46 protein-coding genes, 1 tRNA gene, 1 pseudogene and 2 CRISPR repeat arrays (2 of these 50 cut by a window edge) are annotated in these 57,671 nt (G+C 71.5%); of the genes and pseudogenes, 17 read left to right on the top strand and 31 right to left on the bottom strand.

Annotation, left to right across the window (positions count from 1 at the left end; all coding sequences use genetic code 11):
* On the top strand, nt 1-848 hold the 3' portion of the coding sequence (locus tag ACMXN5_RS15980; protein WP_439675838.1) for an alpha/beta hydrolase. 769 nt of this gene lie to the left of the window's left edge; 848 of the gene's 1,617 nt are visible here — the last part of the coding sequence; its start codon lies beyond the left edge, outside the window; the stop codon is at nt 846-848.
* 4 nt (nt 849-852) lie between these two features.
* On the opposite strand, the gene ACMXN5_RS15975 is transcribed toward ACMXN5_RS15980, so the two are convergent.
* Both ACMXN5_RS15975 and ACMXN5_RS15970 read right to left on the bottom strand, forming a co-directional pair.
* On the bottom strand, nt 853-2,937 hold the full coding sequence (locus tag ACMXN5_RS15975; protein ID WP_439675837.1) for an FGLLP motif-containing membrane protein: 2,085 nt from the start codon (nt 2,935-2,937) through the stop codon (nt 853-855).
* Between the two features lie 95 nt (nt 2,938-3,032).
* Nucleotides 3,033-3,785: a TetR/AcrR family transcriptional regulator gene (locus tag ACMXN5_RS15970; protein ID WP_395795741.1), complete on the bottom strand. Its 753-nt coding sequence runs from the start codon at nt 3,783-3,785 to the stop codon at nt 3,033-3,035.
* 131 nt (nt 3,786-3,916) lie between these two features.
* Here ACMXN5_RS15970 and ACMXN5_RS15965 point away from each other — a divergent pair, with 131 nt between their 5' ends.
* The 3 genes from ACMXN5_RS15965 (at nt 3,917) to ACMXN5_RS15955 (ending at nt 6,360) form a co-directional block, all read left to right on the top strand.
* Nucleotides 3,917-4,984 carry an ATP-binding cassette domain-containing protein gene (locus ACMXN5_RS15965; protein WP_439675836.1) on the top strand — a complete coding sequence of 356 codons (1,068 nt, stop codon included), beginning with the start codon at nt 3,917-3,919 and terminating at the stop codon, nt 4,982-4,984.
* Nucleotides 4,981-5,805 carry an ABC transporter permease gene (locus ACMXN5_RS15960; protein WP_395795739.1) on the top strand — a complete coding sequence of 275 codons (825 nt, stop codon included), beginning with the start codon at nt 4,981-4,983 and terminating at the stop codon, nt 5,803-5,805. The genes ACMXN5_RS15965 and ACMXN5_RS15960 overlap by 4 nt, the downstream gene beginning before the upstream one ends.
* A gap of 66 nt (nt 5,806-5,871) precedes the next feature.
* On the top strand, nt 5,872-6,360 hold the full coding sequence (locus ACMXN5_RS15955) for a MarR family winged helix-turn-helix transcriptional regulator (protein WP_439675835.1): 489 nt from the start codon (nt 5,872-5,874) through the stop codon (nt 6,358-6,360).
* Nucleotides 6,361-6,429: 69 nt separating this feature from the next.
* Here ACMXN5_RS15955 and ACMXN5_RS15950 read toward each other — a convergent pair whose 3' ends face one another.
* Nucleotides 6,430-6,837, bottom strand: coding sequence for a winged helix-turn-helix transcriptional regulator (locus tag ACMXN5_RS15950; RefSeq protein WP_380003244.1), 408 nt, complete (start codon nt 6,835-6,837; stop codon nt 6,430-6,432).
* 65 nt (nt 6,838-6,902) lie between these two features.
* Here ACMXN5_RS15950 and ACMXN5_RS15945 point away from each other — a divergent pair, with 65 nt between their 5' ends.
* The gene (locus ACMXN5_RS15945) at nt 6,903-7,865 is read left to right on the top strand and encodes an NADP-dependent oxidoreductase (protein WP_439675834.1); all 963 of its coding nucleotides are present in this window, start codon (nt 6,903-6,905) and stop codon (nt 7,863-7,865) included.
* 99 nt (nt 7,866-7,964) lie between these two features.
* Here the strand turns inward: ACMXN5_RS15945 and ACMXN5_RS15940 are convergent, their stop codons facing one another.
* The 7 genes from ACMXN5_RS15940 to ACMXN5_RS15910 form a co-directional block, all read right to left on the bottom strand.
* Nucleotides 7,965-8,417, bottom strand: a complete 453-nt coding sequence (locus ACMXN5_RS15940; protein ID WP_439675833.1) for a hypothetical protein — start codon at nt 8,415-8,417, stop codon at nt 7,965-7,967.
* Nucleotides 8,417-9,739, bottom strand: coding sequence for an iron uptake transporter deferrochelatase/peroxidase subunit (efeB, locus tag ACMXN5_RS15935; protein WP_439678017.1), 1,323 nt, complete (start codon nt 9,737-9,739; stop codon nt 8,417-8,419). Before efeB ends, ACMXN5_RS15940 begins: the two co-directional genes overlap by 1 nt.
* Nucleotides 9,740-10,905: 1,166 nt before the next feature.
* Nucleotides 10,906-12,711 (bottom strand): copper resistance CopC/CopD family protein, encoded by a 1,806-nt coding sequence (locus ACMXN5_RS15930; RefSeq protein WP_439675832.1) that lies wholly within the window; start codon nt 12,709-12,711, stop codon nt 10,906-10,908.
* Entirely contained in the window at nt 12,698-13,339 is a 642-nt protein-coding gene (locus ACMXN5_RS15925) for a copper chaperone PCu(A)C (RefSeq protein ID WP_439675831.1), read from the bottom strand. Before ACMXN5_RS15925 ends, ACMXN5_RS15930 begins: the two co-directional genes overlap by 14 nt.
* Complete coding sequence (locus ACMXN5_RS15920) at nt 13,336-14,055, bottom strand: SCO family protein (RefSeq protein WP_395795733.1); 720 nt, start codon at nt 14,053-14,055, stop codon at nt 13,336-13,338. Before ACMXN5_RS15920 ends, ACMXN5_RS15925 begins: the two co-directional genes overlap by 4 nt.
* A 171-nt stretch (nt 14,056-14,226) precedes the next feature.
* A complete protein-coding gene (locus tag ACMXN5_RS15915) occupies nt 14,227-14,973 on the bottom strand; it encodes a YcnI family copper-binding membrane protein (protein ID WP_439675830.1) in 747 nt (248 codons plus the stop codon).
* Between the two features lie 119 nt (nt 14,974-15,092).
* On the bottom strand, nt 15,093-15,818 hold the full coding sequence (locus ACMXN5_RS15910; protein WP_439675829.1) for a hypothetical protein: 726 nt from the start codon (nt 15,816-15,818) through the stop codon (nt 15,093-15,095).
* Nucleotides 15,819-16,117: 299 nt separating this feature from the next.
* Between ACMXN5_RS15910 and ACMXN5_RS15905 the strand changes: the two genes are divergently transcribed.
* The 4 genes from ACMXN5_RS15905 (at nt 16,118) to ACMXN5_RS15890 (ending at nt 20,984) form a co-directional block, all read left to right on the top strand.
* Nucleotides 16,118-16,558, top strand: a complete 441-nt coding sequence (locus tag ACMXN5_RS15905; RefSeq protein WP_439675828.1) for an ATP-binding protein — start codon at nt 16,118-16,120, stop codon at nt 16,556-16,558.
* A gap of 70 nt (nt 16,559-16,628) precedes the next feature.
* Nucleotides 16,629-17,414 (top strand): nickel pincer cofactor biosynthesis protein LarB, encoded by a 786-nt coding sequence (gene larB, locus ACMXN5_RS15900; protein WP_395795729.1) that lies wholly within the window; start codon nt 16,629-16,631, stop codon nt 17,412-17,414.
* 165 nt (nt 17,415-17,579) lie between these two features.
* Nucleotides 17,580-18,773 carry a nickel pincer cofactor biosynthesis protein LarC gene (gene larC / locus ACMXN5_RS15895; RefSeq protein ID WP_439675827.1) on the top strand — a complete coding sequence of 398 codons (1,194 nt, stop codon included), beginning with the start codon at nt 17,580-17,582 and terminating at the stop codon, nt 18,771-18,773.
* A gap of 81 nt (nt 18,774-18,854) precedes the next feature.
* The gene (locus ACMXN5_RS15890; protein ID WP_439675826.1) at nt 18,855-20,984 is read left to right on the top strand and encodes a hypothetical protein; all 2,130 of its coding nucleotides are present in this window, start codon (nt 18,855-18,857) and stop codon (nt 20,982-20,984) included.
* Here ACMXN5_RS15890 and ACMXN5_RS15885 read toward each other — a convergent pair.
* Together ACMXN5_RS15885 and ACMXN5_RS15880 are read right to left on the bottom strand one after the other, a co-directional pair.
* On the bottom strand, nt 20,917-22,392 hold the full coding sequence (locus ACMXN5_RS15885; RefSeq protein ID WP_439675825.1) for a glycosyltransferase 87 family protein: 1,476 nt from the start codon (nt 22,390-22,392) through the stop codon (nt 20,917-20,919). The genes ACMXN5_RS15890 and ACMXN5_RS15885 overlap by 68 nt on opposite strands.
* Before the next feature lie 49 nt (nt 22,393-22,441).
* On the bottom strand, nt 22,442-23,203 hold the full coding sequence (locus ACMXN5_RS15880) for a glycosyltransferase family 2 protein (RefSeq protein ID WP_439675824.1): 762 nt from the start codon (nt 23,201-23,203) through the stop codon (nt 22,442-22,444).
* A 415-nt stretch (nt 23,204-23,618) separates the two neighbouring features.
* On the opposite strand from ACMXN5_RS15880, the gene ACMXN5_RS15875 reads away from it, so the two are divergent.
* Together ACMXN5_RS15875 and ACMXN5_RS15870 are read left to right on the top strand one after the other, a co-directional pair.
* Nucleotides 23,619-24,365 (top strand): bifunctional DNA primase/polymerase, encoded by a 747-nt coding sequence (locus tag ACMXN5_RS15875; protein WP_439675823.1) that lies wholly within the window; start codon nt 23,619-23,621, stop codon nt 24,363-24,365.
* A gap of 233 nt (nt 24,366-24,598) precedes the next feature.
* Nucleotides 24,599-25,222 (top strand): hypothetical protein, encoded by a 624-nt coding sequence (locus tag ACMXN5_RS15870; protein WP_439675822.1) that lies wholly within the window; start codon nt 24,599-24,601, stop codon nt 25,220-25,222.
* 347 nt (nt 25,223-25,569) lie between these two features.
* Here the strand turns inward: ACMXN5_RS15870 and ACMXN5_RS15865 are convergent, their stop codons facing one another.
* Nucleotides 25,570-27,810, bottom strand: a complete 2,241-nt coding sequence (locus ACMXN5_RS15865; RefSeq protein WP_439675821.1) for an MMPL family transporter — start codon at nt 27,808-27,810, stop codon at nt 25,570-25,572.
* 159 nt (nt 27,811-27,969) lie between these two features.
* On the opposite strand from ACMXN5_RS15865, the gene ACMXN5_RS15860 reads away from it, so the two are divergent.
* Nucleotides 27,970-28,716 carry a response regulator transcription factor gene (locus ACMXN5_RS15860; protein WP_439675820.1) on the top strand — a complete coding sequence of 249 codons (747 nt, stop codon included), beginning with the start codon at nt 27,970-27,972 and terminating at the stop codon, nt 28,714-28,716.
* Nucleotides 28,713-30,422, top strand: a complete 1,710-nt coding sequence (locus ACMXN5_RS15855; RefSeq protein WP_439675819.1) for a sensor histidine kinase — start codon at nt 28,713-28,715, stop codon at nt 30,420-30,422. Before ACMXN5_RS15860 ends, ACMXN5_RS15855 begins: the two co-directional genes overlap by 4 nt.
* 93 nt (nt 30,423-30,515) lie before the next feature.
* On the opposite strand, the gene ACMXN5_RS15850 is transcribed toward ACMXN5_RS15855, so the two are convergent.
* The 3 genes from ACMXN5_RS15850 to ACMXN5_RS15840 all read right to left on the bottom strand — a co-directional run bounded on the left by ACMXN5_RS15850 (nt 30,516) and on the right by ACMXN5_RS15840 (nt 33,155).
* Nucleotides 30,516-31,487, bottom strand: a complete 972-nt coding sequence (locus tag ACMXN5_RS15850; RefSeq protein ID WP_439675818.1) for a DUF5926 family protein — start codon at nt 31,485-31,487, stop codon at nt 30,516-30,518.
* A 152-nt stretch (nt 31,488-31,639) separates the two neighbouring features.
* A complete protein-coding gene (locus ACMXN5_RS15845) occupies nt 31,640-32,113 on the bottom strand; it encodes an ATP-binding protein (RefSeq protein WP_078976390.1) in 474 nt (157 codons plus the stop codon).
* 202 nt (nt 32,114-32,315) lie between these two features.
* Nucleotides 32,316-33,155: a glycerophosphodiester phosphodiesterase gene (locus ACMXN5_RS15840; RefSeq protein ID WP_439675817.1), complete on the bottom strand. Its 840-nt coding sequence runs from the start codon at nt 33,153-33,155 to the stop codon at nt 32,316-32,318.
* A gap of 294 nt (nt 33,156-33,449) precedes the next feature.
* On the opposite strand from ACMXN5_RS15840, the gene ACMXN5_RS15835 reads away from it, so the two are divergent.
* Together ACMXN5_RS15835 and ACMXN5_RS15830 are read left to right on the top strand one after the other, a co-directional pair.
* A complete protein-coding gene (locus ACMXN5_RS15835; protein ID WP_439675816.1) occupies nt 33,450-34,973 on the top strand; it encodes a S1C family serine protease in 1,524 nt (507 codons plus the stop codon).
* Between the two features lie 100 nt (nt 34,974-35,073).
* Nucleotides 35,074-35,162: transfer RNA gene (locus ACMXN5_RS15830), tRNA-Ser, on the top strand.
* A gap of 601 nt (nt 35,163-35,763) precedes the next feature.
* Here the strand turns inward: ACMXN5_RS15830 and ACMXN5_RS15825 are convergent.
* From ACMXN5_RS15825 to casA, 14 genes and pseudogenes are all read right to left on the bottom strand, one after another.
* Entirely contained in the window at nt 35,764-36,060 is a 297-nt protein-coding gene (locus tag ACMXN5_RS15825) for a hypothetical protein (protein ID WP_439675815.1), read from the bottom strand.
* A 12-nt stretch (nt 36,061-36,072) separates the two neighbouring features.
* A complete protein-coding gene (locus tag ACMXN5_RS15820; RefSeq protein WP_439675814.1) occupies nt 36,073-36,456 on the bottom strand; it encodes an ATP-binding protein in 384 nt (127 codons plus the stop codon).
* Nucleotides 36,457-36,786: 330 nt separating this feature from the next.
* Entirely contained in the window at nt 36,787-37,344 is a 558-nt protein-coding gene (gene cyaB / locus ACMXN5_RS15815; protein ID WP_439675813.1) for a class IV adenylate cyclase, read from the bottom strand.
* The gene (locus ACMXN5_RS15810; protein WP_439675812.1) at nt 37,341-37,811 is read right to left on the bottom strand and encodes an NUDIX domain-containing protein; all 471 of its coding nucleotides are present in this window, start codon (nt 37,809-37,811) and stop codon (nt 37,341-37,343) included. The genes cyaB and ACMXN5_RS15810 overlap by 4 nt, the downstream gene beginning before the upstream one ends.
* 24 nt (nt 37,812-37,835) lie before the next feature.
* Complete coding sequence (locus ACMXN5_RS15805) at nt 37,836-38,084, bottom strand: hypothetical protein (protein WP_439675811.1); 249 nt, start codon at nt 38,082-38,084, stop codon at nt 37,836-37,838.
* Nucleotides 38,081-38,790 (bottom strand): annotated as a pseudogene (locus ACMXN5_RS15800) (aldo/keto reductase). The gene ACMXN5_RS15805 and the pseudogene ACMXN5_RS15800 overlap by 4 nt, the downstream one beginning before the upstream one ends.
* Before the next feature lie 163 nt (nt 38,791-38,953).
* On the bottom strand, nt 38,954-39,577 hold the full coding sequence (locus ACMXN5_RS15795) for a hypothetical protein (protein WP_439675810.1): 624 nt from the start codon (nt 39,575-39,577) through the stop codon (nt 38,954-38,956).
* Nucleotides 39,578-40,546: 969 nt separating this feature from the next.
* Nucleotides 40,547-41,429: a CRISPR direct-repeat array (repeat unit 29 nt; unit sequence GGGACCATCCCCGCGTGCGCGGGGAGCAG).
* Between the two features lie 115 nt (nt 41,430-41,544).
* The gene (gene cas2e, locus ACMXN5_RS15790; RefSeq protein WP_439675809.1) at nt 41,545-41,892 is read right to left on the bottom strand and encodes a type I-E CRISPR-associated endoribonuclease Cas2e; all 348 of its coding nucleotides are present in this window, start codon (nt 41,890-41,892) and stop codon (nt 41,545-41,547) included.
* Nucleotides 41,889-42,842, bottom strand: a complete 954-nt coding sequence (gene cas1e / locus ACMXN5_RS15785) for a type I-E CRISPR-associated endonuclease Cas1e (protein ID WP_439675808.1) — start codon at nt 42,840-42,842, stop codon at nt 41,889-41,891. The genes cas2e and cas1e overlap by 4 nt, the downstream gene beginning before the upstream one ends.
* 3 nt (nt 42,843-42,845) lie before the next feature.
* Nucleotides 42,846-43,556, bottom strand: coding sequence for a type I-E CRISPR-associated protein Cas6/Cse3/CasE (gene cas6e, locus ACMXN5_RS15780; protein WP_439675807.1), 711 nt, complete (start codon nt 43,554-43,556; stop codon nt 42,846-42,848).
* Nucleotides 43,556-44,290 carry a type I-E CRISPR-associated protein Cas5/CasD gene (gene cas5e / locus ACMXN5_RS15775; RefSeq protein ID WP_439675806.1) on the bottom strand — a complete coding sequence of 245 codons (735 nt, stop codon included), beginning with the start codon at nt 44,288-44,290 and terminating at the stop codon, nt 43,556-43,558. The genes cas6e and cas5e overlap by 1 nt, the downstream gene beginning before the upstream one ends.
* Nucleotides 44,287-45,480, bottom strand: a complete 1,194-nt coding sequence (cas7e, locus tag ACMXN5_RS15770) for a type I-E CRISPR-associated protein Cas7/Cse4/CasC (RefSeq protein ID WP_439675805.1) — start codon at nt 45,478-45,480, stop codon at nt 44,287-44,289. The genes cas5e and cas7e overlap by 4 nt, the downstream gene beginning before the upstream one ends.
* Nucleotides 45,477-46,154: a type I-E CRISPR-associated protein Cse2/CasB gene (gene casB / locus ACMXN5_RS15765; RefSeq protein ID WP_439675804.1), complete on the bottom strand. Its 678-nt coding sequence runs from the start codon at nt 46,152-46,154 to the stop codon at nt 45,477-45,479. The genes cas7e and casB overlap by 4 nt, the downstream gene beginning before the upstream one ends.
* Nucleotides 46,151-50,827 carry a type I-E CRISPR-associated protein Cse1/CasA gene (casA, locus tag ACMXN5_RS15760; protein WP_439675803.1) on the bottom strand — a complete coding sequence of 1,559 codons (4,677 nt, stop codon included), beginning with the start codon at nt 50,825-50,827 and terminating at the stop codon, nt 46,151-46,153. Before casA ends, casB begins: the two co-directional genes overlap by 4 nt.
* Before the next feature lie 187 nt (nt 50,828-51,014).
* Nucleotides 51,015-52,080: direct repeats of the CRISPR family, unit length 29 nt; unit sequence GGGACCATCCCCGCGTGCGCGGGGAGCAG.
* Between the two features lie 851 nt (nt 52,081-52,931).
* Between casA and ACMXN5_RS15755 the strand changes: the two genes are divergently transcribed.
* Complete coding sequence (locus ACMXN5_RS15755; RefSeq protein ID WP_439675802.1) at nt 52,932-53,834, top strand: LPXTG cell wall anchor domain-containing protein; 903 nt, start codon at nt 52,932-52,934, stop codon at nt 53,832-53,834.
* 9 nt (nt 53,835-53,843) lie between these two features.
* Here the strand turns inward: ACMXN5_RS15755 and ACMXN5_RS15750 are convergent, their stop codons facing one another.
* The gene (locus ACMXN5_RS15750) at nt 53,844-55,811 is read right to left on the bottom strand and encodes a protein kinase domain-containing protein (protein WP_439675801.1); all 1,968 of its coding nucleotides are present in this window, start codon (nt 55,809-55,811) and stop codon (nt 53,844-53,846) included.
* A gap of 251 nt (nt 55,812-56,062) precedes the next feature.
* On the opposite strand from ACMXN5_RS15750, the gene ACMXN5_RS15745 reads away from it, so the two are divergent.
* A protein-coding gene (locus ACMXN5_RS15745) for a protein kinase domain-containing protein (RefSeq protein WP_439675800.1) crosses the window boundary here: on the top strand, nt 56,063-57,671 show its 5' portion. It continues 233 nt past the right edge of the window; 1,609 of the gene's 1,842 nt are visible here — the first part of the coding sequence; it begins with the start codon at nt 56,063-56,065; the stop codon falls past the right edge of the window.

Genomic DNA, 57,671 nt, shown 5'->3' with positions numbered 1-57,671 from the left:
GGGTCGACGACGCACGCCGGCGATTTCGGGTCACCGAGCTCAAGGGGCGCCTGGCCGCGATCGAGTCCCTGGAGGCCGTCCTCGGCTCCGCCGCCGACCTGTTCCTGATGGGCTTCGACGCCCGGGACGACGGTCGGGCGATCGTGGCCATCGGCAACCCGGACCGGGCCGCCCACACCGCCGTGTACGTCCCCGGCACCGGCGCGCGCTTGGCGCACATCGGCTCGGACGTCGCCCGGATGCGCAGCCTGTGGCAGGCGGCCGGTCGGCTGACCGACCCCGGCGAGGTCTCGGCGATCACGTGGGTCGGCTACGACGCGCCGGACACCCTGGTCCACGCGACGACCACGTCGTACGCCGACACCGCCGCGCTGGCGCTCGCGACGTTCCTGCGGGGCGTCGGGGTGGCCCAGGGGATCGAGACGAACCGGCATCTGACGGTGATCGGCCACAGCTACGGCTCGGTCGTGCTCGGGCAGGCCGCACGGCGCGACGAAGGGCTGTTCGCCAAGGACGTGATCGTCGTCGGCAGTCCCGGGATGCACGTGACCCGTGCCGCGGATCTCGACCTCGATCCGCGGCACGTCTGGGTGGGGGCCGCACACGACGACATGGTCGTCGCCCTCGGCTCCGGAGCGCATGCCCCCGCCGTGGCCGGCGGGGGCGGCAGACCCCGGCGGATCACCCCGGACGACGCGGGGTTCGGCGCCAACCGCTTCACGACCGACGGCGCCGAGGGGCACAGCGAATACTGGTCCACACGCCGGCCGACCGCCCTGGACAACCAGGCCGCGATCGTCGTCGGGAACTACGCGGCCGTCCGACTCCTGTGGGGAGTGCGTCCGTGACGGGTCAGGGTGTCACCGGCGGCCGGGCGGGCCGAAGGCGGAAGGTCGCCCAGAAGAGCACGGACAGTACGGCCGCCCCGGCGAAGAGGTACATCGAGCGCAGCCACATGGTCCGGGTGGTGCCGCCGGCGACGCCCGTGGGGTCGAGCAGGGTCAGCGTGAACAGGAACAGGGCGGCCACGTAGATCGCCGCCCAGGCCCAGCGGTTCCACCGCCACAGCGCGTGGCCGTCCATGAAGCGCATCGGGAGCAGGCCGAAGACCAGGCCGACCACCGAGGCCACGAAGCACTGGGTGAGCAGGTTCTCCGCGACGACCCACCCGAAGGGCGCGCCGTCGGAGTTGTTCAGGACGTGGGTGACCGGGATGCGCCACACCCACGAGACCACCGCGAGCCCGGCCAGCGACCACGAGCCGAGGGCGATCGCGCGGCCCTCGTCGGCCGGCGACAGTCGACGCAGTCCCGCCGAGGTGAAGGCCAGGAACAGGCCGTACACATAGCCCGGGGCCAGGCCGAGCAGTCGCGACGCCGCCGCGAGGAGCACGGCGACGACCAGCGCCCCCGGCACCAGATGCGGCAGGGCCCGGATGCGCGAGACCCGGCGCCGATACGCCTCGGCCGGGCCCTCGTACACCAGCACCCCGAGCGGCACCGCCGCCACCAGCGCCAGGGCCAGCGCACCGGTCCCGGCGTTCCAGCCCGTGCCGGGTTCCACCGCCACGCACGTGGCGGCCGAGAGCACGACGAAGGCCAGCACCTGCAACTCGGGCACCCGGGGCTGCGATCGTGGTCGGGCCGCGCCCGGCCGCAGTCGGCGCCGGATCCGCAGCCGGTTCTCCGCCCACGTGCGGTTGAACAATTCCGCCGAGAAGCCCAGCACCGGCAGCGCCGCCAGCGCGGTCGCGCCCGCCACGAGCACCGGCCGGGGCTCGTCGAACAGATCGGCCGGGCTCGGCAGGTTCACCGCCGCCTCCGAACGATCCCCCGCCGGTTCCGCGTCCTTCGTCGCGGCCACCACCGCGAGTCGCACCGACACGTCGCCGTCGTACCCGGCCCCACCCACACAGGCGACCGTCAACGCGCCCTCGCCGTCCGCCAGTCCGCTCGGCACGGTGACCTCGCCCGCGAACCGCCCGTCGGCCGCCACCGACACCCGCCCGAACTCGTTCGGGCCGTGCCGCACGATCAGTGCCCCGGCCCCGCCGTCGACCGGCCGGGCACACCCGACGAACCCGCTGCCCTCGACCCGCAGCGGCCGACCCGCCGTCGCCTGCGTGGGCGTCACGGTCAACTTCGGTTCGGGAACCTGGAATTCGGTCCGCAGCGTGACGCCGTTGTCCGGCATCCCGGCGCCCTGGGCGAAGCAGCTCACGGTGATCGGCCGCGGTCCGCGCGTCGGGCCCTCGGGCACGATGAAGCGATACGACTCGCCGGCCGGGTTCGAGATGCTGAGCTTGGCGAGGAAGTGCCCGTCCCACGTCACCTCGGCGTCGTCGTCCGCGTTCGCCTGTCCACAGCGCAGGTTGGTCCACAGCGTGACCTCGGTGCCCGGCAGCCCCGTGGCGGGCTCCACGAGGATGCGCCGGGTGCGCAGATCGGCCGGCGGGCTCGCGGTCTCCTGCTTGCGGAACGCGTTGATCTCGATCGGCGTCTGCGCGAGGTTGTCTTCCCGGCCGGGGCAGCGCACCACGATCCGGTTCACCGCCTGGATGTTCTGCCCCGTCGCTCCGTTCGAGCTGTAGATCGGGGTGGGTACGGCGTGCCGAAAGGCGATCGAGTGCCCCTGCGCCGCGTCCACCGGCAGTCCCGCGGCGAGCAGGTCGTCGTACTCGCCGGAACTGCCGCCGTTCACCGACGCGAGGTACACATCCACCGTGTTCGTGGGGCAGCCGGTCAGGCCGGAACCCCGGATCGTCACCGTGTCCCCCGGCCGCACCTCCCCGGTCGGCCCGCTCACCGAGGGCCCGTCGGCCGCCGACGCCGCCGATCCCCCCACCCCGATCGGCGCCAGCGTCAGCACGACCGCCCCGATTCCGCACCCGACCGCCACCCGGAGCGCGGTTCGCAGCCGCGCCGGTCTCTCGTCCATGATCCCCGCCGTCCCCGACCCCCGTGGCCGAGCACCGATGATGACGCCGGCGGGCCCGGGCTACAACCGTTCCCGGCCGGGGCCACCCTCCCGGGTCAGGTCCGGCGCTCGACGAACGCCTCCAGGCCGTCCAGAAGCAGGCGCAGGCCGAACTCGAACTCCCCCTCGCCGTCCGCGACGAAGCTGTCCTGGGACAGCGCGGCCAACTCCGGGTAGTCGCCGCTGGACATGGCCGCGTTCAGGATCGGGGCCTGGGCCGCCCAGAACTGTTCGTCGCTCACCCCGGTGCGCTGCGCCGCGTGTTTGGCGTTGAAGTGGGTGCGGGCCATGCCGCTGACGAAGCCGCCGTCGATGATCTTCAGGACGGTCATCTTCTCCCGGTCGCTCAGCGCCGCGTCGCCGATCGCGGCGAGGGTGAGCTCCAGGGCCCGGAGCGAGTTGGGGCCGAGCACCGGCCGCGCCTGGTCGACGTTGAGCAGCCACGGATGCCGGTTGTACATCTGCCAGATCCCGCGCGCGACCTGCTCCAGCGCGCCGCGCCAGCCGAGTCCGGGCGGGAACTCGGCTTCGCCGGGGCTGTTGACCTTGTCGACCATCAGGTTGAGCAGTTCGGCCTTGCCGGGCACATAGCGGTAGAGCGACATCGTGCCCGCCCCGACCTCGGCGGCGACCCGCCGCATGGACAGCGCGTCCAGTCCTTCGGCGTCGGCGACGGCGATGCCCGCCGCGACGATCCGCTCCAGGGTCAGCGCCGGCTTGGGGCCTCGGGTCGGCTTCCGGTCCAGGCCCCACATCAGTTCGAGACTGCGGGCCAGGTCGCCGCTGCCGGCGTGGTCGGTGCTCGTCATGGTGCCTCCCATCGTAGGAGCCCCGCCCGCACCGGCCCGGATCGGCGTACGGGCTCGCATGACATCGGCCGATTTAAAACTGGGTACTGTGTACGCGAGTCGGGTACGGTGTACTCGGTTGAAGGAGGCTGATGGAAACGACGAGTCACGCGGTCCTCGCCGAGGGCCTGACGAAGCGGTACGGCGCCAAGCGCGCCCTCGACGATTTCGATCTCACCGTGGCCCCGGGCACCGTCCAGGGGCTGCTCGGCCCCAACGGCGCCGGCAAGACCACGGCGGTCCGGATCCTGTCCACCCTGCTGCGCCCGGACGGCGGTCGCGCGCTGGTCGCCGGGCACGACGTGACCGCGGACCCCGGACGGGTGCGCCGGCACATCGGCCTGGTCGGCCAGAACGCGGCGTTGGACGAGGCGGTGACCGGGCGGCGCAACCTGATCCTGTTCGGCCGCCTGTTCCACCTGGACAAGCGCCGCGCCGCCCGCCGCGCGGACGAACTGCTCGAACGGTTCGACCTGGTCGAGGCCGCCGATCGGGGCGTCAAGCAGTACAGCGGCGGCATGCGCCGACGGCTCGACCTGGCCGCGAGCATGATCCTCGCGCCGACCGTGCTCTTCCTCGACGAACCGACCACCGGCCTTGACCCGCGCGCCCGCAACGAGGTCTGGGAGGCGGTGCGTTCGCTGCTCGCGGGCGGTACCGCCGTGCTGCTGACCACGCAGTACCTGGACGAGGCGGACAAACTCGCGGACCGCATCGCGGTGTTGGACCGGGGACGCAAGATCGCCGACGACACCCCGGAGCGGCTCAAGCGCGAACTGGGCGGCGACCGGATCGAGATCGTGGTCCGCGAGGCCGCGCACCTGCAACCCGCGCTGCGGGTGCTGGCCCTGGTCACCGAGGCCGGCGGCGATCCGCTGGTCGACGCCGAGGAGCGGCGGGTGAGCGCTCCGGTGGGGGACCGGGTCGCGGCGCTGACGCATGTCGCGCGGGCATGCCAGGAGGAGGGCATCACGATCGAGGACATCGGCGTACGCCGACCGACCCTGGACGAGGTCTTCCTGCGCCTGACCGGGCACCGGGCAGACGAGGGCGACCCGGATCCGACCGCGCCCGCGCGGTCCGATCCCTCGGGGCCGGGCGGTCCGGGCGACCCGTCCGATCCATCCGCGCCGTCCGGGAAGGAGGTGGCGCGCCGGTGAGCGCCGCGACCGTACCCGCCGAGGCCCCCGAGCGTCGGCTCTACTGGGCGATCGCGGACTGCCTGACCGTGGTCCGCAACGAACTCGTCCACATCGCCCGCCAACCGAGCATGCTCGCCTGGCAGTTGGGCTTTCCGATCGTGTCCGTGCTGCTGTTCGTGTACGTCTTCGGCAGCGCCATGAACGTGGGCGGGAACGTCGACTACAAGGACTACGCGCTGCCGGGGATGTTCGCGATGACCATGGCGCAGGGGTTCATGAACACCGCGACGATCGTCGCCTTCACCCGGCAGCTCGGGGTGATGGACCGCTATCGCTCCATGCCGATGGCCCCCTCGGCGGTGGTCAGCGGGCGCGGGGTGGCCGACGTGCTCGGGGCGAGCCTCGACCTCGCGGTCCTGGCGTCGATCGCGCTCGTGGTCGGGTGGCGGCCGCACGGCGGCGTGCCGCAGATCCTGGCCGCGTTCGCGCTGCTGCTGCTCCTGCGCTTCGCGCTGACGTGGGTCGGGGTGTACCTGGGACTGCTGGTGCCGAACGCGGAGGCGGCGGGCAACCTGTTCGCGATCGCCCTGCCGTTCGGCATCGTCTCCAGCGTCTTCACCCCGCCGTCGATGATGCCGCAGTGGCTGGGCACGGTGGCGATGTGGAATCCGGTCTCGTCCACGGCGAATGCGATCCGGGACCTGTTCGGCGATCCGGCCCCGCACGGCGGCGGTTGGATCGAGACGCACGCGCTGCCGATGGCGATGGTCTGGCCGCTGGTGATCACCGCGATCTTCCTCCCCCTCGCGGTACGGCGGTTCCAGGCGCTGGGGCGCTGAGGCGCCGAGACGAGAGATCTATTACGAAACAATCTGTCGGCCTACCTATCTTGTTACGCTGATCGCATGACCACCGAGCCCCTTGCCCCCACCGTCCTGGATGTGACCGGCATGGTCGTGCACGCCGGGCACGTGTTGAACACCCGGCTGGCGGCGGCCCTCGCGGCCATCGACGTCTCGCCGCGCAACTACTGCGTGCTCGTGCACGCGGTCGACCGCGACCTGACCCAGGCCCAGGTGGCCGAACTGTCCGACCTGGACAAGACCACGATGGTGGTCACGATGGACGAGTTGGAGCGGGCCGGGCTGGCCGAGCGACGGCCCGCGCCGAGCGACCGCCGGGCGCGGATCATCGTGGTGACCGACGCCGGCCGCGACCTGATCCGGGCCGGGCGCGGGATCGTCGACGGCGTGCACGACGAGGTACTGGGCACGCTGCCCGAGGACGAACGCGCGATTTTCCTGTCCGCGCTGTCGCGCCTGGTCGGCGGCGTGCTGGCGAAGCCGGTCGAGTCCGAGGTGAACGTACGCCGGGCCCGGACGCCCAAGCGCTAGCCCGACCGGCCGCGAGCCGAGGATCCCCCGCCGTCGGTCGCGGCGGGGGGATCCTCGGCGCATGTCGACTCAGAGCGCCTCGACCCGGTGCGCCTCCGCCTCCGCGTAGGCCAGCTTCGCCGCCGCGATCTCGTCGATGTGGCTCTCGGACCAGTTGCGGATCTCCGCCATCAGGCCGCTCACGCTGGTCCCGAGTTCGGTGAGCGAGTATTCGACCTGCGGCGGCACCGTGGCATAGACCGTGCGGCGGACCAGGCCGTGCCGCTCCAGGTCCCGCAGGGTCTGGGTGAGCATCTTCTTGGTGATCCCGCCGAGCCGCCGGCGCAGCTCCGCGTAGCGCAGGGTCTGCGGGTGGAGGGCCCCGACCACCAGCGCGACCCACTTGTTCGCGATCAGGTCGAGTACGGCGCGGGAGGCGCAGTCGCTGAGGTAGACGTCGGCGCCACCGAAGGGGCGCAGGTCGGGAGGGGTATGCATGAGGTACCCAGGTACCAGGAAGGTGCCTTCTTCACAATGGTGACCGCCACGTCGATGCTTGCCGCATGACGACGAACACGATCGACACGACGGCGAAGATGCGCAAGGCACACCAGGACACGCTCGGCGGACCCGAGGTTCTGCGCGTGATCGAGACCGGGATACCCGCGCCCGGACCCGGCGAGGTACTGGTCGAAGTGCGCGCCGCGGGGGTCAACCCCATCGATACCAAGATCCGGGCCGGCGGCATGTGGCTGGTGCCGCCGTTCACGCTCGGCTGGGACGTATCGGGCGTGGTCGCCGCGGTCGGCGCGGGCGTCTCGCGCCTGGCGGTCGGCGACGAGGTGTACGGCATCCCCGACTTTCCGCATCTGGCCGGTGGCTACGCCGAGTTCGTGGCGGCATCGGAGCGCTCGTTCGCGCGGAAGCCGAGCACCCTCGACCACGAGCACGCCGCGGCCCTGCCGCTGTCCGGCTCGATCGCCTGGCAGGCCCTGGTCGAGGTCGCGCAGGTGGGTCCCGGTCAGCGGGTGCTGATCCACGCGGCGGCGGGCGGCGTCGGGCACCTGGCGGTACAGATCGCCAAGTCGCGCGGCGCGTACGTGATCGGCACCGCGAGCGCGGCCAAGCACGCCCTGCTGAGCGAGCTGGGCGCGGACGAGGTCGTGGACTACACCACCGTCGACTTCGGCACCGCCGTACACGACGTCGACGTGGTCCTGGACCTGATCGGCGGCGAGTACGAGGACCGCTCGCTGGCCGCGCTGCGGCCCGGCGGCATCCTGCTCAACATCACCAACCCGCCCGCGGCCGACGCCACCGCGGCCAAGGCCGAGGCGGCCGGCGTCCGGGGCATCACGGTCGACCTGGACCCGAACCCCACCCGGCTGGCCCTGTTGGCGGAGCTCGCGGAGGCGGGCGAGCTGCGCCCGATCGTCGCCGAGACCTTCCCGCTGGACGAGGTGGTCAAGGCGCACGAGACGGCCGAGGCGGGCCGCACCACCGGCAAGATCGTGCTGATCCCCTGAGGGCGACCCGCGCCCGCGCGGCGCACCCCGGCGGTGCCGCGGTCGCGACACCCGGCCGCGGCGCCGCGCACCGAAGCGCACCGAACGGGATCGCGGCGGCTACTCGGTGATCTCGATCGTGCCCGCCATGCCGCTGCCCACGTGATACATGCAGTTGAAGGTGTACGAACCCGCCTTGCCGAAGCTCAGCTTGATGTCCTGCGACGTGCCGCCCTCCGACGGCGCGACCGGCGCACCGCCGGGCAGGATCATCTGATGCGGGGTGATCCCGGTGTCCGCGAGGGTGATCACCAGCGGCCCGGTCCGGGCCCGGATCACCGACGGCGAGAAGCGGAGCTTGTCGTCCACCCGCAAGACGATCCGCTGCACACCGTCGGCGCCCAGCGCCGCGACACCCTCGGACGCGGCGGCCGTCGCCTCGGCCTCGCTCATGTAGGAGCCCGGCCCGCCCTCCGCGCCCCAACTCCCGCAGCCGGTGAGCAGGAACGGCAGGGCGAGCGCCCCGACCCACCGGCGATGCCGCCTCGACATCGGCTCCGCACGCCTCGGCATCAGCCCTCCAACAGGGATTGACCGACGTATCCGCCCGGGGCGCACCCCGGCGGGACGACGAAGATCGCACTCGCCTCGTGCCGCAGGAACGGGGACAGTGCGTCGCCCCGGGCCAGTTTGCGCTGGATCGGCACGAAGCCGTCGTCCGGGTCGTGCTGCCACGCGACGAACAGCAACCCCGCGTCCGGCGTGCCGTCGGTGCCGAAGCCGTCGTGGTAGGAGTAGCCGCGGCGGAGCATCGTCGCGCCCCGGTTGAACTCCGGCGCAGCCACGCGCATGTGGGCGTTGGCGGTGATCACCAACTCGCCGTCGGGACCACGCTTGCCGAAGTCCGCCGCGCTGTGCTCGCCGCCGCCGGTCAGCGGTGCGCCGGTGTCCTTGCTCCGGCCGATCACCCGCTCCTGATGGGCCTTGTCGATGCCGTCCCAGGCGTCCAGCAACATCCGGATCCGGCGAAAGACCACGTAGGAGCCGTCGACCAGCCAGCTCTGCTCGGTCCCGGCGGCGCCGACGAAGACCTTCTCGTCGAACTTCGGGTCGGACTGCTTGGGGTTGTTGCTGCCGTCGATCTGCCCCATCAGGTTCCGGTGCGTCATCGGCTTGGCCGTGGCGCCGGGTGAGCGGGCGAAGCCGTTCATCTGCCAGCGGATCCGGGCCACACCCTTGGCCAGCTTCTGCAACGCGCGGACCGCGCCGAAGGCGACCAGGCCGTCGTCCGCGCACACCTGGACGAACAGGTCGCCGCCGCTGCGGGCCGGGTCCAGCGCGTCGTCGGGGAACGGCGGCAGCGGCTTGAGCGCCGCGGGTCGCCGGGCGGCGAGCCCCAGCTTGTCGAACAGGCTCGCGCCGAACCCGAAGGTGACGGTCAACGAGCAGGCCCCGGCGTCCGCCGCGACCTGGTCGTCGCCGGGCGCCGACTGCCCGGCGGTGAGCCGCGCGGCGGTGTCCGACCAGCGCCGCATCAGCGCGGCGACCGCGGCCCGGTCCGCGCCCGGCTCCAGGTCCCAGGCCAAGAAGACCGCCTTGGCCTGGGCCGGGGTGGTGATGCCGGCCTGATGTTTCCCGTGAAACGGCACCACGGTGGCACCGAGCCGGGTCATCGCCGGGGCGCCGTCGTCGCCGGACTCGCCCGCGAACGCCACCGCGCCGCCGGTCGCGCCGACCACCAGGCCGCCCGCGCCGGCCGCGCTCGCGACACCGACGAAACGACGCCGCGAGACGTCCGCGCCGGTGCTCGCTCGCTCGGCGGACGGGTCCGCTCCGTCGGGCGACCCGCTCGCTCGATCGGAGGAGTCGCTCGTTCGATTTCGGGGGCTGCTCATCACGTCGTCCCTCACAGGTTCCACCACGTCTTCCACCGCGCCGCGCGCGCCGACCGGCGCATCGGACACGTTCGTCGCCGCCACGGCCGGTTCGGCGGAGTCGACCGGCGCCCCCGCGTCCGCCGGCGCCGCCCGGTGCGATCCGCGCCGCACCTCCACGACCAGGGCCAGCGCCGTGCCGAGCCCGGCGCCCAGGACCAGCACGGTCAGCGTGCGATCGAGCCCGATGCCGCCCACGAACGGCGACGACGAGCGCCACAACACCGGCAGGTCGTACCCGGCCACCCGCAACGCCAGCACGCCGAGCGCCGGCGCGGCCAACCACGCCCCGCCCATCCGGCGCCGCACCAGCAGCACCGCGCCCGCGAACGCCACCGCGCTCGACAACAGTTGCAGCAGGTTGCCGTCGAGGAAGGCGGTCGCCCACGCCCCCGCCCCGCCCGCCCGAGCGCCCGCGACCAGGGCCGGGTGCAGCACGCTCGCCGCCGCCACCACCCCCGCGAGCAGGCCGTAGCCGAGCAGGGCCCGGCGCCGGACCGGCGGCAGCCACGCCGCCGCGAACACCAGCGCCGCGAGCCCGATCGAGCCGGCGATGCCCGGCCACGGACTCGGCCCCGGCACCCAGCGCAACTCGCCGGTCGCGGCCACCTCGCGGTCGCCGATCCGCATGGGCACGGTCCAGGACTGGACCTTCTGCGCCCGGTCCGGATCGGCCATCACCCGCGGTGGCAAACGCTGTTGCACGATCCAGTGCACCCGCTGGTCGTACCAGCGCGCGACCGGCTCGGCGGAGATCCGGTGCCACTGCGGCGCGCCGGTCGGTTGCAGGTTCGACTTCTCGTCGACCGAGCCCCACCGCTCGCTGCTGAGCGGCACGGCCGGGGACTGGCGGTTCTCGAACACCCCGTCGGGGCCGATCCGCAGGAACGGCTCGCTCATGTAGCCGAGCACGATCACATCCTGCGGACCGGTGTTGCGCACCTGCATGCGCGCCCCGTTCTCGATCACCCGCACCGTCAGGCCCGGCGCGAGATCGCCCGGCGAGGTCATCACGGTGTGGAAGTTGCTCGGCCCCTGGCCGGACAACTCCTGCGCCACCGCGCTGCGGGCCGGCGCCAGGCAGAGCAACACCCCGACACACAGCAGCAGGATCCGGCGTACGTGCCTCACCTGACCTCCACGGGCACCGTCACGGTGATCCGGTCGACATCGGAGGTACGGATCGCGAACGACAACTCCCAGCGACCGGCCATCGGCATGGACAGATCGCCCAGCCAGTGCCCGGGACCGCCCCGGCGCACCTGGACGTCGGCGCCGTCGATGCCCTTGCCCGGCAGCGCCATCGACACGGTCAACTCCTCGACCTCGCGGATCTGTCCGATCGGGTCGGCGAGGTAGATGTGCAACTCGTTGGGACCGACCCGGGCCGGGTCGACGGTGATGTCGAGCCTGCCCTTGCCCGCCGCGCCGCCGGCGTCGAACGGGACGCTGCGGCTGACCGGTCCCGCCGCCTCCACCTGCTTGCGCTCGTGCGCGGTGCGGCCCGGTTCGGTGTCGGTGAGCACCGTGGTGACCCCGAGCACCGCGATGGCCAGCGCGGCCTCGATCACCACCGCCTTGCGCAACACCGCCCACTTCGGGCCGCCCGCCGCGCCCTTGCCGATCGGGGACCGGCCGGCCGTCGCCTCGATGTGCCGCATCAGCCAGCGCCGGGACACCCAGGCACCGGCCAGCATCAGCAGCACCAGGTCGACCTTGAACACCAGCAGCAGACCGAACGTGGTGTCGAACAGCGCGGCGAACGAACCCACCTGCCGCCAGGCCGCGTACAGCCCGGTCGCCACGAGCACGCACACCGACACGAACGCGGTCCGGGAGAAGACCCGTACCGAGGGCACGTCGAGCCCGGTGCCCGGCGCCGGATCGCCCGGCCGCACCACCAGCGTGACCACCATCGCCAACCCGCCCAGCCAGGTGGACATCGCCAGCAGGTGCACGACGGCCGCGGCCATGGCCAGTTCCACCTGACGGCCCACCGACGCGTGGTCGGCGATCGGCCAGGTGATCGCGATCGCGGTGCACAACAGCGCCCAGCCGCCGACGACGATCCTCCGGGTGCGCACGGAGGCGTCCGCGAGCGCGGCGATCAACCAGCCGAGCAGCGCGCCGGCGGCGCCCAGGAGCAACACCCGCGCCGCGATCGCCTTGCCCAACTTGGTGTCCAGGGTGGCGCGCAACACGTCCGCGTCGAACGCCGACGACAGTCCGAGGCCGGACGCGTTCGGGCCGTGCAGCATCAGCACCGCGAGCGAGGACAGCAGCAGCCCGCCCCACGCGCCGGACACGAGCAGCCAGACCCGGAACCGACCCATCGCGGCGGGCCGGGCGATCAGCAGGAACAACACCGCGCCGCCGAGCACCGCGAAGGACAGGTACGCGACCCCGGTCGCGGCCCGCTCCAGCACGTCGGTCGCGGTGGAGCCGTCGTCGGTCAGATCGCCGACGTTCACCCCGCCCGAGGCCTGGCCGATATTGAACGTGAACGCGCCGGAGATCGGGTGCGAGTCGGCCGAGACCGCGCGCCAGGCGACGGTGAAGGTGCCGGTCGGCAGGCCGCCCCGGAGCGGGGCGACCACGGTGGTGTCGCCGTCGGGGCCGTGCTTGGTCTGGTTGTTGTCCACCCGGGTGCCGCTCGGGTCGAACACCTTGACCCCGCCGAGCCCGGTCTCCACGCCCTCGCTGAACCTCAGCGTGACCGAGGCCGGCGCGGCGGTCAGGGTCGACCCGGACGCCGGGTTGGACGACTCCAGGACGGCGTGCGCCGACGCGGCCCCGGCGCCGCCGAGCACGAGCGCGGCGAGCAGCACGGGCAGCGCGAGCACCCACGCGAGCACCCGCCGGCCGCCCCCGCCACGCACCGGGGGCGGGGCCGACGCCGGGACCGGTCGCCCGGCCGGGTCAGTGGCCCGCATGACCCGTGTGGTCTTCCGCGGGCGTGCCCGTCGCCGGAGCGGGCGGCGCGGCGGGCGTGCCGGCCTCCGATGCGCCCGGCGCGGACGCACCCGGGGCCGGCGCGTCGCCGGGCCGTTCGGTCACCCCGAGCACCGGCACCTGAATGGTGACCGGTCCGGTGTGTTGGAACGTGAGCGTGAGCGGCACGGTGTCGCCCTTCTTCACGGACTTGTTCGGATTCATGAACATGATGTGGTTGCCGCCTCTGGCCAGGACGCCCTTGCCGTGCGCGGGCACGTCCAGGCCCGGCACGTGCTGCATCGAGTTCCCGCTCGTCTGGTGCAGCATCACCTCGCCGGAGAGCGGGCTGGCCACCGAGAGCAGCCGGTCGGCCGTGTCGCCGTCGTTCTGCACGATCAGGTAGCCCGCCGCGACGTCCGCCGAGGAGGGTTGCGGGATGTACGGGTCGACGACGCGCAGCCGGGGCGCGCCCTGGGCGGCGCCCGCGGCGGTCTTGCGTTCGTCCGTCTTCGTCGACGAGGAGGAGCCGGAGTCGGCGCAGGCCACCAGCACGCCGCCGATCCCGAGCGCCAGCACACCGCCGACCGCGAGGGGGACGGCCTTGCGGGGGAGGGGGAAGAGCTTCACTTCTTGGTGTCCTCGGGGTGGATCAGCAGGGGCAGGTCGTGCGCGAAGTCGTCGGACGAGTTGCCGTTCGGCGTGCCGTCCGGGGTCAGCCCGCTGCTCGCGCTGTACATGACCGGGCCCTGGTTGTCCGGGCCGAACGCGATCACCTGGGTGCCGTGGGTGCTGACGACCTTGCCGTCGGGGCCGGTGGTCGCCGGTTCGATGGAGACGCCGACCTGGCGGGCCGCGGCCTGGATCTTGTCGAACGGGCCGGTCAGTCCGACGAACGACTTGTCCAGCGAGTCGAGCCATTCGCGCAGGGCCGCCTGGGTGTCCCGCTCCGGGTCGGTGGTCACGAACACCACGTCGACCGTGGCCCGGTCCTGCGGGGGCAGCTTGCCGAGCGCGCGCACGATGTCGCCCATCACGGTGGGGCACGCGTCCGGGCAGTGCGTGTAGCCGAAGTAGAGCAGGGTGGTGCGCCCGGCCGTCTTGGCCCGGAAGTCGTACGGCTGCCCCGAGGTGTCGGTCAGCGTGAGTTCGGGCTTGGTCCACGGCGGGTCGACCGCGATGCCCTTGTACTTGGACTTGCTCTCGCGCACCTTCACCGGGGCGCCGCTGTCGCTCTTGCCGGAATCGCCGCAGCCCGTGGCGAGCAGCAGCCCGGCCGCGGCCAGGGCGGCGAGGCGAAGACCGGTGCGGCGGCCCCGGCCGAGGGACTTGCTTGCGTTGCTCATCGTTCTCCAGGTCGTTGCTGCCGGGGGCTCGTGCCCGACGCGTCCGGCGTCGGTGCGGGCCCGGTGGCCCGGGTCGCGGGCACGGAGCACATCCGTGCGGGGCGACCCGGGCCGGGACATCTCCGCCGCGGACCGCGGTGGCGACCGCGGTCCGCGGCGGGACCGCGAGGATCAGGCCGAGCCGGGGCGCCGCGACGCGCGCAGGACGGCGAACACACCGGCGCCCAGGCCGAGCACGCCGACCACGATGCCGACCACGCCCAGGGTGCGCGCGGTGGAGTCGTCACTCTTGTCCTCGGCCACCGCGGCGACGCTCGCCTTGCCGTCGGCGGGCTTGGTCGCCGGGGCCGCGGCGGGTGCCGTGGCGCCGGACTTGGCGGCGAGCTTGAGCACCGGCGCGGGGTACTGCGGCTCCTTGCCGTCGGCGCCCGCCAGGTCGATCCAGCGCACCACCTCGCCGCTGTCGTACGTCTGCACCGCCTTGAACACCAGCTTGTCGGTGTCGGTGGGCAGCTTGCCCATGGACACCTCGAAGTCCTCGAACGTGCCCGGGTTGACCCGGGTGCCGGCGTCCGCAGTCCAGGTGATCTTGGAGACCACCTCGGTGAGCGGCTTGCCGTGGTTGTCGATCGGGGTGGTCAGCTTGGTCTTCTCGACCTCGGCCTTCCAACCCGGCATCGCCCGGGTCTGCACCGAGGTGAGCGGCTTGTCGGCGGGCAGGGTGACCTCGAGCTTGGTGGTCCCCGCGTCGTCGCGCTCGTTGGGGACCCGGAAGGCGACCTTGGCGTACGAGCCCTGGTCGGCGGTGCCCGGCTGCACGCTCACGTGCGCGGCGGCGGAGCCGGCGAACAGCAGTACGCCGGCGCCGGCCGAGGCGGCGATCACGGACAGGCGGCGACGCGTGGTGGACATGGTCATGGGATGTCTGCTCCATGGATGATCCGGCCGCGGGCGCACGAGGGCACCCCGCGGTACGGGTGGGGACGACGGGAAGGCGGACGCGCGCCACCGCCGATCCGGCACCCGGTGGGGCGGGATCAGCAGGCGAGCGCGTACTCCACCGGCGGCCCGCGCCGGGTCACCGCGTGCCGGAGCAGAATCTGATCCGTGGCCGGGTCCGCCGCCGCACCGGTGCGCCGGGCCCGGCCCGGGGTCGCGGCAACCGGGACGACCGGGCCGAACAACACCGCGAGTACCACCCGCAGCGGCGCCGACGCCAGCGTGATCAGGGCGAACAGCGCGGCCTCGCCGCGCCGCAACCACCAGCCGGTGAGCAGGGCCGCGACCAGGTGCGCGCACAACATGCCGGTGCCGCCGTCGAGCAACATCGGCCCGGAGCCGGACATGTGGTGGTGACCGCCGGCCGATTCGCTCGTGAACAGCGTCGGATCCACCCGGCTGCTGCGCACGATCGCCTCGGGCGTCCAGCCGGCCGGCAGCGGGACGTGCCCGGCCGAGTCCCGGGGCCCGCACAGGAGCCGGTCGAGCAGACCGCTCGACGTCGAGCCGTCGGCGCCGGCCGTCCCGACTGCCCGGGCGGCGGCCGCGTAGGCGAAGAGGGTGTGCAGCGCGAGTTGGCCGACCGCGAGGAGCGCGGTGATCGAGCCGAACGAGCGTTGTCGGCCCGCGCCGGCGAAGGCCGACACGAACACCACGCCGAAGCCGGCGACCGGCGCCCACAGCGGCAGCGGCTCGGTCGACATCCACGCGTGACCGCATGCCGCGAGCGCGGCGCAGACCGCCGAGAACACGGCGGCGCGCACAGCGCGGAAAGGTACGGACACGGCCTGCATGACGCCCCATCGTCTCATCGCGCGCCGCGCCTTCGACCCCGGGGCCGAAAACTTCCCGTGCGCCCCGACGGGCGGCCGAGCCCGGACCCGACGGCCCGCGAGGTCCGCGCGATGCGGCCGAACGAATCGTCTTTACAGCGTATTGACGACCGATCGCGCGAGCTGCGCATACCGGGACCGACCGGCGGCAATAAAACACAGGTGTGCCCTGCCCGTCGATGCGATGGGCCGGATTCGGCCGCAGTTCCGGAGATGTCGAAAGGCCGCTCATGGACATGAGGTGGACTGTCCACCTGCCACGGGATACGGCGAGCGTGCCGATGGCGCGCAGACTTCTTGTCGGCGCGATGGAGACGGCGGGGGTGGATCGCGAGATCGCGATGGAGATCGGCCTCGCCCTGTCCGAGGCATGCGCGAATGTCGTGGAGCACGCCAGGGGCGGACCGTATGCGGATTACCAGATTCGGGCCGGTATCACCGGTGACTGCTGTCGGGTCGAGATCATCGACGGCGGCCCGGGGTTCCCCGTGGAGCGCCTGCGCGGTCTGTCGGCGATGGTCGGCCCGGGCGCGGAGAACGGTCGCGGCCTGATGCTGATCCGGGCGATGACCGATCACGTGCAACTGAGCAACCATCCCCGGCGCGGTGCGGTGTTGCGCTTCGAGAAGACGCTGCGTTGGCGCAAGGACGCGCTGGTCCCGGTCTCCTGACCGGCTGCCGGCGCGGCCGCAACGGGTGCGCGTGGCAGGGCTGTTCGGGGTCGAGGCTACGATCGGGGCAGTGAACCGGGCCGAGGTGAGGGAACTGCTCGACCGCGTGGCCGCCGGGGAGGCGGGCGTGGACGAGGCGCTCGACGACCTCGTACGGGCGCCGACGGCGGGTTTCGCCGATCTCGGCTTCGCCCGGGTGGACACCCACCGGGAACTGCGCACCGGAGACCCCGAGGTGGTCTTCGCGGCCGGGAAGACCCCGGAGCAGACCGTCGCGCTGTTCCACCGGCTGCGTGCGGCAAGTCGGCGTCCGGCGCTCGCGACGCGCGCGTCGGCCGCCGTGGTCGACGCGGTGTACGCGGCGTTTCCCGGCGAGGCGTACACCGACGACAGCGGCACGTGTGTCGCGGTGGGCGAGCCGCCCGCCACGCGCGGCCTGGTCCGGGTGGTCTCGGCGGGCACCTCCGACGTGGCGGTCGCCGGCGAGGCGGCGTTCACCGCGCGGCTGTTCGGCGCCGAGGTGGAGCGGATCGAGGACGTGGGCGTGGCCGGCCTCCACCGACTGCTCGCGGTGCACGCCGAACTCGACGCCGCGGACTGCCTGGTGGTGGTCGCGGGCATGGAGGGTGCGCTGCCGAGCGTGGTGGCGGGCCTGGTCTCGGTACCGGTGCTCGCGGTGCCCACCAGCGTGGGCTACGGCGCCTCCTTCGGCGGACTGGCCGCGCTGCTCGCGATGCTCAACTCGTGCGCGCCCGGGGTCGCGGTGTGCAATATCGACAACGGATTCGGCGCGGGCGTGTTCGCCGCCCGGGTCGCGCGTGCCGCCGGTCCGAAGCCAGGCGGCGCGACGCCGTAGTCGGTATCCGAATGTTCGGCGGGAATACGAATTTCGGGCGCACCGCCAACCGCGCGGCAAAATGCACCGGCAAAGGCAAGAAACCGGTCGCTTTCGGTCGCTTCACCGTTTTTCCGGCAGGACCCCCCGACGGCTGCGAAAGTGGCCGCGACGGGAGGTATCCGCTTGGCCATCGCATGGTTTCAGTGCCAGGCCGGTGCGAGCGGCGACATGCTGCTCGGGGCCCTGATCGACGCCGGCGCCCCGCTGGAGGCCGTCCAGCAAGCCGTCGACGCGGTGGGCGTCGAACCGATCCTGATCACGGCCGAGCGCACCGATCGACACGGGATCGCGGCCACCCGCGCCCGGGTCAAGGCCGTGCACACCCACGTGCACCGCACCTGGCACGACGTACGGGTGCTGCTCGATCGTGCCGATCTGCCGGAGCCCGTGCACGAGCGCGCGCACGACGTGTTCGACCGGCTCGCGCGTGCCGAGGCCCGGGCGCACCGGTGCCTGCCGGAGGAGGTGCACTTCCACGAGGTCGGCGCGCTCGACGCGATCGCCGACGTGGTCGGTACGTGCACGGCGCTGCACGCGCTCGGAATCGAGGAGGCGGTCGGCTCGCCGGTCGCGCTCGGCAGCGGCAGCGTGCGGGCGGCGCACGGGGTGCTCCCGGTCCCGGTGCCGGCCGTGCTGGAGTTGATGCGGATGGCCGCGGCTCCGGTGTACGCGGGCCCGGCGCCGTACGAGATGTGCACGCCCACCGGGGCGGCCCTGCTCACCTCGGTCTGCCGGTCCTGGGGGCCGCTGCCGGCGCTGCGGATCACCGCCGACGGGACCGGCGCGGGCAGTCGGCGGGTCGAGGAGGTGCCGAACATCCTGCGGGTCGTGCTCGGCGAGCGCTACGCGGTCGAGCGGGAGCGACCGGCCGGCGAGGACGTGCTGATCGAGACGAACGTGGACGACCTCGACCCGCGCCTGTGGCCGGCGGTGCTGAGCAAACTGCTCGCGATCGGCGCCGGCGACGCGTGGCTGGTGCCGATCCTGATGAAGAAGGGCCGGCCCGCACACACCCTGTGTGTCCTGGTCCCGGCGGATCGGGTGGACGCGGCGCTGCACACGGTGTTCGTGGAGACCTCGACGATAGGCGCGCGGATCGTGCCGGTGGCGAAGCGGGCCCTGGACCGCGAGTTCGGCACGGTCCGGGTGGAGGGATTGCCGGTGCGGGTCAAGACCGCGATGTTCGAGGGCCGGGTGGTCAACGCCCAGCCGGAGTACGAGGACGTGGCCGCCGCGGCGGCCACGCTCGGCCGCCCGGTCAAGGTGGTGATGGGCGCGGCGACCGCGGCGGCGTACGCGGCCGGCCTGCTGCCCTGAGCGTGGCGGCGGACGGCGACGCATAGCCTGGGGCGACCATTCATCCCCGTGTAGGCCGCGTACGTCGAGGAGCAGGCACCCGTGATCGCTCGTCCCCTCCGGTTGCTTGTCGCCGCGCTCACGGCGCTGATCGCGCTCGCGGCGCTGCCCGCGCAGGCCGGTGCCGCGCCGGCCCGGGCGGCCGGCGCCGACCATGTCGTCCTGCTCGGGATCCCGGGGCTGAGCTGGGCCGACATCGACGGCCGGGACACCCCGGCGCTGGCCGCGCTGGCCGGTCGTTCGACCTCGGCCGCGATGTCGGTACGGACCGTGCACCCGCGTGCGTGTCCCGTTGACGGGTGGCTCACCACCGGCGCGGGGGCACGCTCGACGGACAACCGCACCAGCGCGAAGAGCGCCGAGCCGTGTGCCGAGCCGCTGCCGCCGACGCTCGCCCCGGACGGGTCGGCGACCGTGCCGAACATGCGCGCGATCGTCAAGCGCAACGACTCGTTCGGCTACAACCCCCGCTTCGGGCAACTCGCCGCCTCGGTCGCCGAGCACGGCGGGGCGGTCACCGCGGTCGGCCCCGGCGCGGCCTACGCGAGCGCGGACCCGACCGGTCGGGTGCGCGCCGACTACCGGCCCGACCCGGCCGCGGTGGACACCGCGCTGATCGAGCGCTCCGCGCTGACCCTGGTCGACCTCGGCGGCCTGACCGGCCCCGGGATCGCGCGCGCCGACCGGCTGCGGGCGGTGGACACGCAGGTGGGCCGGATCGCCGCCCTGCTGCCGCCGCGCACCCAGCTCGTGGTGGCCGGCCTCGCCGACGACACCGGCACCCCGCACCTGCGCGCGCTGCTCGTGTCGGGGCCCGGCACCTCGACAAGTCATGCCTTCGACTCCGGCTACCTGACCGCGACCTCGACCCGCGACGACGGCATGGTCCAGCTCACCGACCTGGCCCCGAGCCTGCTCGCGCCGCTGGGCATCGACGCGCCGAGCGAACTGGTCGGCGCGGTGTACACGCGCGTCCCCGGACCCTCCGGGCAAAGCGCGATCGACGAGCTGGGGCTGTTCGACGTGGGCGCGCAGGCGTCACGCACGGTGCGTGAGGTCTGGTACTTCTTCACCTGGATCACCCTGCTGCCGCTCGTCTGCGCGGCCGTGGCGCTGTGGCTCGCCGTGCGGTTCGGCCGCCGGGGGCGCACCCGGGCGCGCGCCGCGGTGATACGCGTCGCGACCGGGATCGGGGTGTTCTTCGGCGCCATCCCCGGCGGGTCCTTCCTGGTCGGGCTGGTGCCGTGGGAGAAGAGCGGCGACCCGGCGTGGGCGCTGCTCGGGCTCACCGTGGCGTTTGCCGCCGCGCTGACCGCCGGCGCGCTGCTCGGGCCGTGGCGCCGGCATCCGTACGGCCCGGCCGGCGCGGTCGCCGCGGCCACCGCGGTGATCCTGGCGGCCGACGTGATGCTCGGCTCACCACTCCAGATGAACACCCTGTTCGGGCTGTCCCCGCTGGTCGCGGGCCGCTTCTACGGCTTCGGCAACGTCGCCTGGACGATCTTCGCGATGGCCGTCGTGCTCGCCGTCGCGTGGCCCACGGCACACCTGCTCGCGGCCGGCCGGCGGCGGGCGGCGGTCGTGGTGCTCTCGGTGGTCGGGGCCGTGGCGGTCCTGGCCGACGGATGGCCCGCGTTCGGCAGCGACTTCGGCGGCGTGCTCGCGCTGATCCCCGGCCTGGCGGTGCTCGGCCTGCTGCTCACCGGCACCCGGATCTCCTGGGGCAGGGTCGGCCTGGTCGCGCTCGGAGCGGTCGTGGTGATCGGTGTCATCGCGGTGCTGGACTGGCGGCGCCCGGCGGCGAGCCGCTCGCACCTGGGCCGCTTCGTCCAGGAGGTCGTCGACGGCGCCGCCGGCGACACGCTCCACCGCAAGGTGATGGGCAACCTGCACTCGTTCACCACGCCGTTCACGCTGCTGATCCCGGTGGCGTTCGTCCTGCTCGTGCTCGCCGTGCGCGATCCGCTCACGTGGCGCGCGCCGGCCCTGGCCCGGGCCTTCGCGGCGGTGCCGTGGCTGCGCTCGACGCTGATCGCGTGCTGGGTGACCGCGGTGGTCGGCTACGCGGTGAACGACTCCGGCATCCAGATCCCGGCGGTGGCGCTCACGATCGCGGCACCGCTGGCGATCGCGGTGATCGCGGCCGTGGAGGCCCGCCCGCGCGTCGACTGACCAGCACCACCGCGACCAGGATCGCCGCGCCCGCCCACGGGCCGACGGTGCCGCGCACGGTGCGCTGGAGGGTGTCCACCACGTCCGGCAGCGGGACCACCCGGCCCGGGACGTAGGCGCACACCAGGAGCGTGGTGCGGGCCAGGAGCAGCCAGTCCAGCGCGGACGGGGCCAGCAGCACCAGCGGCGCCCACGCGGCCACGTCGTACCAGGGCAGGCTGTACGGGGTGGTCAGCAGCCAGGCCAGGGACAACAACGCGGCCGCGGCGGCACTGTCGCGCAGGACGTCGTCCATCGCCGCGGGCCGGGCCCGGGCGGCGGTGCGGGCCAGCAGCCACACCACCAGCGCGCCCAGCACCCAGCCGAGCAGCCCGATCAGCGAGCGCGCCGGGTCGCGCCCGAAGGCGGACTCCATCGGCTTCAGCACCAGCCGCAGCGGGACCGCGAGCGAGACCAGCTTCGTGTTCTCCCGCATCTGGTCGAACGCGCCGAGCCCGACCGGCAGATAGGTCGCCACCCCCACCGCGAGCGCCGAGCCGAGCAGCGCCGCGAGCGCGCGCGGACGCCCGCGCAGGCCCCACGCGAGGGCGAGGACGTACAACCCGAGCGACACCTTCGCCGCGCAGGCCAGGCCGACCAGGACCCCCGCGAGCACGGGCGAGCGGCGCACCGCGAGCAGCGCGCCCACCGCGAACACCAGCGCGAACGCGTCCAGATGGCCGGCGCCCACCGCGACGAACAACAGCAGCGGATTGACCGACCACAGGATCGCCACCCGCGCCCGGGCCGCCCGATCGGTGCCGGCCGCCCGCTGGAGCAGCAGCCCGGTCAGTACGAACGCCGCCGCGCCGAGCAGGGTCAGCACCAGCACGATCGTGTGCACCGAGGAGCCGCCGAGCCGGGCGGCGAGCCACTGCTCGGCCGTGGCCACCGGCCCGTACACCGACGGCACGTCCGTCCACGGCGCCTCGACCGCGCGGCCGACCGGATCCCCGTCGCGCACCAGCGTCGCGGCGGTGTCCCGATACGGGTCGCCGCCCGTGGCCGCGAGTCGGCCGTACGCGGCGTAGACCAGGTGGTCGGCCGAGCCCATCGGCGGCACGCACACCACCGCGAGCGCGGCCACCGCCCCGCCGACGGTGAGCCGACCCGGGTCCGGCGCCCAGCCGCGCCCGAGTTCGCGCAGCGCCAGACCCAGGCCGAGCGCGCCGAGCAGGGCCGACGCGAGCAGCAGCCCGGTGACCGTACCGGCGGCGGGACGGGCGGTGAACCGATACGGCGGCAACCACGACGGCCCGCCCGGCAGCGGCGGCTGGGCGGCGGAGGGCCCGAGCAGCCCGGTCAGCACGAGCAGGCCGACCGCGAGCGCGCACAGGCCGAGCGCGATACACCCAAACGGGTGTTCCACGTGAAACATCGACGGCCGACGTGCCTGGTTGCGCCGTGCGGTCACCGGTTCAGCCACGCCCGCGGATCGCCCCGGGCAGCGCCCCGGCAGCGCCCCGCGCGGCCAACGCGCGGGCCACGTGCGCGTACTGCCGGGCCCGATGGCGCTGCGCGGCGAAGTCGGTACCGGTGACCCGGTGGTGCAACTCCACCTCGACCTCCTCGACCGCGAACCCCCCGCGGACCAAGTCGATCGTCAGCCCCGTCTCCACGCCGAACCCGTCCGCGAGCGGCAGCGCCGCCTCGAACGCCTCGCGGGTCAGACAGCGCTGCCCGGACAGCGGCTGGGTCGCGGCGAACCCGCTGGCCCGGGCGATCCCGTCCCGGGCGGCGCGCACCACGAACCCGTGCCCGCCGCCGGCCCGCGCCTGCGGCGGCAACACCGCGATGGTCATCGCCGCCCTGCCGGCCCGCACCGGCTCGACCAGCGCCGCCGCGGCGGCGGCCGTACCCTCCAGGTCCGCGTCCAGGAACAGCAGGTGACGCGGGTGCTCCCGGCCCTCGCGCAGGTCGATCGCGGCGACCACGGCGGCGCCGGTCTCCATCGCCCCGGCCTTGCCGCGATTGCGGCCGTGCCGGGCGATCACCGCGCCGGCCGCCCGGGCGAGCCCGGCCGTATCGTCCGCGGACCCGTCGTCCACCACCACCACGAGATCCACGCCCGTGATCGAGCGCGCCGCGTCGACCGTGGCCGTGATCCGCCGTGCCTCGTCGTATGCCGGGATCACCACTGCCGTGTCGCCGGTCGGTGTGCCGGTCGTGTGCTCCGCCATGGCGTGATCCTACGAGTCGCTCGCCATTGATCCGGATGGCGCGGGTTCCACCCGTACTGCCCAACGCCGCGGCGCGGCGGCGTGAAGGTCCGAGGGGATGGGGGTACAACGGAAGGGAGCCACATCGCGGGTATGCTCCAGGAGATCCTGTGATCGCGGTCTCGTGACATCTGCGGAACCTCCGAGGGCCGGCCGTTCGTCGTCCTCGGTGAGGAGTGCTGGAACAGGCGCGGTGTCGATTCGGACGCGGTGCCGGCGCAGGCAGAGACCAACCGACCCAACCGCAGCGCAAACCGCAGCAACGGATGGCACAACGGTCCGCTCGGGAGCCCCCATCTCCCGCCTCGGGGCCGGTTCGCGAGGGCAACACCCGTACCGGGCGCCGTAATTCGCCACCCCTGCGCCACCTCGCGCCATGTGCCGCCAAGCGGCCTCGTCATGGTCGGCTGCGGAGTACCTGAGTATCACGCATAGTGCTTCCACGTTCACGGAAAGGAACGAGCGCATGCTGCGCGAGATCCTCGGAAGACGACGGAGGGAACGCACCGCACTGATGTCGGCCGTGCTGACGTGTGCGAGATGGCGCTGGCCCGTGGTTCCCGGCGTCGGATACGACCGCTGGTCGGGCGTGTGTCGATGTGGTGCGACCGATTGCCGCGTGCCGGGCGCCCATCCGGGTGAACCTCCCCTGCTCGCGGCCACCTGTGACGAACGAATGGCGCGTTGGTGGTGGCAGCAGTCACCGGACGCGTCGGTGATCCTGGCGACGGGTGGGCGGGTGGCGGCGTTGAGTGTGCCGTCGGAAGCCGGTGCCCGCTCGCTCGACCAACTCGCCCGGCTCGGTGTGCGTGCCGGACCGGTCGTCGCCGCGCCGGGCCGCTACGCGTTCCTGGTCGAGCCCTACGAGTTGGGCGAACTGGGCGACCTGCTGGACCGATACGGGCTCGATCGGTACGGCATGGTGCCCTCGACCCTGCGCTTCCACGGCGACGGCGGCTATCTCGCGCTGCCGCCGTCGCGGGTGCAGGGTGGCCAGTTGCGCTGGGCCCGACCACCGGCGCCGTCGGGTGATCCGACGGCGGGCGGGCCGTGGCTGCCCGCCGTGGCGGACCTGGTCCGCACGCTGGTGGACACCTGCCAACACGCCGAGCCCAGAGCCTGATCCGTACCGGCCGATCCGTACAGCCCGATCCGCGGAACCCGAACCCGGGTGCGAAAAGGGCGCGCCGTCACGCGGTGGAGTGATCGTTGTGGCGTAACCGCAACATGTGGTGATCGCTGCACGTCGTGGCGGCGCGATAGGCTCGGCGCGCCGATCATTCCGGCCCCGTTCCGCACCGAAGTCCCGCTCGTCGGGCCGGATGTGGAAGGGGGCTTCGCGCGCTAGGAGACACCATGCAGCGCCCACGCACCGGTCACGTCCGCACCGTGGCCCTGGGCGCGGTCGTGGGCCTGTGCCTCGTCGTCCCGCTCGCCGCCGCCTCCGCGGACTCGGTGGGCTCGGACAAGGGCCGCCACACCGCCGACTCGGGACCGAGTACCCGCCCGAGCGCGAACAAGGCCGCCGACTTCGGCAACGGTGTCGCCGAGGGCGACCGTTCCGGCTCGGCCGGACTGCTGGAGCTACTCGGCGGCAAGCCCGCCACCAAGTCCGGGACTCCCGCGCCCACTTCGCCGGCCGCCGGCACGGAGAGCGTGTGCGGCAAGGCGATCGACGGTCCCAAGGGCGTCCGGGCGCAGACCTGTGTCGAGCGCGACGGCTCGGAGGCCTGGGGTCGGGTCTACTACCGAAACCCCACGCCCGACCCGCTGTTGCTGGTGATGAGCGTGCTCCAGCCCGGCGGCACCACGCTGCGGGTGACCTGCGCGGTCGAGCCCAAGGACACCGAGGGCCGCTGCGACAGCCCGCGTGTGCGCACCGCCAAGAGCCTCGACGGCTGGTCCGCGGTGGCCGAGTTGGCTTCCAAGGACGGCCTGAACAAGCTGCTCCGTGCGGGGTCGGCGACCGCTCAGCGCTGAACCCGCGGTACCGCGACACCCCGGTCCGGCGGCACGCCGAATACGACCGGGGCAGCGACCGACGAATGCGGAGAATTCACCGTGGAACGGCGAAGAAATTCCGGCCGGTCGCTGCGGAAAACGCGCGGCCCGAAAGCGGAAAAGGCCCGGAAAATCGAAGGGCCCGGCCGCTGAAGACGGGGGATGCATCAGCGACCGAGCTGCTTCAAAGGTAACAACAAGCCGGCGGATCTCCAATCCGGGGCCCTCGTCGGCCGGTCGTGACCGAGCCCGCACGCCCGATTGCCGGACGTGCGGGCGATTTTCGGACCGGCGCCGACGCGGGCGCGCCGGCCGGATCCGGTCCGCTATCGACCGGCCGGAACCATCTCCTCGCGCGGGTCCTCCTTGGTGCCCGGCGAGTCGCCGACGGGTCGCTCGGGCGGGTCCACCGCCACGTGCGGCAACACCCGGTCGAGCCATCCGGGCAACCACCAGTTGGCCCGGCCGAGGAGATGCATCAGGGCGGGGACGAGCAACATGCGCAGGATGAACGCGTCCAGCGCGACCGCGCCCGCCAGGCCGAGCCCGGCCATCATCGCGCCGCGGTCGCCGCTGAGCACGAACGAGGAGAACACGAAGATCATGATGAGCGCGGCCGAGTTGATCACCCGCCCGGTGCCGGCCTGACCCACGCGTACCGCCCGGGCGTTGTCGCCGGTGTGCAGCCACTCCTCGTGCATCCGGCTGACCAGGAACACCTGGTAGTCCATCGACAACCCGAACAGCAGCGGCAGCATGATGACCGGCAGGAAGGAGATGATCGGCCCCTCCTTGCCCAGCCCGAGCAGGTCCATCCCCCAGCCCCACTGGAAGATCGCGACCAGCAGGCCGAACGACGCGCACGCGGCGATCAGGTTCATCAGCGCGCCGGTCAGCGGTACCAGCACGCTGCGGAAGGCGATCAGCATCAGCAGCGCGCCCAGCCCCACGATCAGGGCGATGAACCCCGGCATACGGTCGCCGACCACGGCGGCGAAGTCCTTCTGCAACGCGGTCTCGCCGCCGATGTGCACCTTCAGCGTGCTGCCCTCGGCGGCGGCGGGCACGGTGCGGTCGCGCAGGGTGTCGATCAGCTTGTCGGTGGCCTCGGCCTGCGGCGAGGTCGACGGCACGACCTGGATGGCCCGGGTCTGGGCGGCGAGGCCGCCGGCGTCGGCGGGCACCGGCGCCTCGACTACGCGCACCACGCCGGGGGTGCGGCGGACGTCGGCGATCAGCGTGTCCAGCGCCTGCCGGTCCTGCGGACCGTGCAGCTCGGCGACCATCAGCAGCGGCCCGTTGAAGCCCGGACCGAAGCCCTCGGCGAGCATGTCGTAGGCCTGTCGCACGGTCTGGGAAGTGGGCTGATTGCCCTGGTCGTTGGCGCCGAGCCGGAGCGACAGGGCCGGGATCGCCAGCAGCCCCATGACCACCAGCGCGACCAGACCCAGGGTGCGGGGGCGACGCTGCACCAGGCGGGCCCAGCGCGCGGCGGTGCGCCCGACCTCCTCGCTCGGCAGGGCTGTGCCGGCCGCGGACCGCTCGGCCGACTGCCGGCGTTCGCGGCGGCTGAGCACACGCGGGCCGAGCAGGCCGAGCAGCGCGGGCAGCAGCGTGGAGGAGGCGAGCACGGTGAGCACCACGACGAGCGTGGTGCTGATCGCGATGCCGTCGAACAGGGTGATGTCGACGGTGAACAGCGCGAGCAGCGCGACGCACACCGTGCCGCCGGCGAACACCACGGCCCGGCCCGAGGTGTCCAGCGCCCGCACCGCCGCCTCGTCGGGCGTGAGGCCCGCCTTGAGGCCGTTGCGATGCCGCGTCACGATGAACAGGGCGTAGTCGATGCCCACGCCGAGCCCGATCAGGCTGCCGAGGAGCGTCGCGGTCTCGGGGATGTCGGTGACGTGGCTGAGCAGGATCACCGACGCGATCCCGGTACCGACCGCGAACACCCCGCTGATCAGCGGGAGCAGCATCGCGAACAGGGACCCGAAGGCGAGGAAGAGGATGATGCCCGCCGCGACCACACCCACCGCCTCGGCGAGTCCGGCCGGCGGTTCCTGAGCGGCCTCGATCGCGGGTCCGCCGAGTTCGACGCGCAGTCCGGGCGCCCGAGCCGCCTCGGCGCGGTCGATCAGGTCCTTGAGATTTCCGGTCTCCAACTCGAACTGCTGCTTGACGAAGGTGACCTGGGCGAACGCGATCCGGCCGTCCTTGCTGACCTGGCCGGCGCCCTCCGCGTCGTAGGGGCCGACCACCCGGCCGACGTCGGGCATCCGCGCGATGTCGGCGAGCAGCGCGGTCATCCGGTCGCGGACCGCGGCGTCGTGCACGCTGCCCCGCTCGGTCTGCCACACCACGTTGTCCACATCGCCGGAGGCGTCGGGGAAGGCCTTCTGCAGGCGCTCGTACGCGGTCGAGGATTCGGTCCCGGGAATCTTGAACACGTTCGAGTACGCGCTGCCCGCGGCCGCGCTCGCCGCGACCGTGCCGAACAGCGCGGCCGCCCACAGCAGCAGCACCGTCCACCGATGTTTGAGACACCATCGCGCCCAGGCGGCCATGGTCGATTCCTTCCTCGTGTGGGCCTCGCGGCCCGGTCGTGCGTCCTGGGCCCAGACTGGTTCGGCGCGATGGGTCGCTCGGCGGGCGCACGGTCGACTCACAGGAAGCTCTCAAGCTGTCCCATGGGGTTCCGCAAACTTCCCCCGGATACTGGGCACATGAGCAGCAGCCAGCAGCGCGCGGGCGCCACGGTCCTGGTCGTCGAGGACGAGCCGAGCATCGCCGACGTCCTGGCGATCACCCTGCGCTTCCACGGGTTCGAGGTGGTCACGGCCGACGGTGTGCACGCGGCGCTGGCCGCGGCCCGTACGGCGCGGCCCGACGTGGTGCTCCTCGACATCTCGCTCCCCGACGGCGACGGACGCCAGGTGTGCCGCGTGCTGCGCGCCGAACGACCGGAGATCGCGGTCGTGTTCCTCACCGCCCGGGACTCGCCCGCCGACGTGGTCAAGGGGCTCACCCTCGGCGGCGACGACTACATCACCAAGCCGTTCAACGTCGACGAGCTGGTCGCCCGCACGCGTGCGGTGCTGCGGCGCACCCGGCCGACGCCGGACGAGAGCACGCCGCCGCCCCCGCCGCCGCCCGTACTGCGACACGGCGACCTGGAGTTGGACGAGGCGACGTACACCGCGCGCCGGGGCGGTCGCGGCGTGGAGCTGACCCCGACCGAGTTCGCGCTGCTCCGCCACCTGATCCGGCACGGCGACCGGATCGTGCCGAAGGAGCAACTGCTGCGCGAGGTGTGGCGGTACGAGCACGTGGTGGAGTCGACGGTGGTGGAGACGTACATCTCCTACCTGCGCCGCAAGCTCGACCCGCTCGTGCCGGACGGGCCGCCGCTGATCACCACGCGGCGGGGTGTGGGCTACGGGCTGCGCCGGACGGCGGACCGCGGGGCATGAGCGGCGGGCGCGGAACAGAGAGCTGCGACGAGATCGTTCCGCCGGGTTCGCGGGGGCGGGGGTTCCTGCGCCGGGCCCGGCAGCGTCCGCACATCGTCGCCATGCGGGCGCACCTGGCGCTGAGCAGCATCGCGGTGCTCGCGATCGGACTGGCGCTGCTGATCTGGTTCAGCATGATGGGCATTCGGCACTACCTGGAGTCCCGGGTCGACGAGGACCTGACCGCGGGCCGGACCGGCATCGAGCGGGTCGGCATCGACATGGCGAAGTTGTCCCTGCTGTCCTCGACCGCGAGCCTTCGTGAGGCGCTGATGTCGGCCGGCCTCGACGGCAAGACCTTCGCGGTGGTGGACGCGCGGGGCACCGCCCTGCCGGTGGGCGTCCGGGCGCCCGACGCCCTGCAGCGGGCCCTGGCAGCGGTGGTCCGCGAGCCGGGCGACCCCTCGTGGCACGACGAACCGCGCGCCATCTCGCTCGCGGGCGAGCCCTACCGGGTCGTCTCGGCACGCCTGGGCGACGGCAACTACATCCTCTTGGCCCGCTCGACCGAGGACGTCGACGGTGTGGTGGACAAGGTGGTCCACTTCGAACTGCTGGCCGGAGGCGCACTGTTGGTGCTGCTGGGCGCGTTCATGTACTTCGGTGCCCGGTGGCGGTTGCGACCCCTGGAGGACATGGTCGAGACCGCGTCGGGCATCGCCGAGGGCGGTCCGGACCGGCCCGACCTGTCCGCGCGAGTGGGTACGCGCAAACGTTCGTTCAGCGAGGTCGAGCAGTTGCGGACCGCGTTGAACGCGATGTTGCAGCAGGTCGAGTCGGCGTTCGAGATCCGCGAGCACGCGGCGTCGCACCTCAAGCGGTTCGTGGCCGACGCGTCACACGAGCTGCGGACGCCGCTGGCGGCGATTCGCGGCTACCTGCAGCTGTACGAGAAGGGCATGCTGGTGTCGGAGGAGGAGCGCACCCGGGCCCTGGGCCGGATGGCGGCCGAGGCCGAGCGCATGGCCCGGCTGGTGGACGAACTGCTGGCGCTGGCCCGGCTGGACCAGCGCCCCCGGTTGTTGTCGCGGCCGATCGACCTGGTGGGCGTGGTGCGCGACGCGGTCGCCGACCTGAGCGCGCAGCAACCGGACCGGCCGGTGCATGTGGACACACCGGAGGCGTGTGTGGCGCTGGCCGACGAGACGACGCTGCGCCAGATCGTCGGCAATCTGCTGGCCAACGTGCGGACGCATACGCCGGTGTCCGCGGCCGTGCACGTGTCGGTGTCCGAAAGCGGGGGTGAGGACGACGGCGGGGAGTGGCGGGTCGTGTTGCGGGTGCGCGACGAGGGACCGGGGATGCGGCCGCAGGACGCCGAGCGCATCTTCGACCGCTTCTTCCGGGCCGCGCGGGAGCACGGTGCGAACGGTACGGCGGGCGGCGCCGGCGCCGGCGCGGCCACGGGCAGCGGGCTGGGCATGGCCATCGTGTGGGCGGGCGTGGCCGCCAACCGGGGCGAGGTGCGGATCGAGACCGAGCCGGGGGCGGGCCTGACGGTCGTGGTCGAGCTGCCGGCGGCGGCCGGGGAGGCACGGTCGCAGGACGGCGGGTCGTCATCCGGGACGAAGCCGGAGGCCGTCGGGGTGAAGGGCGAGGGGACCGGGGGGAAGGGCACGGTCGTGGGCTCGCCGACGCTGGTGCCCCGAGTCGCGGAATCCGGCTAGCCCGCCGTCCGGTGTTCCGCGTGGCGGGCGCGGATGTACCCGAGCACCCGGATCGGAGTCGATCCGGGTGCTCGGGTAGGGGTTTGCCTCGGGTCAGTTCAGGGTGATCTGGCGGTTCAGCAGACCGTTGCGGGCGCTGCGCTGACGCGGCGTCAGCGGGCTGGTGTCCGCCATCGCCGCGGCCAGACGCTCGCCGAACTCGCGGGCCGGCTTCTCCACGTCCTCGGCGGACATCGAGGTCGGCAGGTCCCACACCGGGACGAGCAGCCCGTGCGCGCGGAACGAGCCGACGAAGCGGGTGCCCTCGCCCAGGCTCGACTCGCCGGCCGCGTGCAGCCGGGCGATCGCGTCGAGCAGTTCCTCCTCCGCGTGCGGCATCACCCAGCGCAGGTGGTTCTTCTCGGTGGTGCCGCACCAGTACGCGGCGTCGACCGAGGTCAGCCGTACGGTCGGCATCGCCGCGGCGTTCGCCCGCTCCAGCGACGCGCTCACCTCGGCGTTCATCGCGGTCGGGTCGTCCACCCAGAAGTCGAAGCCCTCGTGGACGGTGATCTCCAGCGGGTGGGACAGGTCGAGCAGGTCCTGGAGGCGGTCGCCCGACTCGGGCAGCGGGCCGGGGGCCACCGACGTACCGTCCTCCTGCGCGAGCGCGCGCTCCAGCGCGTGCGCCAGGTCCCGGGAGACGTCGCCCGAACTGGTGTGCGTCTGCAGGCCGACCAGGATGGTGCCGTCGGCGCGACGCAGCGCGGGCCAGGCCATCGGCAGCACGGTCGCAAGGGTGACGGTCTGCTCGGCGTGCTCGCCGGTGAGCTTGAGCTGTGCGGTCGCGGCCGGGACCAGCTCGCGCAGCGCGATCCAGTCGCACTCGTTCGGCAGTCCCTGGAAGGGACGCAGGACGAGCGTCTCGGCGGCGGAGGCCGCCTCGCGCCCGTGACACGCCTTGTACCGGCGGCCCGAATTGCACGGGCAGGGTTCGCGACCGCCGACGGCCGGGACGGATCCCGTGGCGGCTGCGGTCTGGGTCTTGTTGCCGGTGTGGCCCTTCAGCGCGGCCTTCTTGCCCATGCTGCGGTCTCTCCGCCTCGGTGTCGGGGGGATGGTGGTCGACGACTCACCGGATCCGAGGGTACTGAGTTCCGCGGGCATGGGGTGACGCTCGAACACGCGGCCGAGGGGACGGGTGGTCGGGACGGTCGGGGGCGGGTCGGTCGGGCGGGTCAGTCGAGGGGGTCCACCGCGTCCAGGTCGAATTCGTCCCAAAGGCGGTCGGCGGCGCTCGACTCGATCGGAACCAGCGCCCACACGGTGACCTCGTCGGGGGTGCCGCGCACGCCCCAGTCGGCGGCGAGGGTGCCGATGATCGACAACCCTCGGCCGCCGTGCGCGCTCAGGGACGGACTGGCCTGGCGCGGGCGGGTCGAGCTGCCGCCGTCGGTGACCTCGATGGCGAGGAGGCCGTCGGGGCGCACCCACCACGCGGCGCGGACGTTGCCGGAGGGCAGCGCGCGGGCGTGCCGCAGCGCGTTGCTCAACAATTCGGAGAGGATCAGCACCGCGTCGTCCACGACACCCCGGGCGATGCCGCGGTCGTCGAGGTCGGTGGCGAGACGGTGCCGAGCCGCGGACACCCCGACCGGAGCGTGCGGTACCAACACCGCCGCGGAATCGGGCACCCCACGGGCCACGACCATTGCCACCCCCGGCCTCCTTCGTGCACACGCCTGCCTCGCGCACATGTCTCGCGCGTCGGGCTTGAGATGCCCGATGCCGGCGGACGGGAAACGGCGGCGCGGCACGCGCTCCGACTCGCCCAGGGGCGTATAGGGGTATGCGATCCCGCCAAGTCGGATATAACGCCGCGAAAGGCTACCAGCGTACGCCCCCCAATAGGGGCTAACCGGACACCTGGGCCAGGACCTGTCGTGGCCGATTCGTGATGATGGCATCCACGCCGAGTCGCAGGCACAGCTCGACGTCCTCGGGGGTGTCCACGGTCCACACGTGCACCCGGTGCCCGGCCCGGTGCAGGCGGGCGACGTAGCGCGGATGGGCCCGGACGATGTCGATGCTGGGGCCGGCGATCCGCACCTCGCGGGGCAGCGTGCCGTCGCGGTAGAGCAGCGGGACGTGCTCCATCAGGAACACGGTGGGCAGCGAGGGCGCCATCAGCCGCATCCGGCGCAGGGAAAGCTGGGAGAAGCTCATCACCCGGATCAGCGACGGGTCCTCGTCGGCCGGCTCGGCCAGGCCGAAGCGCTCCAGCAGGTCGACCAGGCGGCGCTCGACCAGGCCCGCGTACCGGGTGGGGTGTTTGGTCTCGATCGCCAGGCGCACCGGGCGCGGCGCGTCGACCACGAGTTCGAGCAGGCGTTCCAGGGTGAGAACGGAGGTGCGGTCCCAGTCGGGCGCCTCCGGCTCGTCCGGGTGTTCGCGGTCGACGCCGGATTCCCGGCCGGATTCCTTCCAGGAGCCGAAGTCGAGCGCGGACAACTCCGCGAGCTCCAGCGTCGAGACGATGCCGCGGCCGTTGGAGGTGCGGTCGACCTTGCGGTCGTGGACGCAGACCAGGTGGCCGTCGGCGGTCAGCCGGATGTCGCATTCGAGTGCGTCGGCGCCGTCCTCGATGGCCTGGAGATAGGCCGCGAGCGTGTGCTCGGGGACGGTGTCGGAGGCGCCTCGGTGGGCGACGACCTGCACGTTGGCGCGCAGTGGGCGCGCTCCGGTGGTGGACACGCCACAATCGTGCCATCCCGAGGTGAGCGTGGGGTGACGCCGGGATGTCGAGCCGTGGCGCGGGTCGCGGATCGGCTTCGCCGGGGCCGAGGATCGGTCTGCGCCACGCCGCGGACGGTGGAATTTCCGCCGGTTTCCGCGCCGTTTCGGTTCCGGTTCGGGCGGTCCGACCTGCGTGGATAACCCCGGGATAAGGGACGTGGGCGGCCCGGGCCGTCGGCGCTTACGGTGTTCAGACAGCCTGTCGGGAAGTCTGTGACCAACAACTATTCCGAAGTGTGTGGGAGGAAGACCGTGAGTGACGATCGCGACGTGACCGGCGAAGTCGGTTCACCGGTGCCGGGGGAGGCCCACGGATCGTCTCCCGCCACACCGCAGCCGGCTCACCCGGAGGGGCGGTCCGACGTGTCGGCGGAGCCGGAGTTCCGGGCCGAGGTGCCGGCCAAGCCGGTGCAGGCGCCCACCGTGGGGCAGCCGCAGGGCGAGGCGGTGCCGCCGACGCCGGTCGGGCCGCCGACCGCGCAGCTGCCGCCGACGGGCGAGCCGGGCGCCGAGGTGCCAGCGGCGTTCGCGGCTGGGTCGGGTGCGGGAGGTGCGGGGGCTCCGCCGTTCGGGACGGGTGGTGCCTATCCCGGCTACCCGGGCTACCCGGGCTTCGGTGCGCCGCCCAAGCCGAAGCGCCGCCCCTCGGGGATCCTGGTCGCGGCCGTGGTGGCCGCGCTGCTCGCCGGCGGGGTCGGCGGCGGCGTGGGCGCGTGGATCGTGGACCGCGACGACAAGCCGTCCTCGGCCGGCGTCAGTCCGTCCTCGTCGCCGGTGGACCCGGCTTCGCTGAACCGCTCGCCCACGAGCGTGGCGGGCATCGCCAAGCAGGCGGTCCCCAGCACGGTGACGATCAAGACCAAGGGCAAGGTGTCCGGGCAGGGCACCGAGACCGGCACCGGGGCCGGCTTCGTCTACGACAAGCAGGGCCACATCCTCACCAACAACCACGTGGTGTCGCTGGCCGCCGCCGGGGGCGAGCTGTCGGTGACCTTCTCCGACGGCACCACCAAGCCGGCCAAGATCGTCGGCCGGGCCGAGGGGTACGACCTCGCCGTGATCAAGGTCGACGACATGCCGGCGAGCGTGCAGCCGCTGCCGCTCGGCGACAACGACAAGGTCGCGGTCGGCGACCCGGTGATCGCGATCGGCGCGCCGTTCACCCTGTCCAACACGGTGACCACGGGCATCGTGAGCGCCAAGGACCGCCCGGTGGCCTCCGGGGACCAGCAGAAGGTCTCCTACATGAACGCGATCCAGACCGACGCGGCGATCAACCCCGGCAACTCCGGCGGCCCGCTGCTGAACGCGGCCGGCGAGGTGATCGGGATCAACTCGGCGATCCGCTCCACCGGTGGCGGTGGCCAGTCCCCGTTCGGCCAGCAGCAGGAGTCCGGCAGCATCGGCCTCGGCTTCGCCATCCCGATCAACCAGGCCCGGTGGGTCGCCGACACCCTGATCCAGGGCAACAAGCCGGTCTACGCGCAGATGGGCATCCTGCCCGACTCGCGCTACACCGGCACCGGCGCGCAGATCGTTGCCCAGAGCCCCAACGGCCAAGACCCGGTCACCGCCAACGGCCCCGCCGCCAAGGCGGGCCTGAAGGCCGGCGACGTGATCACCAGGCTCAACAACCGCGCGATCGGCTCCTACGAGGACCTGTTCAGCGAGATCTGGAGCCACCGCCCGGGCGACAAGGTCAAGGTCACCTACCAGCGCGACGGCAAGGAGGCCACCACCGAGGTCACCCTGGGCCAGCGCGTGGGCGACAACTGACCCGCCGCCCTCCGAACGTGTCGGCCCGGAATCCCCAGTGATCCCACGCATCGCTCATGAGAGACTGATGCGGCCCGCACCCGACCAGGGTCGCGGCACTGGAGGACTCGCCTAGTGGCCGATGGCGGCAGTCTTGAAAACTGCTAGCAGGGGTGACTCTGCTCGTGGGTTCGAATCCCACGTCCTCCGCTGACCTGCAGAAATGCGGAGATGAGAGACCGCCGGCGCGCGGCTCGGGACCTACGGTGTGCCCGAGGTGTGCCCGGCGGTTTTCTCGTTGGCGCGCGGGATGAACTGCTCGGCGGCTTCGGCAGCCGCAGCGGCGACCTCCTCGTAGAGCGTCGCGTCCGGGTGTCCGGGACGATGAACTCGACACGCTGGAGCGTGTGGTGGAACTTCGCTTCGGCGGCATCGGGCGTATATCCGACACGCCGAAGCTTGGCGGGATTCCACGCGAGCACCAGGTGGCGCAGCCGTGCTCGCGGACGGGGCCGGCATGGTCTGCCTGCCGAACTCGTTGGCGATCGCGCACTCCAGGGCGTGATCGTCCCGTATGCCGTGCTGCACCTCCTGGAGGGCGACGAGGTCCAGGTCCATGGCCCGCAGGACTGCCATCTACGAAGGGAAGCGATCACCGCCTCCGTTCAAGAGGTTGTAGGTGCCCACGCGCCTGGTGGAACCCTGCGTCGCCCCTTCCTTCCTGGTCGTTGCGTTACGGCGGAACCTTCGGAACGCCGAGTACTCCCGGGCGAAGTCGTCGAGGGCCGCCGTCTCGGTGTCGCACCCGTCCTCACCGGACGGTGCGCTCATCGCTTCGCACCGCCTCCTCCGCGAGCAGCGGATCGATGCGCGTCCGCAGCGTGTCCGCGTAGGCCGCAAAGTCCCGAGCCCCGACGCCCAAGTTGCCCAGGTCCGCCCGCGCAGCGTCGAGCCGGCGGTGCAGCTCGTGGTAGCGCACGTGCACGTCCCACCACTCTGTGACCGCCCAGTACCCGGCCCGGATCCGCTCGAAGGCGGCCGGTCGGCGGGCGCAGAGCGCTCTCGGCGTTCTGCTCGACCCGGCCGCCAGGTGTTGTGGGCCCTCCACGTACAGGGGTTCTCACGCGGCGGCACCGCCCGCTGCGGGGAACGTGCACCACGTACACGACCCCTCGCGCCCCCAGGCGCTGGTGAGGGCCTCGACGATGACCAGGCCGCGACCGTCTTCCGCGTCGGCGTCGAAGGGCTGAGCCGAAGGCAGGGTTGTGGAAGGCGAGTGGTCGTCCACTTCGATGCGGATCTCTCCCGACTCTTCACATACGAGTAGGAACGTCACTGTGCCAGCCTTGCCGTGGCGGATTGCGTTCGTCACCAGCTCACTCACGACCACGCCGACCTCGTGAACGACGCTGCTGTCTTGGTTGCCGCAGAAGCGGAGTTGAGTACACGCGAGGCTTCGCATCTGGCTCGCGCGCTTGGGATAGGGCACGAACTCGACCTGCACGCGCCCGCGTTCCATCAAGGTGGTGGGTGAGCAGGCGGGTGGCGGATCAGTCGGGCGGTCCACCTCCGATAGCAGCCGTTGAAGCACAATCCTTCGCCTCCGAGAGAGCGCGTCGAGGCGAGACCGGCGCCGTGGAAGGCGCCGGAATCGTCCTCTGGGGAATGAAGAAGGTCATGAGAGATCGGCGGCGGGAGCACGTTCGACGTCACGTGGCTCGGCTGCGCTCGGGCAGCCCTCGGTCGATGCACAGCCGGAGGATCCGGTTCTTCGCTGGGAGAGCGCAGCCGGTGCGGCTCGTGGGCGGGTTGCTGCGCTTTCCAGCGGGGCTCGTCAGTGTTGGCGGCCGAGCAGGATGTGGGGATAGCCGCGGTGGACGCGGTCGCCGAGCGTGGACTTGAGACCTTCGATGAAGGTGTCGATGTGTCGGGTGGCCTCTTCGACGGAGTCGGCTTCGCCCTTGAACTCGAACTCGACGTAGGAGCCGGCCCCGGCGACGGTGTCGATGCCGATGGCGAGGTCGTCCGTGGTCCATTCTCGGCGGGTCTTGTCCACGGTGATCAGTTCGGTGAAGTCCAGGGCGGCGAGGGTGCGCCTGACGGCTTCGGGGTCGGCGATCGAGGTCTCGTACTCGTCGCAGTGGGTCTTGACGGTGGCGTCGAGGGGCAGCCAGCGTTTGAAGTTCAGTGAGGCCCTGCCGTCGTCTTCGATGCGGACCCGCAGCCAGTCGGAGACCACGTCGGGGGCGAGGAAGTCCTTGTGGGGCGCGTTGAAGTACGCGTCGATCTGACGGGTTGCCCGGCCGCGCTCGGCCCCCAGCGCGTCGAGTTCGTCGATCAGCGAGCGAGGGGCGGGGAGTTCGTATTTCTGCTCGACCTCGGTGTATTTCATGCGGGCACCTCCGGGCGCCATCCAAGTACGGAGAAGGGGTCGTTCTTGAGGTGGAGGCGGATGATCTCGGCGCTGTAGTCCATGAGCGGCCGGGGAAGGTCGTCGACCGGGGCGAAGATCATGTCCGTGCAGTAGCGGGGTTCGGTGTTGGTCGGGGTGCCGGTCCAGGCGCGGGCGATGAAGCCGAAGCCGACGCGGGCGTCGCCGTGCGGGGGGCGGTGATGGGTGACGCCGACGAAGTCGAGGGCTTCGAGCGGGACGTCGAGGCCGGTCTCCTCGTGGAGTTCGCGGGCGGCGGCGGTGAGGACGTGTTCCCCGTCTTCGACGTGCCCGCTGGGCAGGCACCATTGGCCGCCGGCGTAGATGTCGCCGGCGCGTTGAAGCAGCAGGAGCTTCCCTTCGGTGTCCGGGACCAGGACGAGGACGTCGACGGGACTGCGGTGCCTGTGCGGGGTGAGGTTGTTCACCCGGGCAGATTAGGCGCGTCGAAATCAGCCGTCGGCCGCCTGACGCAGTCGTACTGCGAGTTCGGTTCGCAACGCTCCGAGGGATTCACGCACGAGGGTGAAATCGTCGGGGTCGAGCGGTGGACCGAGGCAGTGCACGTCGGTCTCGATCTGGCCGGCGGAGCGGAAGCCGACGAGGACGGGGGCGTCCGGAGCGTGGGCGAGGACGTAGCGGAGGGCGACGCGGGCGAGCGCCTGGGTGGTGTTGCCGAAGCGCTCCCGGATTGGGGTCAATGCGTCATGGACGAGCCGGAGGTTCTCGGGGAGGAACCGCAGGTCACGACTGCGGTGGTCTTCGCGACTGAACCGTCGTGGGGCGTCGGGGGGTCGTGGGCTCCGATGAGCAGGCCCTGCCCCAGGGCCTGCTTGACCACGACGCCCACCCCTCTTTCTTTGGCGAACGCGAAGATGTCGGTCTCGTCGTTGCTGTATAGCGGGCTGAGGAGGTTGTGGCGCACGGACAGCACGTCGGGTCGGATCGCCTCGAATCGGTGCAGGAAGCGACGGGTCTCCTCGGCCCGGTGGTCGTCGCCGTGCGCCCATTCGACGGAGAACTCGTGGGGCGCCCGCATGCCGATCGCCTTGATCGAGCCGTCTTGACGAAAAGCCTGCATCTGCCGGACGGTGTGGGTGAGATGCATGTCGTTCGGACCGAAGTCGTCGCTGTGCAGGAAGTAGAGGTCCAGCCGATCGGTACCGAGGTTTCGCAGAGTGGTGCGGAGCTGGTGGTGCATCTGTTCGGGTTCGTAGGGGTGTGCGCCCGTGCCCGCGAAATACCCGACCTTGCTGCTGACCGTCACCGATGACGGGGGACCGCCGCGAGCAGACGGCCGAGGAGCCGTTCGGATCGGCCGAGTCCGTACACGTCGGCTGTGTCGAACAGGGTGATACCCAGCTCGTACGCGCGGACGAGAGCCGCGTACGCGGACTCCGGGTCCACATCGTCCAGCCGATGAAGACCCCGCCGTTGGTGGCGCGTCCGCCGATGGTCCGGCAGCCGGCGCCGAGAGCGGAAAGGTGCCGCCGCTCCAACAGAGTGGGCTGAGTGGGCTTGATGTGCGGTTCCGTTCGGTCGGGCCTTGTCGGGGGTGAGATCGCGGTTGTCAGGTGCCGCACGGATCCGAGGCGTTGATGAGCTCCCACCCCCTGGCGGCGCGCCATCGACGGTGTTCGGCTTCGAGCACGGTGGCGTGGATCTCCGCCAGGTCGGCGCCCACCTGCGGGGCGGCGACGGCCATCCGCTCGCGCAGTAGGGAGAGTTCGGCATCCACCAGACGGCGCAACCGGGCGTCGAGCAAGTCTCGGGCGGCGGGGGTGCGGGTCTGTCCCGTCTCGCGGGCCGCGTCGAGCATGCCCCCCAAGACTGTGTACGCGGAGTTCTTGATCACCGCTCGTGCCCGTCGAACCGCTCGGCGGGGGTCGCCGTCGAGGACCTTCTCCAGTGACTTGAGCGTGTAGTCGAACGCGAAGTTCCGATCGATCCACAACTGCGCCCACGTGCTCCACAGGCCGATGCGCCAGTCGGCGAACTCGGCGTCGCGTCGGCCCATCGAGGGGCGCACAGCGCCCGCGAGTCCGGCCTTGGCGACTTGGTGGGTGTACGCGGCGCCGATGAGGCACTCCATCGACACGAGCATGTAGATGCCGCTGTGGAAGAGACGGCCGGTGCTGTTTGCTTCGACGAACGCCCGATCGCGGACAGCGTCGACGATCTGCTCCGGAACCACACGGTGATGACGGCCGGCACCACGACGAACACCGTCCCCGAAGCCGCCACGCTCCACGTCGACGCCCGAGCCTGGTTTCGTGTTGAGCTCGAACGCGTCGATGACGCCATCCGCAGACTCGCACCCCACCTCGTCGACGCCTGGCTCACCATCACCGGCGGCATCAACCGCCACCCCTTCGAACCCGCAGCCGCCCGAGCTCTCCTCGAACACGCCCGAGCAGCGGCCCGATCCCTGGGACTTCCCGAACCAGCTGCGGGCGCTCCGACGGCAACTTCACCGCCGCCCTTGGCATCCCCATCCTCGACGGCCTCGGCGCCATCGGCGCCCGCCCCCACGGCCGGAACGAACACGTACTCATCAACACCATGCCCGACCGCGCGGCTCTCTTGGCCCGTGTGCTGGAGCTTTGCATCTCCGCGACACCTCTGCCCTGAAGCCCAAACCGCGATTAGCGCGTCCACTGGGCAACTTGCGCAGAAATAAGCTTTGAGTGAGGTAGCTAACGTGGCGTAGAGGGCCTGCTGACATGGCGCAACACGCGAGTGCAATGTTCCAACAGGTCAGTGCAGGAACTGTCCCAGACAGGAGATGGCACCTACCAACAGCCCTAACACGCCCAGAACGACCTGCCACCGCTCAGGCCCTGTCCACCGCTGCCGCTTGGCAACATCGACGTCAACCATCTCTCCCCTAGGAAATCAAGCTGGTTGTCCAGCTCGGCTTCGTGAGCCGGACCCTGCCTCTCCAACGATTACAGGGGTGCCGAGTCACGCCGGCTACGTCAGCACGATCGTGCACGGGCAGGTGGCGGGGTTGCACCGCGTGCCTGCAACTGAATGATCGATTAAAGAAGTTCCGAACATCCCCATGTGCGGCGGGGCAGGAAGCAACCGTTTTGTCGATTACGGCCGCCGAGGGAGCATCCCCACAGGCGTGTGGGGAGCAAGGTTAGGCACCCCTGTAATCGGGGCCATCCCCGCGTGTGCGGGGAGCAGCACGAAACATGTCTCAGATTCAGGACAAGTTTAGGACTACCCCCGCGTGCGCGGGGAGCAGGAAAGCAAGCCGGCCCACCAGACCCGCATCGAGGGACCATCCCCGCGTGCGCGGGGAGCAGCAGGTCGCGCAGCTGACCGGTTTCGTGTTTGCGGGACCATCCCCGCGTGCGCGGGGAGCAGACGAAGGCGACGAGCACGTACGCCGCTGCGTCGGGACCATCCCCGCGTGCGCGGGGAGCAGAAGGCTCCTCGACCGGGCCCCTACGGCGTGTCGGGACCATCCCCGCGTGCGCGGGGAGCAGCTCTTGGTCAACTCGCTCGCGACGGAGACCACGGGACCATCCCCGCGTGCGCGGGGAGCAGGGCCGGCGCGAACCGAGGTGTCCCGCAACACTGGGACCATCCCCGCGTGCGCGGGGAGCAGGAGGGTGGCGTATCCGCTGTCCCACAACGCCAGGGACCATCCCCGCGTGCGCGGGGAGCAGACGGGTCCGCAATCGCCCAGACCTCATGGCGGGGGACCATCCCCGCGTGCGCGGGGAGCAGTCGCGTCGGCCACCGGGATGTCCCGCACCACCGGGACCATCCCCGCGTGCGCGGGGAGCAGGCGCTGGCGGAACATCGAGAGCCAGCGCTTCTGGGACCATCCCCGCGTGCGCAGGGAGCAGTCCTGGGTGAACTCCGCTCGCAGGTCGACGCCGGGACCATCCCCGCGTGCGCGGGGAGCAGGGGTGGGGGAACCCCGCCGTGGACCACATCCCGGGACCATCCCCGCGTGCGCGGGGAGCAGCTTCCTCCCGGGCCTGCTTGGAGTAGCGCGCGGGGACCATCCCCGCGTGCGCGGGGAGCAGGCTCGATGACCTGGGGATTTAGGGCGTGGGGGTCAGATATTTGACCAGTTTCACCGCATTGGCTATTGGTTACTTTTTGCTTTTCCGGGACATTTGTCGCATTGAGAATTGCTTGCTAGCGGTTTCCGAAGCGGCGGCGTTTGGATGCCTTGCTCCAACCCTGGGCTGGTGGCTCGGGCGGGCGTGCCTGTTCGTTGGGGCGCCTAATCAGCGTGAGGCCTTCGTGGTCGACCGGGTGCCATTTGTGGTCGTGGGTCTCGAAGACGAAGCCTTGTTCGTTGTCGGTGCTGTAGGCCATCAGCGCCCGGCCGTTTCCCGAGTACTGGCGCACCTCGTCCCACAACGCCTGACGAATTCGGGTGCTGGGGCCGCCGATGAAGACGCCGGGTGAGATCTCCAGGAGCCAGCGCGTGAGGAAGCCGCGCAGACCGATGGGGCAGAGGGTCAGGACGATGACGGTCACCACACCACCCCGTCGGCGTAGTTGCGGCCGGACTCCACGTCGACGCCTCGGTCGGATTGCAGTGTGACGCGGTCGTCGAGGTCACCCGGCGAGTTGTCCGCGGTCGTGTCGCGTAGCAGGAGGCTTTTGATGTCTGCCACGCAACGGTCCAGCAAGGCGGCTTCGTTCACGCGATCGCGGAGTGCTCGTCGGGTGCGTGAGCCGACGTCTTCGTCGCTTTCCGCGGCGATGTCGAAGGCCACCGGGATGCCGATCTCGGTCTTGTAGAGGTCTGCCACGTCCAACACGAAGGACAGTTCGTGCCCCGAGTGGACGAAGCCCAGGCCGGGTGCGCAGCCCAGAGCGGAGACCACGGCCTGAGCGATTCCGTACATGCACTGGGCCGCTGCGGTGATCGCCTGATTGACCGCGTCCCCGGAGGCGAAGTCCCCCGGGGTGAAGCGACGGCCGCGCCACTGGACCCCGGTCCGGGCGGCCTCCCTGCGATAGCAGTCTTTGACTCGTGACCCTTCCCGGCCGAGGAGTTCCTTTCGTGTGCACGTCGCCGGATCCTCGTCCGGAAAGCGCATCCGATACATGGCACGAGCGACATCGAGTCGGGTGCGGAGGTTGGCCCACCGGGCTGCCTGTGCCTCGACCAAAGTCGAGGAACGGCTCAACGCCCGCCCGCCGGCGTAGAAACGAACGCCGTGTTCGCCGACCCACACCACGCCGGCGCCGCTCTCGCCCAGGACGCTCATCGCCTGGTGTGTGACGCGGGTGCCGGGCCCCAGGAGGAGGGTGCCGATCGTGGCGGACGGGATGTGGGTGGTGCCCTGGGCGTCCTCGGCGGTGGTGGCGTTGGCGTCGCGGTGCACGACGCAGCGTTCCAGGTAGACGAAGGAGAGCCGGTCGCCGACCCGGGTCAGTTCGCGAGGGCTGGAGAGGTTGCGTTTGCCGACGGTGGACATCCTTCACCCCACCGGCGCGAGGGTCATCAGCCCGCAGCCGTACGCCTTCGCCTTCCCCAGGCCCGCCACGAGTGTGCGGCGCAGAGTGGGGGCATCGACGACCTCCAAACGGCCGTCGAAGGTGACCGTGGCCAGGCTGACCCGCGAGCCGGTCCGCCCCTCGGGACCGCCGGCCTTGGCGAAGGAGAGTCCCCGCCCGCTGTGCACCGAGAGTTCGAACTCGTCGCCCTCCGACGTGAGTCGGCGGTCGACGGGTTTCCTCAGGACGCGGAAGCCACACGTTTCCTGACGTTGCAGCAGCCAACCCATCTGGTGGCGTGGGGTGCGATGAGCGGTGCGCTTCGTGGGTTCACCGTCGGCGTGCCGGATGCTGTGCACGGGGTTCGCGGTGAGGCGAAACGCCCAGGTGCTGCCTGGGCTGAGCCGGTCCAGGAAGGCGCTGTAGTCGTAGGTGTCCCAGCCGGGCGAGAGCGTCGGCCAGCCCGCCTGTTCGACCAGGTGGGTGAGGTCGGGCCGGGTCGGGCTCACGATGTAGAGCAGGACTTCGGCCTTGGCGTTGTGGTCGATCCGCCACAGAACCCGGGGAGCGTCGTTTGTGTTCGGCAGGATGTCCGGGAAGGACGACATCACGCCGGCGTGCAGGACCTGGGGCGACGACAGCAGGCGCCGCGCGCCGATTCGTGCCGTGTTGACGCGAAAACGGGTCAGGAACATCAGGCGCCTTTCAGGCCGCGCGTCGGGTCGTGGTCGGGCGGTGTCGCGTCGGCACCGGAAGCTCGACGTCCGGTTCGGGCCGGCGGAACCGGCACGCTTGTCGTTTGCATCGTGCGCAGCGCGTATCGGCGGTGCCGCGGGTCGAAGCTCAACGGCTGGTCCCGGAGGGTGTCGCCGACGCCGTGGGCGGCGTCGACCTCGGTGATCACCGACAGTTCGGGGTGCGATGCGCGTCGGCGGCGCTCGCGGTACCACTTGGATGCTTGCCAGTCTTCGCAGGCCAGGGCGGTGTCGAGGGTGACGTCGTGGTGGACGTGCAGCTCCACCGGCCGGGCCGGCGGGCACGATCTGCGCCCCAGGTAAGGCATGTACACGGGTGTGCGCAGTGCGCCGTACAACAGGGTCACGGTCGCGTCATCGCCCTCGACCGCCGCGACGAAGACGGCGTCGGCGAGATAGAAGCGCTCGGACACCGGCATGGCCTTCTCGGTGTCGCCGTGCTCGGCGGTCTGGTAGTCGCGAACGCGGGTGCCGGGTTGGTCCACGCGTACGCCGAAGCGCAGTGCGGCGAGGTCGGAAACATCCGCCGTACGGTCGCGTCCCTGGGCTGCTGCCAGTAGACCCAGGACGCCGCTCTTGGTCGGCGCCGATTCGGTGGTGCGCCGGGCGAACCGGGCCGAGGAACCCCACGATTGCAGAGGGCCGGCCAGGCACAGGGTCAGCACACTGTTCACGCGCCCTCGCCCGAGTGCTCGGTTACGGAGGCGCCGACGGCGGTGACGAGTTCCTGCAGGGTCACCTCCGCGCCCAGCGCGGCGAGTGCGCTCGTGTTGGGGCCGATCCGCAGGACCCAGGTGCTGGTGCCCACGTCGGCGCCGTATGCCTTCTCGGTCTGGGGGATGGAATCCGCGAGTCGTTCGCAGGCACGGCGTACGTATCCGCTTGCCGTGTCCGCGGTGATCGGTTCCTCGAAGGCGCTCACGAAGCTGATCGGGCGGGCGGTGCGCAGCTTGACGACGACCGCTTCCGGCAGGGTGTGGTTGCCGAAGGTGTTGATCTTCCCGGTGGGCATGGACTCGACGAACCCGCGCACGAACGCCTCGATCGCCCGGCGCACCGGTTCGTCGACCGGTTCGTCCTCGCGCAGGCCCGCGCCGAGGTTCTTGCGCAACAGGTCGACGTCGACGGCGGCGTAGCGGTAGAGGGTGGCGGAATTGAAGTCGACGGTGCCGATCATGCCCGCACCCGGTTCGGCGTCGGTGTTGCGGTCGTCGACGGCCGTGTAGTAGTCGGTCTCGTTCTCGACCGCGTGGACGCTGATGGCATGGGCGACCTGTGCGGCGGCATCGACGTTGATGTCGGCGGAGTCGGCGACCATGCGACCGAACAGGGCGATGTCGACCGAGTGTCGGGTGTCGGCGATCCGTTTGGCGCGGGCTTTGTTCTCCTTGTTCTTGAGAAACCCCTTGATGTCGCTCGCCCCCTCGACGGCCAGCTCCGCGAGGCCGTCGAACTGCCGGTAGCCAAGGAACATCAGGTACGAGGATTCGGGGGCCGGCTCCTCTTCGCCCTTCTTCTTGGCCGCATCGGCACGGCGCTTGGACACCTCGATCTTGGCGTCGGTGGCGGCCTGGATCGTCGCCGTCGCCAATGCCAGCGCTTCGGGTCCCTTGAGCGACGCGTCGAGTGTCGTGATGCGGTCGGCGAGGATCTCGACGACCCGTTTGGTACGCACGCCCAGGTCGGCCGGGTCGAGCAGGTCCCCGAAGAGACGCCGAGTGGCACGCTTCCATGCCTGGCTGGAGACCCGGGCCCGACGGACACCGCCGTAGACGGCGGTCTTGGGCGAACCGGTGTCGTCGCGGTTGAGGTTGCTCGGTGGCACGGTCTGCAGTACGTGTAAGTCGAGGATGGTCCGGCTCACGAGACGTCGTCCTTGTCTGTGGTGGTGGCGCCGTCCGAGTTCTCGGCGTCGGTGGTTGCCGAGACGGCCTTCGGCTTCTGATAGGCGTGAAAGGCGGTGCCCCAGGCTCGGCGGATCTGTTGTCTCCCGCCGGGCTGCTGCCATCGGTAGAGCTGATCGGCGAGCAGCCCGTAGTCCAGGGGGATCTCCTCCCGCCGCAGCAATTGCACGATGTCGCGGAGTCGTTCGGCCAGCGCGACCGTGTGCGGGGCGGATCCGGCGCGGACGAAACGCTTGCGGATCGGCTCGTCGACCTCTGTCCCCGGCATCAATCGCCGTACGGCGGCGCCGAGTTCATGGCCGCCCGGCACATGCATGCGGTGCGTCCGGTGTGATTGCTGATGCAGCGCCCACAGGGTCAGCGTGATGTACGCGGCCTCGGAGGCGCGTTCCGTGTCCTTTTCATCGAACTTGCCGGGTTCGTACAGGGGGTCCGTGCCGAGCATGCCCCAGAGGTCGGGCACATCCTCAAAGGGTTTGCCGGCGCCACGCCGGATGCGGGCGATGGCTGCGACGGCGTCGCCGCGGTCGTTCAGGTAGCCGCGTTGCAGGCTGCCGATGTGATCCGAGACGGTCGTGCCGACCGTGCCGAGCGAACGGCGCCGCCGGGCCGGGTTCATGGATTTGCTGGTCATGCGTCGGCCTCGGGTGTGTGTGTCGTCTCTTCGGCTTCGCCCGGGGCGAAGGGATGGTTGAGGGCCTTGTTCAGGCGCGTGCGGAATCGCAGGTGAGCCAGGGACGCGGTGAGCCATTGGGGCCCACCCTTGGCATCGACCATGCGGCCTTCCCACGCGGCGTCACCGGCGACGGCCACCAGTTCGTCGCCCAGGTCGGCGATGATCCGGTGCGCCTGGCGCTGCCAGGCGTGACGACGTGCGATCGGGTCGTCGCGACTTCCGAGATGGTGCAGCCACTGGCGGAAGGGGCGGTCCAAGGCGCCGAACCCGAGATCGCGTGCCGTCGCCCGGCGCGGGTCCGGCTCCGTCCCGGTGGCGCGGGCGAGTTCGGTGGCCAGGTCCCCCAGAGCCATGACCGCGGCATCCGCGTCGGCGACCGCCTCCACCGCCGCGCGGCCCAATCGCAGGTCGTTTTCGTGGAGCAGGAGGACGGACATCATGACGCCGTCATCGACGATCTCGTCGATGACCGACTGCTGGGTGCCGTAGACGGCCCCCACGATCCGGGCCCGGATCAACAGCTCATCGGGCAGCAAACCCTCGGTGCTCAGACGCGCCACCCAGTTCAGGACACGCGGTGAGATTACGGAAGCCGCATCCCGACGCTGCCCCCCTGTGCCTCCTTCCCTGCCTGCCGGTAACAGACTGGCGAGGCCGCGCCAGGCGGCTCGGGTGGGGTCGTGTTCACGCGGCAGGTAGATCAGCGGGCGACCGAGTTTCTTTTCCTGTGCGGGGCTGCGTCGCCAGCCGGTCATGGGTTCGCTGACGTGCATGTTGTGTGCCGCGAGCGGGTCGCCGTAGGCGAGTACGACACCGTGGACTCCCCGAGCGTCGTGGTGCAGGCGTACCCGTCGGGATTGCCAGGTGTACAGGTCACGCACTCCGTCGGGTCGCGACGCGAGCTGTGCGGCGTCGGTCGCGGCCGGTCCGCAGGGGTCTCGTCGCCAGGTCGGGCGGTCGTCCTTATCGGCGCGTACCGTGCCGGTGTCGGCGGCGATCAGGTTGAGCAGCAGAGTTTCCCGGAGCGTGGCGCCCTCGGCGTGGACTCCGCCGAGGTTGCCGGTCCAACCGACGCCTTGCGGGTACCCCTTGCCGCCCTTGACCCTGGGGTCGCCCACCGCGCCGGTTTTGATCCCGGAGACGTCGAACGCGTGCGCGTGCACGAGCCAGCGGGCGGCCTCGGCGAAACCGAGACGGTCCACGCCGGGCATGCGCATGGCGAAGAAGGGGTCTCCGTTGGGAACATCCGCGACGATCCGGTTCAGCGAGGCGACCTCGCCCTTTGCCGTGTGGAGGTCGGCCACTTGGAAGAAGGGGGCCGAGGGATGGAGCAGGTCGAATCGCGCGCGGTGGCGATCGAGGTAGGCCGGTACGGCGGCGAAAGAATCCTCGCTTTGCCACAGATCAGCCCATGCGTCGGAGTCTTCGGGGCCGTCGACCGCGTCGTGCACGATGGCCAACAGCAGTCTCAACAGCGCGAATTCCTGAGTGGGCAGATCTCCGACAATCCGCCGAAGGCTTCCTGCCTGAGCGAAGACCTCCGTCAAGGACAACTCGTCCTCGCTCCCGTCCAACCGCTGTACCGGTAACCATGGGCGATCGACCAGGTCGAACGACGGCGGGCCGGGGTCCGTTCGGGTGTGGCGTTCAACGGGTGCGGCGACGCTACTCACCTGAAGTCCTTCCACACGGCTGTAGCGAAGGTCGAATCCTGCCAGCCGGGTCCGACAGTCCTCGTCGAGGACGAGGACCAACTCTCCCGCCAGCCAGTGGCACTCCTTCGCCTGCCATGCGGGCACACACAATTCCTCGAGTTCGGCGATCGCCCGATCAAGGATGTGTGGCCACGAGAACTGATACGGCAGCCGTAGCCCGCACAATGCGACGGCCCTCGCGAGGGCAGGCGACGGCACGACGTCGGTGGGTAGTTCGCGTGCGCCCAAACCGTTGCCCAACCACGGCAGGGTGATCAGGGCGCCGTCGGCGCGCCGTTGGACGACGAGTACCTCCAGGCTCTCCTTGCTGTCGCGTACCTGGGCGCGACCGGCTCGAGTGTCGTCCGCGTCTCCGACGCCCGCGTCGATCCAACCGATGATGGGGCGGCCGTCCTTGCGGACCACATCCAGCCTGAAGGTATCGGCCTTCTTGCGTTGGCCCGCTCTGCGAACCTCGTACTCGGTACGAGCCTCCTTCATGGCCGTCGCCCAGGAGACCGGTCCCGCCTCGGCGGTCCCGTAGGCTCCTTGGACGAGGCCGCTGATGTCCTCGGGTAGGCGCAGAATTTCGTCGCCCGAGTCGCGGTCGGCATCCAGGTGCGGGCGCAACACAGCCATGGAACGCAGAAGCGTGTACGTGCCGTAGACGTTGCGGGATCCGTCCACCGGTCGTGGTGGTGTCGCCTGCCAGTCGACCCCCGCGACCAGGCAGCGGGCCGTGCGTAGGCGGGGTGGGCGTCGGTCTTGGCCCTCGCCGCGCGGGTGTCGGTGGAGTCGGCCCACGCGCTGGAGCATCAGGTCGACCGGGCACAGGTCCGTGACCAGCAGATCGAAGTCGATGTCGAGTGACTGCTCGGCGACCTGACTGGCGACCACGATGTGCGGGTCGTCGGGGCGCCCGTCCGTCGAACCCGAAGACTCACCGCCCATACGGCCCGGAGGGCCGAATCGGGCCAGCAGGTCGGCGTCGTTGTGCGCGCGGTCGACATCGACGAAGCGAGAATGCGCGACGGTGACGTTTTCGGTGCCGAAAGCCCGGCGCAGGACCTCGGCCGTCTCCAGCACGCGATTCACCGTGTTGCGCACCACCAGGGCACAACCACCGTCGGCGAGTTCGCGGACCAGGCGGTCGGCCAGCAGGCGCGGATCGTCGTCGATCCGTTCGAGCAGCACGTCGGTTCGGCGTCCCGAGGCGGCCGGGCATGCAGTTTCCGGGGCGGCACCGGGCGTCACCGAGGTCAACAACGGGTAGCCCTCGACCGATGCAAGCTTCGCGAAGCCGTCAACCGCCGGGGTCGCCGATCCGAGGTCGGACGCTCGCGCCTTCGACGGGCCCGCGTATGCCTCGGCCAATTCCCGTCGTCGGGACGCGGGCAGAGTCGCCGACAACATGATCACGGGGACCCGGTAGGCGCCGAGCCAGGACAGGACCCGGTCGAGGTAGGTGCCCATGTAGGTGTCGTAGGCATGTACCTCGTCGATCACGACGACCTTGCCGGCGAGCGCGAGGTGGCGCAGCGCGAGATGACGGCTTTTGAGGCCGGCCATCAACAGCTGGTCGATCGTTCCGACCACGAAGGACGCCAGCATCCCCTTCTTGCGACCACGCAGCCACTGATGGGCCACCGACTCCGCCGAGAAGCCCCGTACGTCGGTCCCCGGCTGCCAGACATCCTGCGATCCGAACTGGTCGACCGCGGCGATGGTGTGCCCGGCCTTGCCCATCAGGCCCGCGTACTGCTCGTTGAGCGCCGCCTTGGAATGGGCCAGGAACACCGAACGTTCCCCCGACCCGGTGGTGTCCATGGGGAGCCGCTCCAGCCAGTCCAGCAGGCGGGGGAACATCGCGCTGCCGGTGGCCATCGTGGGCAGGGCCACGAAGCAACCGCCCGCACCGGAGCGGGCGGCGAAGATCTCGGCGACCGCGAGCGCGGCCTCCGTTTTCCCTTCGCCCATCGGCGCTTCGATCATCATCAGTCCGGGTACCGGCATCGCCCGTGCCAGCCGCACCGCCTCCTCCTGGACCGGACGTACCCGTGCCCCAGGCGGAAGTTCGAAGCGAGTCGCGAACAACTCGGCCGTCGACCCCGTGGGCTCTCGCGCGCTCCACGGAGGCGGAAGTTTGAGCCCATGCCAGGCCGCGGCGACGCGCTCGGCGTCGGTACGTGGATGCTCCTCTGGGAAGTAGGCGAACAGGTCGGGATTGCTCGCGATCCAGTCGGCGACGATGACCAGGCCGGTCAACAACACCTGGACGGGCTGCGGAAGCTTCACGCCGTGCCAATCGGGCAGGTGATCCCGGACTCCGTACACATCCGCACAGGCATCGAGCAGTTCCGTCTGGACCCGATTCCACGCCGGTTCACTTGGGCCGGGGGTACGCAACAGCTCTGGATGCGCGACGAGATCACGGATCTGCTCATGGGCGGGCGGTACGCCGTGATGGCCCCCGGGAACGATTCCGAACTGGACCGCAGCCCGGCGCGGCCAACCATGACGGCCTGTCAGCCACTCCTGCAACAGAAGTTGCCCGGCCAAGCCATGCGGCGCCATCCGCCGATCCTCACCGAACTGCTTCCGCAGCGGCATGTCCAGGCCTGCGCTACGCATCCGATCGGCAAGGGAGTCCACCTGACACGCAAACGCCGGTGTGGCCTTCCCGATGTCGTGTACAGCCGCCAACCAGACCGCCAACAGCCGGGCATCACTGCCCTTCCGAGGCAACGCCTCGGCCACCAACCGCCGAATGTTCTCCGGAATCCACCCGTCCCATAACAACCCGGCCACGGCTGCGCTGTCGGCCATGTGCCGCCAGAGCGGCAGCCAGCCGTCGGTCTTCTGATCGTGCTTGGCCCACACCACCCGCGCGGCCGCCGACAACCCATCCCCCAAGCACGCCCCGTGCTCACCACTCATGGCCGCATTGAACACAGAAACGACCCCACCCGAATGCTTATCGCGATACCCGCTCGCGGAGACCACCAATGCGGTATAGCGACCCCTGGTGGGATCCAATTTTTCTGATGGTCGACATAGATGGGTAGATTTATCCCCTCGTGCGCGGGGAGCAGCGGACGTCGGAATCGCCCGTCACCGGGTCGTAGGGACGATCCCCGCGTGCGCGGGGAGCAGGGCTGTTCATCGAGCGGGCTGGGACGCCGAACAGGACCATCCCTGCGTGCGCGGGGAGCAGGTCCAGCATCTCGCCAGCACGTCCCGCATCCCGGGACCATCCCCGCGTGCGCGGGGAGCAGTCGGCCGCCGTGGTTCCTCGCTCGATCGGGTTGGGACCATCCCCGCGTGCGCGGGGAGCAGCCAGTCGGGCACGTGGTGGGCGAGTGCGGCCGGGGACCATCCCCGCGTGCGCGGGGAGCAGATGATGATCGTGTCCGGGTCGAAGCCGAACTTGGGACCATCCCCGCGTGCGCGGGGAGCAGCGGTGCGGTGCGGCTCGTGCTGGTCGACGGACGGGACCATCCCCGCGTGCGCGGGGAGCAGAGGGAAGCGCTCTCCGGGCCCGAGGACCCCGCGGGACCATCCCCGCGTGCGCGGGGAGCAGTACCCGACGACGAACAGCCCGGACAGCCTGCCGGGACCATCCCCGCGTGCGCGGGGAGCAGGAGTAGTTGTTGTGGGGACGTAGGCCCGCAGCGGGACCATCCCCGCGTGCGCGGGGAGCAGTTCGAGGAGCACTTCCCGCGTCGTTCGGAGGAGGGACCATCCCCGCGTGCGCGGGGAGCAGCAGGTGTCGGCGCATCACGATGTGTGCGTCCTGGGACCATCCCCGCGTGCGCGGGGAGCAGTCCTTGATCTGCGCGTCCCGCTCCGACTGCCGGGGACCATCCCCGCGTGCGCGGGGAGCAGTGCTGCCACGAGGTGACCGACCGCGCCGTCGCGGGACCATCCCCGCGTGCGCGGGGAGCAGAAACCACGACGTTGACGCGGACACGGGCCCCTGGGACCATCCCCGCGTGCGCGGGGAGCAGGTCCTGGGAGACCACCGCCAGGCCCGCCCAGTAGGACCATCCCCGCGTGCGCGGGGAGCAGAGCATCGTCGCGGACGCACAGAACGGCATGTCGGGACCATCCCCGCGTGCGCGGGGAGCAGCGTGCGCTGTTCGGCGAGTTCGCGTTCGAGGCGGGACCATCCCCGCGTGCGCGGGGAGCAGTCTTGATGACCTGCGGGTTTAGGTCGCGACGGGTGCGTTGAGGAATAGTTTCATTGAATCGACCATTAATTATCTTTTGTTGCTTTTAGTGCAAATCCGACATGTGTAGCCCTGTCTGCGGTGTCTGGATCTCGCCAACGATCGAGGCCAAGACCCATAAGTCCCTGGGCTGAACGGTACTTCCTTGGCTGCGGCTGTGAGGGCATCGGTTGTCCAACTCGGTTGCCGGTTATCTCGCGGTAGGTGTGTGGCTGCGTGATCCCACGATTTGTGCCGCCGAGGTGTAATCCCGGTGCCATGCATCTTCGTTCGGACCAAGCTTCTGGTGTGCCCGGGGTGTGCCCGGACGCTTGCGGATGGGGCTTGGGGGTGGCGTACCAGACGTCATGCAGGTGGACTCTGGGCTGGGAAAACGCGTACGGCGCGGCACCGTTGGGGGCCGCGCCGTACTGAGCGTCACGTGGGTGCTGTGACTTGAAAACTGCTAGCAGGGGTGACTCTGCTCGTGGGTTCGAATCCCACGTCCTCCGCGGGAAGCAGTGGGACGGCGGAAACCCGTAGGTCGGCGGTACCCGGTTGAGGCAACTCGACCGGGTGCCGCCGACTTTTGCGTTTGTCGCTGTGGGTTGGCAGGTGAGTGTGCAGGTCAGGGGGCTGGGGAGAAGTCGTCGGGGGAAGTTCGGGGTCGGGCGCAACCGCGTGGGCGGGCAGGCGTCTATGTGATTGAGAGCAGCAAGTAGAGAGGAGCGGCGGGACGGCAGGCAGGGCCGGCGGAAGTCGGCTCGGGCGGCACCCGGGGCTCCGAGTTCGTTTTTCTTTCACTCCTTTCCGAACCAAGGGATTACTCCGCCATGCGCTCGCCCGAAATCACCACTTTTGCCCGTCGTTTCGCGGTCGCCACCCCGGTTGCCGTCCTGGTGGCGCTTGCCCTGCCCGGGGCCGCCGGTGCCGCGTTCGCGGCCGAGACCCCGGTGCCGTCGTCCTCCGCCGCGCCGACGTCCGACGGCGGTACGACCACCCCCGCCACCAAGGCTCCGACCCCCACCAAGGCTCCCGCCACGAAGGCGCCCACCCCGACCAAGGCCGCCACGCCCAAGGACGACGACCCGCACGTCGGTGAGCCCGGCTACAAGCCGTGGCTCGAACTCGTCAGCGAGGTGCCGGGGTCGGTTACCCGGGGCCAGGTCTTCCACAGCCGCATGACGGTCACCAACACGACCAAGTACCACGACATGCCCTCTGAGCGGATCGCCGCTCTCATCCGGCTCACGGGTGGCAACGCGCAGGGGAAGGCCAAGGACGTCGTGGTTGGCTACAGCACCCCCGGCAAGGCGACGCAGAACCTGAAGGTCACCGAGACCGACGACGGCCTGCTTCTCAGCATCGACCTCCCCGGCCCCCTGCGAGCGGGAAAGTCGATCACGGTCGACCTTTCCGTGACGGTGAACGGCTCGGCCACGCACCTGACCGACGGCAGCATCGAGCCCTGGCTGGTCAAGGTTCCCGGCCAGGACCCCTTCCCCCACCGGTTCAAGATCGGCGGTGCCGCCAAGCCCGCCGACGACAAGGACGCGAACGTCGGTACCCGGCCCGTCGCGGACAAGCAGAACCCGCCCCGGGACGCGGCCGCGCCACTGACCGAGTTGCCCAAGACCGGTAGCGCGACCGCCGTGCCGCTCACCCTCGCCGGGGGTGCGCTGGTTCTTCTCGGGGCGGGCGCGATCGCGGTCGTGCGCCGTCGCAACACGGCCTGAGCGGAGGGTCTATGGGACTCGCCACTGCTGGGAGCGGTTGGCGGGGGTGCAGGTGACCACCGACAGCGGCTTGCCGTTGCCGTTGTTGGTGAGGCAGGTCTGGCCGCCGAAGTCCTTGATGTAGACCGCCCCCGATGTCGGGGCGGTGACCAGGCGCCAGTTGGTGGAGTAGCCGAAACCGATGGCGAGTTCGGCGCGGTCGACGTTCCCGTACGGCTGGCCGAGGGCCGGGCCCTCCAGGCTGCACGTGTTGAAGGAGTCCCAGGTCGAGGTCGAGCGCACCCAGCCGTATCGGGTGTGGCCGCCCATGATCACCTCCTTGCCGGCGGTGGGGCCGTCGGCGGCGAGGCCGACTTGCAGGCCGTCGGCGACGCTGGTGATGGCGCCCCAGTTGGCGCCGCCGCAGCCTTGGGGGGCGGATTGGGCCGGGGGCGGGGCGGGGGCGGTGGGCTTGGGCTTGGTACCCGTGCCCGTGCCCGTGCTGCCGCCTTCGCCGCCTCCGGGGGAGCCGCCTGCGCCGGTGGACGTGGACGTGTTGGGGTTGCCGCCACCGGTTCCGGCGGCGGGCGGGCCGCTCGGGGGCTGGTTGCCGGTGGGGTTGTTGCTCGGGGTGCCGGTGGTGGGGCCCGAGGGGGTGGCCGGGCCCGTGGCGGGATCGGCCGACGTGCCTTCGGGGAGGCGGGGTTCGGCCGGGGGCGTTTTCGCGCCGGCCGCGTTGGGAGCCCGGTTGGCCTCGGCCTGGAGGGGGTTGATGTACAGGACCGTGGCGACGACGCCCGCGATCACGCCGAGGACCAGGAGTACGGCGGCCAGGCCGTGTCGTTTCCAGGGTCGGGGGGTCGCGGAGGGCGGAGGTGTGTCGGGTCGGTCGGCCTCGGCCTCGGCGGGGGCCGGTGCCTGGAGTGGAGCCGGTGACCCGGCGGGTGTGGGGACGGCGTCGTCGGCGGCGGGTGTCGCGGGCGTGGTGGGCTTTTCGGCGGCTGCGGCTGCGGCGGCGGCTGCCGGGGCCGGATCCGGTTTCTCGGCGGCGGGCCCCGGTGACGGAACCGGCGCCCCCTCGGCGGACGCCGGGAGCGAAGCCGGCGGCTCGTCGGCGGCCCCGGGCGTGTCGTCGGTGGTGAGTGCGGCGGCCGGCGCCGAGGTCGACGTGCTCGCCATCGCCTCGCGGGCCGCCGTGGCCATGTGGGCCGCGTCGGGGAATCGATCCTCCGGCTCCTTCGCCAGCGCCCTCGCCACGAAGGCGCGGACCGGCTCCGGGAATTCGGCCGGGAGTTCGGGCGCCGGCTCGCGGATGTGCCGGAGCACCACCTCGAATACCGCGTCGCCCGTGAACAGCGGCTCGCCGGTCAGCAGTTCGTAGCAGACCACGCCGATCGCGTACTGGTCGGACGCGGGCACCGCCCCGAGGCCCCGGGCCTGTTCGGGGGCGATGTAGCGGGCCGTGCCGAGCACCGAGTGCGACGCGGTGAGCCTGGTTCCCGCCGTCGTGGAGTGGGCGATGCCGAAGTCGGTGACCGTCACCCGGTCGTCGGCGCCGATCATCAGGTTCGACGGCTTGACGTCGCGGTGCACGATGTCGCGCCGATGGGCCGCGTGCAGCGCGTCCAGGGCCTGGGCGACGATGCCGAGCGCCCGGTCGGCGGGCATGGTCGCGGCGCCGGCGGCCAACAGCGCGTCCAGCGGCAGGCCGTCGACGAGTTCCATCACGATGTAGGCGACACGCGGCTCCGATCCGCTCTCGCCGTAGTCGTGTACGTCGACGATGCCCGGGTGGTCGAGTGCCGCCAAGACCTTGGCCTCACGCCGGAACCGCTCGGCGAACTTGGCGTCGTCGAGCAGCGCGGGCAGCAGGATCTTGACCGCGACCGGCCTTTCCAGCACGCCGTCGTCGGCGCGCCACACCTCGCCCATGGCACCACCGCCCAGCCGCTTGGCCAGCGTGTAGCGGTCGCCCAGCACCGTGCCCCGACCCCACATGCCCCGTTCCCCCGTAGGCTCCAGAGTTTCCGCGCGTCGGCGACGCACGATTCGTCGGGGGCACTCTCTCCGGGTCCGGAACCCGGAAGTGCCCTCGGCAGGCGATCATTTCATCGCACCGTGACACCGGGGTCGCATGGGACTCCCCCGATCGGCTTCGGGATCATGGGTCGCGTCCCGTCGCCGACGGCACGCGGTCGCATCGGGGCCGGGGCAGGCCCGGGTTCGGGCGGACTGAACGGGGAGTACGCATGATCGATCCGTTGCTACCCGATGACCCTCGCGACGTCGCCGGATATGTGCTGCGCGGCAGGCTCGGGCAGGGCGGCATGGGCAGCGTCTACCTGTCGCATACGCGCGGCGGGCAACCGGTCGCGCTCAAGGTAGTCCGGCCCGAACTGGCCCGCGACGCCGAGTTCCGCAGGCGGTTCGAGCGTGAGGTACAGGCCGCGCGACGCGTGCACGGGCCGTACACGGCGCCGGTCCTGGACAGCAATACCGACGGCCCGCTGCCGTGGCTCGCCGGCGCGTATGTCGCGGGCCCGCCGCTGTCCGAGGCCGTTCGGGTCCACGGGCCGCTGCCCGTCGAGTCGGTGCTGCTGCTGGTCGCCGGTGTGGCGGAGGCGCTGGAGGCGGTACACGCGGCCGGCGTGATCCACCGCGATCTCAAGCCGTCCAACGTGCTGTTGGCCGCCGACGGGCCGCGCGTGATCGACTTCGGTATCGCCCGGGCGGCGGACACCACCGCGCTCACCGGCTCCGACGTGATGGTCGGCACACCCGCGTACATGTCGCCGGAGCAGGTGCTGGGCAAGCCGGTGGGGTTCGCGAGCGACGTGTTCTCGCTCGCGTTGGTCGGGCACTATGCCGCGACCGGGGACCACCCCTTCGGGCAGGGCCACGCCCAGGCGCTGATGTACCGGATCGTCGGCCGGGCCCCGGACCTGAGCGCGAGCCCGGCGGTGTTGCGCGAGTTGTTCGCGGCGTGCCTCGCGAAGGAGCCCGCCGACCGGCCCTCGCTCGCGGACGTGATCGAAGGGTGCCGGCGAGGTGCCGACGTGACCGTCCTCGTGCGGGGCGCGAACTGGCTGCCGGCGGGCATCGTCCGGGAGATCGCCGAGCGCGACGCGGCCCCGTCGCCGGCCGCCGCGGACCGGGCGGTGCCGGCCGGCGCGGCGATCCCACCGCCGCCGAAGCCGGCCGAACCGCCGTGGGCCCCGCCGCAACCGTCGACCTCGCCGACGCCACCGGGACGACCGCCCATGGTGGGCCCGGGTCCGTACGCGGCCGGCGCCGCCGGCGTCGGCCCGGCCGGCTCCGTCGCCCCGGCGGGCCCCGTCGGCTTCGCCGGCCCGCCGCCCCCGCCCCTGTCGGCCCACCCCCACCCCCACCCCGACGACGCCACCCGCCGCCGCCCGTGGGCCCGCATCGCGACGGCCGCGGTCGCGGCGGTGGCCGTGGTCGTGGCCGCCGTCCTGGTCGTCCCGCCACTGCTGGACGGGGACGGAGACGGAGGCGGCGGCAAGGACTCCGGGTCGGCCGACGGCTCCGGCACCGACCCCACCACCGGCCTGAAGCAGATCCGCTCGAAGGTCCCCATGGTGATCGAGGCCCCCACGATTCCCGCAGCCTCGTTCCTCGAAGACGATGTCTGCAAGGGAGGTTTCGCCACGCTGATCGACCTGGAGAAGCTCTCGGTCACGCCCGGCCGGCCGGACGCCCGGGACCGGGAGCTGCTGCCGGCGACCACCCTCAAGTACGTGGCCTGCCATACCGATTCGGGTACCGACGCCGACCGTTCGATCACGGCCGAGCTGCGGTTCCTGGACCCCCAGGCCGTCGCGGGCCTGGTCAGCCGCC

Origin of the sequence: Embleya australiensis, from assembly GCF_051903075.1 — a bacterium.
Taxonomy (GTDB): Bacteria; Actinomycetota; Actinomycetes; order Streptomycetales; family Streptomycetaceae; genus Embleya.
The sequence above is the reverse complement of the archived record's forward strand: the minus strand, read 5'-3'. Positions and strand labels throughout refer to the sequence as shown.

Coding starts and splice junctions, on each gene's coding strand:
- ACMXN5_RS15975 (WP_439675837.1), bottom strand. CDS start 2,937: ATGGACGAGAGACCGGCGCGGCTGCGAACCGCGCTCCGGGTGGCGGTC.
- ACMXN5_RS15970 (WP_395795741.1), bottom strand. CDS start 3,785: ATGACGAGCACCGACCACGCCGGCAGCGGCGACCTGGCCCGCAGTCTC.
- ACMXN5_RS15965 (WP_439675836.1), top strand. CDS start 3,917: ATGGAAACGACGAGTCACGCGGTCCTCGCCGAGGGCCTGACGAAGCGG.
- ACMXN5_RS15955 (WP_439675835.1), top strand. CDS start 5,872: ATGACCACCGAGCCCCTTGCCCCCACCGTCCTGGATGTGACCGGCATG.
- ACMXN5_RS15950 (WP_380003244.1), bottom strand. CDS start 6,837: ATGCATACCCCTCCCGACCTGCGCCCCTTCGGTGGCGCCGACGTCTAC.
- ACMXN5_RS15945 (WP_439675834.1), top strand. CDS start 6,903: ATGACGACGAACACGATCGACACGACGGCGAAGATGCGCAAGGCACAC.
- ACMXN5_RS15940 (WP_439675833.1), bottom strand. CDS start 8,417: ATGCCGAGGCGTGCGGAGCCGATGTCGAGGCGGCATCGCCGGTGGGTC.
- efeB (WP_439678017.1), bottom strand. CDS start 9,739: ATGAGCAGCCCCCGAAATCGAACGAGCGACTCCTCCGATCGAGCGAGC.
- ACMXN5_RS15930 (WP_439675832.1), bottom strand. CDS start 12,711: ATGCGGGCCACTGACCCGGCCGGGCGACCGGTCCCGGCGTCGGCCCCG.
- ACMXN5_RS15920 (WP_395795733.1), bottom strand. CDS start 14,055: ATGAGCAACGCAAGCAAGTCCCTCGGCCGGGGCCGCCGCACCGGTCTT.
- ACMXN5_RS15915 (WP_439675830.1), bottom strand. CDS start 14,973: ATGACCATGTCCACCACGCGTCGCCGCCTGTCCGTGATCGCCGCCTCG.
- ACMXN5_RS15905 (WP_439675828.1), top strand. CDS start 16,118: ATGGACATGAGGTGGACTGTCCACCTGCCACGGGATACGGCGAGCGTG.
- ACMXN5_RS15880 (WP_439675824.1), bottom strand. CDS start 23,203: ATGGCGGAGCACACGACCGGCACACCGACCGGCGACACGGCAGTGGTG.
- ACMXN5_RS15875 (WP_439675823.1), top strand. CDS start 23,619: ATGTGCCGCCAAGCGGCCTCGTCATGGTCGGCTGCGGAGTACCTGAGT.
- ACMXN5_RS15870 (WP_439675822.1), top strand. CDS start 24,599: ATGCAGCGCCCACGCACCGGTCACGTCCGCACCGTGGCCCTGGGCGCG.
- ACMXN5_RS15865 (WP_439675821.1), bottom strand. CDS start 27,810: ATGGCCGCCTGGGCGCGATGGTGTCTCAAACATCGGTGGACGGTGCTG.
- ACMXN5_RS15860 (WP_439675820.1), top strand. CDS start 27,970: ATGAGCAGCAGCCAGCAGCGCGCGGGCGCCACGGTCCTGGTCGTCGAG.
- ACMXN5_RS15855 (WP_439675819.1), top strand. CDS start 28,713: ATGAGCGGCGGGCGCGGAACAGAGAGCTGCGACGAGATCGTTCCGCCG.
- ACMXN5_RS15850 (WP_439675818.1), bottom strand. CDS start 31,487: ATGGGCAAGAAGGCCGCGCTGAAGGGCCACACCGGCAACAAGACCCAG.
- ACMXN5_RS15845 (WP_078976390.1), bottom strand. CDS start 32,113: ATGGTCGTGGCCCGTGGGGTGCCCGATTCCGCGGCGGTGTTGGTACCG.
- cyaB (WP_439675813.1), bottom strand. CDS start 37,344: ATGAAATACACCGAGGTCGAGCAGAAATACGAACTCCCCGCCCCTCGC.
- cas1e (WP_439675808.1), bottom strand. CDS start 42,842: ATGTCCACCGTCGGCAAACGCAACCTCTCCAGCCCTCGCGAACTGACC.
- cas6e (WP_439675807.1), bottom strand. CDS start 43,556: ATGTTCCTGACCCGTTTTCGCGTCAACACGGCACGAATCGGCGCGCGG.
- casB (WP_439675804.1), bottom strand. CDS start 46,154: ATGACCAGCAAATCCATGAACCCGGCCCGGCGGCGCCGTTCGCTCGGC.
- casA (WP_439675803.1), bottom strand. CDS start 50,827: ATGAGTGGTGAGCACGGGGCGTGCTTGGGGGATGGGTTGTCGGCGGCC.
- ACMXN5_RS15755 (WP_439675802.1), top strand. CDS start 52,932: ATGCGCTCGCCCGAAATCACCACTTTTGCCCGTCGTTTCGCGGTCGCC.
- ACMXN5_RS15750 (WP_439675801.1), bottom strand. CDS start 55,811: ATGTGGGGTCGGGGCACGGTGCTGGGCGACCGCTACACGCTGGCCAAG.